Raw genomic sequence first — 57,671 nt, 5'->3', positions numbered from 1 at the left:
CGGTATTTGACGCTGTCGCTCATCAGTTAAAGCCTGGTGCTTTTGCCCGCATTAACTTGGCAGCACAAGGGGCCAGCCCAACAGCCATTGTTCCGGAGCGTGCCATTGGCACCGATTTGAAAAACCGTTTTGTGTTGACCGTTGATGGCGATAACACCTTGCAATACCGCCGAGTGCAACTCGGTGAGCGTTATGGTGAGTTTCGCGCTATTCAATCAGGACTGGAGCCGGGTGAATTGGTGGTTGCCAATGGTCCTGCGCGTGTCGGCCCTGGTATGACGGTGTCGGTGAACGAAATCCCGCTTAACTTTAGCGACACGCGCTTTGTTATGGCACCGGCGCAGGACGCTGATAATGCATTAAGCGCAGCGCGTTAGGGGAGCGTATGAATTTTTCACACTTTTTTATAAACCGGCCGATTTTTGCGGCCATGTTGTCTTTGGTGTTTGTGATCACCGGGGCTATTTCATTATTCCAGTTACCGGTCAGTGAATACCCTGAGGTAGTGCCGCCTACGGTGGTGGTCAATGCCACTTACCCCGGTGCTAACCCTAAGGTGATCGCTGAAACTGTTGCCACGCCGTTAGAGCAGGAAATAAATGGCCTTGAGAACATGTTGTACATGTCTTCTCAGGCCACCAGTGATGGCCGCCTCACCCTGACGGTGACCTTTGCCTTGGGAACAGACCTGGATCGCGCTCAGGTACAGGTCCAAAACCGAGTGAATAGCGCTTTACCGCGATTGCCGCAAGAAGTGCAGCGCTTAGGTGTGGTGGCGCAAAAGTCCTCGCCGAATTTGGCTATGGTGGTTCACCTCTATTCTCCTGAAAAGACCCACGATACCTCGTATATGTCGAACTATGCCGATTTGTATATCAAGGATGAGTTGGCACGCCTGAGCAGTGTTGGCGATGTGCAGATGTTTGGCGGTGGTAAATACGCTATGCGCGTGTGGCTCAACCCCAGTGCGCTGGCCGAGCGTCAGCTAACAGCTATGGATGTGGTTGCGGCGCTGCGTGAGCAAAACCAGCAAGTCGCAGCGGGCAGTCTGGGCGCTCAGCCTTCACCAACAAGTAGTCAGTTTCAAGTGCTGCTAAACGTCAAAGGGCGGTTATCCAGCGTTGACGAGTTTGAGCAGGTGGTGGTGCGTGTTGATGACAACGGCGCAATTACCCGCTTAGCCGATGTTGCTCGTATCGAGTTAGGGCAAGACAATTACGCCCTGCGGGCGATGCTAGACGGGCAACCGGCGTTAGCCATTCCGATTTTTCAGCGTCCGGGTTCGAACGCCATTGAACTTTCCGATAATGTTCGTGCAACCATGGCGCGCCTGTCACAAGACTTTCCTGCTGGCGTCGAATACGATATTGCCTACGACCCTACCGTGTTTGTGCGCGGCTCGATTGATGCGGTGATCAAAACCTTGCTTGAGGCGATTCTACTGGTTGTGGTGGTGGTGATCTTATTCCTGCAAACCTGGCGTGCATCCATTATTCCGCTTATTGCGGTGCCGGTCTCCCTCATTGGTACTTTCGCGGTGATGCAGTGGCTCGGTGTATCGATTAACACCCTGTCGTTATTTGGGCTGGTACTGGCCATCGGCATTGTTGTTGATGATGCCATTGTGGTGGTCGAAAATGTCGAGCGTAATATTGAAAATGGCCATAGCCCATTGGCGGCCACGCGCATTGCCATGACCGAGGTCACCGGGCCCATTATCGCCATTGCCTTGGTATTATGTGCGGTGTTTATTCCCACGGCGTTTATCACCGGGCTATCGGGTCAGTTTTATAAGCAGTTCGCGTTAACCATTACTATCTCCACGCTTATCTCGGCGTTTAACTCCTTAACCTTATCGCCAGCGTTGTCTGCTTTATTGCTTAAGCCCCATGATGCCAAGCCTGACAAGCTAACACAGCTGTTGGAGCGGTTATTTGGGACTTGGCTATTTAAACCTTTTAATCGACTCTTTGACAAAGGCGCCAACGGCTATGAGCGACTGGTTAAAAAGCTATTGCGCATGAGTGTGGTCGTCGGTGCCGTGTACGTGGTATTGGTGGGCTCCACCGTGGGGTTATTTCAACAAGTCCCGGGTGGGTTTATTCCGGTGCAAGATAAGCAATATTTGGTTGCGGTGGCGCAATTGCCCGACGCGGCCAGTTTAGAGCGTACCCACGAAGTGGTGCAGCAAATGGAGAAAATTGCGCTGCAAGTTCCCGGTGTGGCTAATACCGTGTCTTTCCCTGGGTTATCGGTGAACGGGTTTACCAATAGCACCAACAGCGGCATTGTGTTCACGCCCCTTGATGACTTTGATAAGCGCAGTGATCCGAGCATGTCGGCACACGCTATCGCAGCCCAGCTTAACCAGCGTTTTGCGGCTATTGATGAAGCCTATGTTGCAGTGTTTCCACCGCCGCCCATTCAAGGCCTTGGCACCACAGGTGGCTTTAAGTTGCAGCTTGAAGACAGAGCAAATAAAGGCTTTGAAGCGCTCTTTTCCGCGCTACAAAAAGTCATCGCCGAGGCGCGTCAGCAACCGGAGTTAACGGGTTTATACTCCAGCTTCCGCATTCAAGTGCCGCAAATGAACATTGATATCGACCGCGAGCAGGCACTGCTGCAGGGGATCCCGCTCAATGAGGTGTTTGATGCGCTGCAAGTGTATTTGGGCTCACTGTATGTGAATGACTTTAATGTCTTTGGTCGCACCTATCAGGTGACAGCACAAGCCGATGCTGATTATCGCCAGCAACGCGAGCAAATCGCCCAGCTTAAAGTGCGTAATCGCAGCGGCGACATGGTGCCTCTAGGCTCGGTATTAAAGGTCACGCCTACCACTGGCCCTGATCGTGTCATGCACTACAACGGCTACCCCAGTGCCGAGCTAAACGGCAGTCCGGCACCGGGTTACAGCTCAGATCAAGCGAAGTTGGCCATTGAGCAGGTGCTCAGCGACACCTTGCCTAACGGCATCGCCTATGAGTGGACCGAAGTCACCTATCAGCAAATTCTTGCCGGTAATACCATGGTCTACGTATTCCCCTTAGTGGTGCTGTTGGTATTTATGGTGCTGGCGGCGCAGTACGAAAGTTTACGCTTGCCGTTGGCGATTATCATGATTGTACCGATGACGATTTTCTCGGCATTACTGGGAGTGTGGCTACTTGGTGGCGACAATAATATCTTCACGCAAATCGCCTTAATTGTATTGGTGGCGTTGGCCTCTAAGAATGCCATTTTGATGGTGGAGTTTGCCCGCGATAGTCACAAACAAGGGCGCAGTCATTGGCAGGCCATTATTGAAGCATGTCGCTTGCGCTTACGCCCGATTCTTATGACCTCCATCGCCTTTACAGCGGGGGTTGTGCCTTTGGTACTGGCCTCTGGGGCTGGTGCAGAAATGCGCCATGCCATGGGCAATGCGGTGTTCTTTGGCATGATTGGCGTGACTGTATTTGGTCTACTATTTACGCCGGTATTTTACTATGTGGTGACCTTAGGGCAAAAAGGAGCGCATCATGAACACAACTAAAATGAGTGTCATAGCTCTGAGTATCGTAGCCTTAGCAGGCTGCGCTGCTCCCGGCGAGCGTATTATTGCTCAGGCGCAACAGGCAGACAAACAAACGCAGCAGCGCCTTGAGCGCAATCAGGTGCTGATGGCGCAGCGCAGTGCGGATGAAATCGGTTGGTGGCAGCAACTGCACAGTGATGAGCTAAACCAGCTGGTGGATAGCGTGTTGGTGCGCAACCAAGACTTACAAGCCGCCAGCGCACGTATTAAGGCGGCATTGGCCAATTTGGATGTCAGTGAGTTTGCCTACTGGCCTAATGGTGGCCTGAATGCTCAAGCGCAGCGTGGTAAGAACGTTCAAACTGCATATAGTGGCGTGCAGGAACAGGCCAGTGCGCGCGGTGTGCTCAATTGGCAGCTGGATTTATCAGGGCGTCTGCGCGCGCTTGCCGATGCTGCCAGTGCCCGCACCCTTGCCCAACTTGCGGCACATCAACAGCTCAGTAAAGAGCTGGTGGTTACCACGGTGCGCAGCTATATGCGTTGGCAAGGGTTTGCCCAACAACAGCAGCTGACCGAGCGGCAACTTGAGGCGTTATCGAAAAGTATGGATATACTGGCGGTACAAGTCGAAGAGGGCGTGGCGACCGAGTTTGAACTCAATCGCACCCGCTCACAATACTTCCAGCTAAAACAACGCCTGCCACAGCTACAAGCCTTGATGCTGGCCGAGCGCGCCACCTTAGCGATGATTCTCGATAGCAGCGCGCAGCAGCTCCAGCTAACGGCGCTAAGCGAGGCGCAATATCAACAGTGGGCGCTCAATCTCGCCTTGTTAGACCCACAGCAAGCGCTTATGCAACGTCCCGATGTACGCCGCAGTGTTGCCCAATTAACCGAACAGGCGGCGTTGAGCACCAGCGCTCAACGTGCGTTGTACCCCGATGTTAGCCTTAGTGCGTTTGCCGGTGTGTTGGGCGTAGGTGGCAGTCATTTTCAACAAACTCAGGGGCAGTGGCAGGTTACGCCGCAAGTGCAATGGTCGCTGTTTAGCTACCCTGAGCTATTGGCACAATTGCAGCAACAAAAAGCCCTATCGCAGGCGCAGTATCATAGCTATCGGCAAACCTTGAGTAATGTCATAGCCGGTGCGGAACTTTCGCTGCAAACCGTTTTCCAACAACAGCAAACATTGAACTTGGCGCAATCGCGCTTACAAGCGTCGCAACAGGCTTATGCACAAGCGCGTGCTGCATACGAGGAAGGGCAGTTGCCATACCTTGAGTTGTTGGACGCCCGTCAAGATGTTTTAATAGCACAGCAGGATACCCTGATCACGCGTGACACTTGGCTCAATGCCCAGGTTGGCGTATATTCCGAGCTCAGTGGACGTTGGAGTCGCGCACTGCACAAGGTGCCCGTCATCTAGGGGTTCTGCGCATGAACAGTATTTAAGAGGTGAGTCAGAGTTATGGCAGAGTCAGCACAGCAAATGACAACGATGGTGATCAATGAACCGTCGCCGCAATTTGCCCTTTGCATGAATAAGCAGAGCGTTCCCGTCGCTGATGACAATGAGTTGTTAGTGGCGATTGAATATGTGGCGTTAAACCACATCGACGCCAAGCTGGCAGCAGAAGGCTTTTGCCATTGGCAATATCCTCATGTGCTGGGCCTAGATGCGGTGGGAACGGTACTGAACGCGCCCGCAGGCGTGTTTCCCGCCAAGGGTGCACGGGTGATGTTCAACGCCAGCCTCGGCTCGCAAGGCATGCTCAAAGAGTATGCCACTGTTCCTAACTATGCGGTATCGGAAGTGCCCGCTGAGGTGCCAAGTGAGGTTGCGGCCACCTTGCCTAATGCCGGTATGACGGCCTTAGCAGCGCTCGACAAGCTGCAGCTTGAAGAAGGAGACAGTCTGCTGATTGACTCTGGCTGCGGGGCGGTGGCGCATTTTGCTATTCAGTATGCCAAGCTGCGCGGGGCTATGGTGTTCGTTTACAGTGAAGCAGGGGAGCATGAGCGGCTGAAAGCTTTGGGGGCCGATGTGGTATTTGATGCCAATTGCGAAGGGCTGGAGTGCAATATTAAACATGAGCTGGGTCCGGGCGGCTTTGATGCCATTCTTAACACCTGTGGTGGTGACTCATTCTTATGTGACCTAGAGCATTTGCGCTTTTGTGGCCGTATCGCCTGTTTAAATGGCTTTCCTAGTATTCCCCAAGAACTGTTATTCCGCCGCGCACCGAACATTTCTGTGGTGTCCCTCGGTGGTGCTTGGTTGGCGAACAGCTTATGCGCACAGCAAAAGCTTAGCTTTATGGGGCAACAGTTGATTGGAGACGTACAATCGGGAGCGATTATTGCGCCGGATCTGGAGGTGATCCCGTTTACCGAAGCGGCAGTGCGAGATGCGCTGACGACCTTATACAATCACAGTGCGCGATCGCGCCCGGTGGTCAAAATTCAGCCTTAATGCGGGTGTAGCACATTGTTTTATAAAAGGGCGCTTAGCGCCCTTTTTGCTGTTAGAAGAAATGAGTGTAAGAAACAGAGATAAAATCCAGGCCAGGATTCGGGCTTTTAAACCCTGCATTAGAATAATGCATATAGCGCACACCAATATCGGCATTTTCCATTTTATAAACCACCCCAACTCTGTCTTCAAATTGGTAGTGGGTGCTTACGTTTTTGCCAGCAAACTGGGTGTCGTCAAGTAGTGATACACCAATACCAAACTCCAGCACCAAGGGTCGTCCTTTGAATGTGGTCATCGGGTATTGAAACACCGGTGATAGTGCCACCACCACATTTTGATCGTGTTGATTGTCCTTGCCGTAACGCCAAAAATTGATGCTGGTCTCGAAGTACACATCAAACTGGGAGAATTGCTCGGGTAAATAGTCGTTGACGTAGTACTGATAGGCCAATTTTATGCCTTTAACATCACCTTCACCTTGAATGTAGTGACTGGCAACACCATGGCGAGGCTCTGCCTGAGCCGGCGTGATAACGAGCGAACTTAGCGCTAAGGTTAATGGGATGATTACTGCTTTCATACGTCTGTGTTTAGCTGCTAAAAAGTAGCGGTAATATCTATATCCACCCCTTTAGTTTCAATGCGCACCCGTGCACAACAACTGTGCCTTTATGGCACAAAAACCTTAATTAGCTGATTTTACTGGTGTTATTGATATGTGCATTTTTGGAACCAATGCTGTGCATTATTGTTTCTTACTTTGCGAAGGCCGCTGCGCTAGAATTTCACCATTCACAGCTCATTGGAATGCACTATGAAAGCATATCGTTATTTTTTATTACTCTTTTTTGCTGTTGCGTTTGGCTCAGCTCATGCTGCGCAAACCAATACGCCGTTTTCTCTGCTCAAGCAAGTGGGCGATAAGCTCTTTGTCGATATCGCCGCAGTCGATGCTCAAGGTGATGACAAAAAAGCCAAACTTAAAGAAGTCGTGAAAACACGGTTAATTCCGCACATTGATACTAAGTTTGTGTCGTTTAAGTTATTGGGTAAACACGTGCGCGAGATTAATAAGGGGCAGGCGCTGGCGTTCATTGATGCAGTGGAGTCGTACTTAACAGTGACGTATGCCGATGCCTTGATGAGTTATAAAGGCCAGGAAGTGCGTTTTATTAAACCTAACGGCCACGGTGACAATGGCTATGCCTCGGTAAAAACCGAAATTGTTGAGCCCGGTAAGCCAACCATAGATATTGTGTTTAAGCTGCGCCGCGATAAATCTGGCACCTGGCGTGTGTACGACCTCGTGGCTGAGGGCATCTCATTACTCAACGCGAAGCAAAAAGAGATCATTGCACGTATTAGCGAAGTGGGTATTGACCAGGTCAATCAAGAGCTCTCAGCGAAAAGTTAATCCCTTCCCTTTGGGGTGAGCGAGTAGCCTTTTACCCATGAGGCTCCCGATAAGGCGCTCACCCGCTTTTTATTATTAATGTAGTATTCCTTTACTACCCTTAGCGACTCAGCTTTGTTTACACTGGTCTAAGTACGTTAAACACGTGACTCTTAGCATTGAGGCGAGGTTGGTTATGCTGCCATGACGCTCAATCACTTCCTGATACAAGGTGGAAATAAATTCCGCTAAGGGCAGCTGCTCTTGGGCAGCAATGCGCTCTAAGGTATGCCAAATTTCATTTTCTAAAGCGAGGCTGGTAACCACACCTTGAATACGAATAGAGCGCTTTTTAACACTGTAGCGTTCAGGGGAAGTTGATGCATAGAGTTCACACATAGATTTCTCTGGGGTAAATAATGGCCAAAATGATTCATTCCATGATCCGCGTGAAAGACGCGCAACGTTCGATTCAATTTTACCACGATGTATTCGCATTGCAGGTGAAAAGAAGGGTCGATTTTGCTGATTTTTCACTTATCTATTTAGCTAATGAACACAGCAGCTTTGAACTAGAGCTGACCTGGAATCATCACAGTGATAGCGATTATGACCTAGGTAACGGCTATGGCCACCTCGCTTTTGCCGAGGAGCATCTCGAGTCGCTGCACGGCAAAGCCATCGTCGCAGGCTATCAACCCAAAGAAATCAAATCCTTTTACAATGGTGATGACTTAGTCGCTAAGTTTTTCTTTATCAAAGATCCCGACGGCTATGATATTGAAGTGATTGAACGCTCAGAGGTGTATAGGTAGGAACGAGCCAAGCACAGACTTGGCTATAGAAAATATGAATAAAGGTCATGAGTATAAGCAGTGAGTGAACGAATAAACCTATTTGCTTTTGCCAATGCCTACCATTAATACCTTAAATCGATTAATTAAGGTTAAAATTAAAATGAGAATCTTGACACTAGCTTGTTTCTTTTCTAGCTTATTTATTCGACACATTATTTGTGTTGTTTATTTGGAAATGATAAGAATAGATATATAAGGATATAAACATATGAAAAATTTAGCTATATCTTTGGTGGTTGTAGGATGTGTTGGACTCGCGGGGTGTCAAGCATCTCTAAAAGCCACGCATGAAAGGACAAGAGACAATGGAGATGGCTCAACTGATAAGACTACAGTTAGTGCTTGTGCAGCAACACACACGAGTCTATGTACGGGGCAAACCAATAATTTTATGAGAAGTATAGCAGAAATGGTTGCTAGCGTAACAGGCTTTACATATTCAGAGTGGCAGGGGTTAGATGTCGCAGAATATGAAATTCATATCAACCCCTCATTTGGTGCTACCGCGACAATCGATAGAAATGAAGCAACAGTAAAGGTATTTTCTAGTGGTCAGGAAATAAGCTCTCGTGCTTTCCCCGTAGTCAAAGTCGGGAATATCGCAAAATTTTCCAACCCTGAAAATATAAAGAATTGGTCATTGCAATTTGTAGATATCGCGGATAATGTCGAAATTGAATATGATACTACAGTAAAAAATCGCCTTGCGACGCCGGTTAGTGTCCAGCAACAGGTAAAGGAACAAAGTGAAATCCTTGCAACTGTAACCTATTCGGTTCCAGGGAACACTGGGTGTTCAGCCGATCCGGATGATGATTTCCATGAAACAGACCCTGACGCCTGTATCGGAATGTAGTTTCGATTAACAACAGTAAGGGGGATTTCTCCCCCTTTTTATTCTTACGAACACCTATGTATCGGTTAAAGTTTTTTCTTTACGTAGCTTTTGGTCTGCTAACTTCTTGCTCTTCTGTTATTAATATACCAGATAATAAGTCCATACATATGGTTAATATGAATGGTTCGACTTATTCTGTTCGTTCATATTACAGGCCAAGTGGAAAGAATATCTATATAAAAAGTCTAGATGATTTTAATAGTACACATGTTTCATCTATAAGTTTTGGTGAACGTTCAATTTCATTCTATGCTTCTAATTCATTAATGAGTTGCTTTGATTCAAATAATGTGGATTTGATATATGATGAAAATTACTTTTATCATGGTTTCACTGAGTTTTTTCCAAGAATTGATTTCGAAGTTTACATTGTACCAGAAGTGGGTTTTGATGTTACAATCAAGCGTAAAATAAAGTATAATGAACCACTTGCAATTATAATTTCAATGCCTTTAAAGTATTGTGATCTACCATCAATATACGAAACGTTTGTTAAGGCTGTAAGAGTAATTGTTCATGAGCTTTTTCATGTTTATATTTTTGAAAATAAGCGGGTGATTGATCATTATGATGAAGAATTTCTTGCTTATACAATAGATTTTTGTAACGAATATCTTTCTTCTAATGTCAAAGATCTTGACTTCACATATAATTTCAATGAAAAAGAGTTTGAAATGCATTATTACAATAGGAATAGAGGTGATAGAGTTTCCTATTCGGCAAGTTTAGGATTCAAGAAATTTGCAATTGACAACCTATTAGATGCAACTAAAAAGTTTGAAGATAATAAAAGTGAAAAAAATAGATATTTCTTGGAGAAAACCTGTAGTCCTATTTTTGACTTTGTTAGTGGTTACAAGCAGCAAAGCCACTGATTTACAGGGCGCAATAGATAGGAATGTTTATTATGGAAATTATATCGAGCTTAGCAAGGTTTCAGACAATTGCTATTCGGCACTATGGCTACACTATGTAACCGGAAAAGAGGTCAATAGCTCTAGCTGTGAACTGTGTAAAAGTAGTCTCGAGCGGAGTTATAATTGCGCATTATTTGAATCACATTACTTTGAGCAAAATAAAGATTATAATAGATCATGGAAGGTCCTTAATGATTTTTTGATTCTGAATAATGAAAGGTTAGACGATCATGAAAACATTAAAAATAGCATAGAGAAAAAATTAGGAAACTTAAAGTTTCTTAATAGTTTCTTTAAAGTTGATCCGTCAAAATTTGACGAAACAGTGCTTTATGTAGATACAACATTCCATCCATCCCTAGATTCTTATGGAAGCTTGAAGTCATTTACAGTGGATACTGCTGCTGGTCATTCTGGAATATCTAAGCCTTTGCCAAAGCCCTACTCAAGCTTTTCAATATCTACCTTTTATGGGAAAGAATATAGTGTAAATATAGGAGTAAAGGATATTCTAGGTTCTTATTTTCCAACCCTTTTCGAGTTAGAGGAAAATATTTTGGGTGTTAGTTTCTTAAATGAATTGGCGTCTATTAACCTCATCGAAAACTTGAAAAAGAAGAGCTCTAGAAGTGAACTATTCAGAGATCAAAATAATTTTTTCTTTACCGGAAGTATCGAAATGCGAGGAAAATTTATAGAGGGTGCTAATATTTGTATAGACTCTGGTTCAAGAACAACAGTTTTGATGCCAAAAACATATAAAATAATGAGAGACTTATTGCAGAGTGAGAGGGTGGTAAATGTTGGTGCGGATGAAATCATAGGTAAGATGATTGCCCTAGGAAAAATTGTACCACTTATGAAATTATACATTCGAGGTGATAACTTCTCTTTGGATAATGTACCCATATTATTTAGAGCAAATAACTCTCTTATTTGTAATCTCGTTTTGGGACAGGACTTTTTAAGCAAGTACATGAAATCTATTTCGATAAAGCATAGGTATGTTGATTTTATCAAACAGTAAATTTTTTAGGAGTTTCTTGGAGAGTTTTCTCTCAGCTTAAAAGAACTTCCAAAGTAGCGAGCAGATAGTGTGGATTATGGAGTTGCAAGTTTATTTACTTTACTGTTTTTATTTAAATTTTTATAAATATTATCGAACAATTTTCCGGTACCTCCTCAAGCGAGACTTTCTAAATGGTCCGCTTAAGCACATGAAAAACCTATTCACCGGGGATAATACTTTTCTCGCTCTCATTTGTAGTAAATATAGAATTATTGGTAGCGCCAGGTTATGAGGTAACAGTTAAAGTAGAAATGTGACGAAGACTATGTCTCATTTTACAACATTGAGTTCAAGATGAATGAGCCACCAATTCTTGTTTTTTGGTAACTCAAGCTACTCGATATGAGCTGGTAGTATCTCCCCCTCTCTCCTTGTGTTGTTAGTGGTGGCTTTATTTCAGTTTAGTCACTGATGTTATAGACTCTTTTTCGGTGGCAGGACTACATTGGCGAAGATAAGTCCGGCGACCAGCGACATAAAAATCAAAAAGGTTTGTTGACCGATGTGGTCGGCATAGACGAAGTCCTGTCCTTCAATTAGGGAGTTCAAGCCAATATAGGTTTTTGATCCCGGCACCAGTACGATTAGCCCTTGCATAGCCACAATGGAAGCGGGAGCGTTGGCAATGCGATTAAATAGATTACTAAAAATGCCTACGGCTAGGGCGCCGACAAAGGTGCCGAGGGTGTAATCTAAGTAGGCGGCGGAGCCAATGCTGGCACCATAGGCAATAAACCCCGAGGCAATAGACCACAGTGCGTGTTTGGTTTTGGTACGAAAAATAACCACCAAAGATAAGCATAACAGTAAAATTGCGAGCCAGGCGGTCCATTTCGGCAGCGGTTGTGGGGCCACAAAGTCAGCCTGACCAAACAGCGCAAAGCCCAGGCCAATGCCGATAAAAGCACCAAAATACAGCTTAAACAGCAACATGAAAGAGTCCATAACCCGTGCCGTGCCCGATACCAGATGCCGTGCCGCCAGCTCGGCGAGCCCGAGCGCCAGGGCGAGACCGGGAATAAACACAATAATGCTGGAGAGCACCACCAAGCGGATATTGATGTAAGGGTCGAGATAGACACTGACGGCGCAGGCGATCAGCGCCGAGACTACCGCCACTAAGGGCTCTAGCATGTGTGCCACGCGCTTTGAGCGCCCGGACCATAACACAAACAGATACACCACCAAGGTCAGCAATGCTGACCACAGCACATCGTTCCAGCTTGTGCCCATCAGCATAGCAAAGGCACCGCCGGTCATGGCAAAGGCACCTGCGGTGGTGAGTTTATTATAAGGCGCGGGCATCACGGCTATGTCGTCAAGGCGCTGATCGGCCTCACTAATGCTGAGCTCGCCATTAAGCAGCAAGTTTACCACTTCATCGGTATTGGCGAGGGAGCCAAGGTCGTGATCGCCGGGGTCGACGCGAGCAACATGAGTGTATTCATTCTCATGGCCTTCTGTCCAAATCACAAAGGTCACCGAGGTGGGCGACATTACAAACGAGGATTTGAGTTCCAAGTAGGTCGCCACCTCCATCAAATGCGCTTCTAGGCGGTAGGCTGGGGTGCCATACTTATGCAGCATTTTACCGAGCTTAACGATAAATTTACGCTTTTCTTTAAATTGGGCGTCTTCCACGCAGTGACCTCAAATCTTTAAAATAAAACAGCACCTTGCATTGCAGGCGCTCGCGCATTTTATTGATCTAAGGTTAACTGTCTACTGATTTCTATCAAGGTTTAAATGAATTTTTCGCTTCAATCCACTGCGCCATATATTGGGTGCTGCGCATGGTGTGGTGTTTGAGCATTTGCCCGGTGAAGTTATTGCGGCGATGGCCAGCTAAATCGGCGCGTATTCCATCAAGAGCCGTGATCAGTTGCTTACCGAGTGCTTCGCCGTTATAAAAGCGTTGCAGCAACTCATCGCCATGACGTTGTGCAGCAGTAAATTCGCTGGGTTGTTGATAAAGCTTAACTGAGGCATCGGCAAACAGCTGCGCGTCATTGCAAATGGCACCATTCCAAGGCAAATCCCCATGCATGCCCTCTGCGCCAATGGCGGTGGTAACCGAAGGCGTACGGGTGATCATGGCTTCGAGTAATTTGCCTTTAATGCCCGCACCAAAGCGCAGCGGCGCAAGACATACCCGTGCCGAGCTCATGGCCTGATGTGCATCTTCGGCCCAGCCCTTGATGATAAAGCCGGTTTTCGGGTTATGTAATGCAGTGGCCTTAGGCGGTGGGTATGAGCCGTAGATATGTAACTCAGCCTTAGGTAGCTGTTTGCGAATAAGAGGCCAAATCTGTTGTAAATACAGCACCGCATCCCAATTTGGCGCGTGGCGAAAATTACCAATGGTCATAAAGTGTTGGCGCTGTTCAAAACTCGGCCAATGCGAATGCAGCGCGGCGGTATCAACCATAAACGGCAAATGATGCACTAAGGCGTTATCAACCTTGAACACCTGCTCTAACAGCTGCATTTCGTAGCTGGAGATAATCAAGCTTAAATCGCAGCGTAAAATGGCGGCGATTTCTCTTTTGGCTAGATCACCGTGTAGGTCGTTATGACTAAACTCACGGCCCGCTTTGTGCGCTTCATGGCGAGCTCCGCGCAGGCATTGCAAGTCCTCGGTATCGAGCAGTTTCAGTGCCTCGGGGGCAAACTTATCCACGCGCCAGCCAAATTGCTCTTCCATCATAAACCGGTCGAACATAACAATATCCGGCTGCAACTCGCTGATATAGGCATCAAAGCTACTGCAATTAAGGGCGATATCGCGACAGGTGATACCATATTCGGTCAAATCTTGCATGTGTTCGGAGCGCTGTGCAGGAGAGGCAAACTCGACCTGCCACCCTTGACTGCGAAACAACTTTAATAACGACATCATGTGGCTGCCCGCCGCCGATGAATTCGGCTCTGGCCACACGTAGCCAATCACTAACACTTGGGTCATAGGCTTGACTCCCGTACTTGTAATTCAACATCTATCAAGGTGCGTACTGGGGCTTTATTACCCGCCATGATTTCTTTTAATACCGCCGTGGTGCGCCGGCCGATTTCTGCAGCGTCAATGCGCACTGAGCTCAGCGCTGGGGTCATCAACGCCGAATCATCCAAATCATCAAAGCCCACCACTTTAATGTCTTTCCCTGGGGTCAAGCCAACCTCGCGCATGGCCTCAATAAAGCCGTAGGCGATGACATCGGAAAAGCACACCACAGCTTGCACCGAGGGTGCTTGGCGGCGCAGTTTCTGAAAGGCTTGATGCCCGCCTTGGCGTGTCGTCGCAGAGTTAATGATGTGGCTGTGTACAGCACTTGGGTGCTCACTGAGCGCTTGTTCAAACCCCGCGAGACGCTCATGATAATCAGAAATATCACTATTGCCGCCGATAAATGCTAGCTCCTGCACCGCTTGGCTGAGGAGGTGTTCGGCGGCTAAAAATGTGCCTTTGCGATTGTCAGGCAAAATACATGGCGCGCTGCTTAAGCTAATTTCGCGCATGATATTAATAACTGGGAAGCCGCTTTGGATCAGCTCATTCTGCCATTGCTTATCCGTTGCCGGCGCAGGGCACATTACAAATGCGGCGACATTGTACTCTTTTAAGGTGTTGACCACTTGTTGCTGGCGAGCAAAACTCTCGCCGGTGTTAACCAACATGGGAACGAGCCCTAAATCATAAATATATTGCTCCAAGCCCACCGCTAACTGCGCCGAATACGGATTGGTTAAATCATTAATCACCAAAGCCACTAAACGAGAGCGCCTTGAGCGCAGCGACGCCGCATCGCGGTTGTATACGTAGCCCAACTCGGCAATGGCGCGCTCGACTTTTGCCTTACTTTTATCACTGACCTTGTCACTGTGGGTGAGCACTAAGGAGACCGTTGATTTTGATACGCCTGCGTGCTCGGCGACATCAAATATGGTGATTTTATCGTTGGGGTGCTTTTTTATCATGGCGTAATACAGCTGCAATATGACGGGCCATACTAGCTTAAATTGACCTAAATAGCAGCCTTGTGATGATGACTTTGTTACGCTGGGCATAGACCTATGACAGACGCGTAAGGAGACATTTATGCCCCAGGTTTTAATCACCGGTGCCAATCGCGGCATTGGCTTAGCCCTAGTACAAGAGTATTGTCAGCAGCAGTGGCAAATAATCGCAACCTGCCGCCATCCAGAACAGGCGCAGGCCTTACAACAACTGGCGCAAGCGCACAGTAACATCAGCATTGAGGCGTTAGATATCGGCGATAATGAGCAAATCGCGGCGCTCGCAGAGCACTACCATGACCTTGCGATTGATGTGCTGATCAGTAACGCCGGCATCTATGGCCCTAAAGGCTACAGCCTAGCTAATCTCGACTTTGCTGCTTGGCAACAGGTCATGGACATTAATGTGTTAGCACCGGCTAAACTTGCGCAAGCCTTTTTCCCGCATTTAGCGCGCGCCGACAGCGGTGTGTTTGCTGCGTTGTCATCAAAAGTGGGGAGTCACACCGAGAATACTAAAGGCGGTGGCTATATTTACCGCAGCTCTAAAGCCGCGTTGAACTCAGTGGTGAAAAGCCTCAGTAACGACTGGCGTGAACACGGCATTAAAACAGTGTCCTTACATCCGGGTTGGGTGCGTACACAAATGGGCGGACCCCATGCGCTTATTGATGCCAGTGAGTCGGCCCGTGGCCTAAAACAAGTCATCGACTCGTTGCAGATGTCGCAAAGCGGCGGTTTTTATAACTATCGCGCAGAGCAATTACCTTGGTAACCGGGCATTGGACCCAAAAAGTTGCTCAGTAACACTTAGGCATTAGAATACCTTTAAGACATTAACAGGAATCCATAACAATAAAGGAAAAATAATGAAAAAACGCTTTATTGCCAGTGTGTTGGGCTTAGCTTGTACGCTAAGCCTGAACACTCATGCGGCCCCTTCACAGGCAGCGGCACAATCGGGCTATCAAATGCCCTCGCCAGAGCTGGCGCAAGTCGTAGAAGCGAAGCTTGCACCCCGGTCGATGTTATCTCCTGATGGCCAATATGTGGCCTTACTTGAGCGTCGTCGAGTTGAAAGCTTGCAAGCATTGGCTAAACCGGAGCTCAAGCTCGCTGGTATTAAACTAAATCCAAAGAACTTCTCTCGCTCTCGCGTACGTAATAAATACACGGCGTTAAGCTTTAAGGCAGTGGATGGCAGCAAGAGTATCGAAGTCGACGGTTTAGGTGAGGGTATTATGCGCTCACCGCAATGGTCCAGTGATAGTCGCTACCTTAGTTTTGTGTGGGAAACTCCAGATAGCGCCACATTGTGGTTTTATGATATTGAAAACCAGGCACTGCAGCAGCTTTCAGATTTAGCCCTGAACTCAGTGGTGGCAGCTAAGCCCTATCAGTGGCTACCCGATGCCAGCGGGGTGATTATCAACCATGCTATCAATGCCGATAAACAAGCCCCTGAAGATGATGCCAGTACCGTGGTGCCGGTGATCCAGCAAACCACAGGGGAAAAAGCACCGGCCCGTACCTATCAAAACTTGCTCACCAGCCCTCATGACGAAGCGTTATTCAAGTTTTACGGGCAAGGGCAGCTGTATCGCGTTAGCCTCGATGGCAAGGCGACAAAAGTAGGTAAACCCGCGTTATTTCGTCGCTTTAGTGTTTCACCCGATAGCACCAATCTCTTGATTGGCGCATTGAATGAGCCGTTTTCTTATCAGGTGCCTTATTATCGCTTCGCCGCGACTTGGTCTGTCTGGGGCATGAGTGGCTATGAGCGTAAACAGCTGGCGCAACAGCCACTGGCGGATAATATTCCCCAGGGCTTTGACAGTGTGCGCACCGGCCCTCGTGACTTTGAATGGCGTGCTGATAAAGGGGCAACGGTGATCTGGGCTGAGGCTCAAGATGGCGGCGATATGAAAACCGATGTGCCGCACCATGATTACGTTTATAGCTTGAGTGCACCGTTTAAGCGTAAACCTAAGCTGTTTACTAAAGTAGAGCGTCGTTTCGCTGGTATTACTTGGGGTAACGATACGGTGGCAACCCTCAGTGAATGGCGCTTTAGCGATCGCATGTTACGTACTTGGGTTATTCAACCTGACGATGCATCCAGCTCACCGGTGCTTTTCTCAGAGCGCAGCTATAACGATGCCTACAAAGACCCCGGTAATCCGATTTACACCACCAACGACCTCGGCGCTCGAGTAATGAAAGTCATCGGCGACCGCTATGTGTTTTTACGTGGTAATGGCGCTTCAGAAAAGGGCAATATTCCGTTTCTAGACCGCTATGATGTAAAAACCAACAGCACCCAGCGGTTATGGCAAAGTGAAGCGCCTTATTATGAGCGCGTGGTGGGGATGCTTGATGATGAAGGGCGCCGTTTTATCACTGTGCGTGAGTCAAAAACCGAGCAGCCTAATTTATTTATTCGTGATTTAGACAATAATGCGTTAACTCAGCTGACCGAGTTCCCGCACCCGTACCCAGCATTTAAAGGGGTGCAAAAAGAGCAACTGCGTTATCAGCGCGATGACGGTGTTGAGCTATCGGGTACTCTGTATCTACCTCCAGGTTATGACCCTTCACAGGGCAGCATTCCGGTGCTGATGTGGGCCTATCCACTCGAGTATAAAGATAAAGACGTGGCTTCTCAGGTGCGGGAGTCGCCCTATGAATTTACCTATATCGGCTATTGGGGCCCAATGCCATATCTCGCTAAAGGTATTGCCGTGTTTGATGACCCGAAAATGCCCATTGTCGGCGTGGATGGCAAAGAGCCTAACGACACCTTCCGTAAACAGTTAGTAGCCAGCGCCCAAGCAGCGGTGGATGTACTGGTAGACAAAGGCGTCGCCGATAAAGACAACATCGCTATCGCTGGGCACTCTTATGGCGCCTTTATGGTGGCTAACTTGCTTGCCCACAGCGACTTGTTCAAAATAGGAATTGCCCGCAGTGGCGCTTATAACCGCACCTTAACGCCATTCGGTTTCCAAGGTGAAGAGCGTAACTTCTGGGAAGGGCAAGACGTGTACGCCAACATGTCGCCATTTTTCCATGTCGATAAGATTAACGAACCGATGTTGATGATCCACGGCAAGGAAGATCCCAACAGCGGTACCTTCCCAATGCAAAGTGAACGCATGTATGCGGCGATGAAGGGCCTAGGTAAGGATGCACGTTTGGTAATGCTGCCTTACGAGGCCCACGGCTACCGTGCCCGTAAGAGTCTGCTTCATGTTTTATGGGAGCAAGAGCAGTGGCTTGATAAGTATCTGCTCAATACCCCTAGCGAATAACTGAAACCATGCTAAAAGCCCGAGTTTATCTCGGGTTTTTTTATGCCTGTAAGCGTCAGTAAGACAGGGTGTTAGTCGCTGGATATTTGCTTCGCTGGTCAGGGGCGCTGGTTGTGGTTGAGAAGCACACTACAAGTATGATATGTATATTGTATACAATAATAAAAAGACATCATTATGACCACTTCGCAGCAAGCTCAACAACCCGCAACCAAACACTGGCGCTTCGGTGCTCGATTCTACATTGCTAACTTAATGGAGGTATTTGAACGCCTCGCTTGGTATGGCTTTTTCGCTGTTTCATCGGTGTATATGACTACACCACAAAGTCATGGAGGGGTCGGTTTTAGCGATAGTCAACGCGGTGCTATTCAAGGCATTATTCCCTTCTTTTTGTATTTATTGCCGGTGTTAACAGGGGCCTTGGGCGATCGAGTGGGCTATCGCAAGATGTTTATTGTGTCATTTATGCTGATGGCGCCAGGGTATTACCTGTTAGGGGAGGCGCGTAGCTTTTGGCCGTTTTTTGCTGCGCTGTCATTGGTGGCATTGGGGGCGGCGTGTTTTAAGCCTGTGGTGGTTGGCACCATTTCCCACAGCACCAATGATCATAACCGGGGCGTGGGCTTTGGCGTTTTTTATACCATGGTTAATATTGGCGGTTTTATAGGCCCTATGGTTGCTGGAGCGATGCGAGCGATTAGCTGGGATGCGGTTTTTCTTATGTCGGCAGCATGGATAGTACTGAACTTTATTCCAGTGTTGTTGTTTTACCGTGATCCGCCTGCTTTGCGTCAACAACACGCCTCACTCAGTTTGATATTTAAGCAGGCGCAGCAGGTCCTGGGCAATGCCCGGTTTGCTCTGCTCATTGCCCTGAGTGTAATCGTGCTGATGAGCGCCGGTGTACAATGGCTCAGCTATGGCAGTGCATTTCTCTTGATTGCTCTGTGGGTTGGGGCCAATTTGCTCTGGGATAGGCTACCCGTTGCAACAATGAGCGCCAAGACTTGGTGGCGACAACCTATCCGTATTAGTAACCCGCGTTTTGCCTTGTACTTGTTGATTCTGACTGGGTTTTGGACCGTCTATAACCAGCTTTTTTATACCTTGCCTTTGTATATTCGCGACTACGTTGATACCGGCGATGTGCTGGCGCTACTGGCAGTATTTGGTGACTCGGCGGTGAACTTTTTTGCCCATGTCGACCAAGATGCCTTAGCTCAAGCCGTTAATGCATTGTTTTTGCAGCTGCAACAGGGCCCAAACAACATCGATTTAGAGGCGTTACGGTTGCAGTGGGTGCATTACAAAGTCAATGTTCCCAACGCAGAGCTGACGGTGCTGGTGGAGCGCTTGTCACTATTGGCTCAGCAACAAGCGCAGCTCAGTACGGTGCAACTTACGACCATGGTCGATGCGCTTTCGGCGTATCGGCAAGTCAATCCAGAGTACCTTATTAATTTAGATTTTGCCGCCATCGTGTTGCTGCAAATCGCGGTAAGCGCACTGTGTCAGCGCTTTAAAACATTTTATGTATTAAGCGCAGGGTTAGTGGTGATGGCCACGGCGTTTTGCTACCTCATAACGATGGATATGCATGCCAGTGGTTGGGCTGTGGTTTGCGTTATTTTGCTTATCGCCTTGGCAGAGATGCTCACTTCACCAAAAAGCCAAGAATACGTAGCCAGCATTGCACCAAAGCAGCAAGCGGCGCTCTACATGGGTTACTACTTTGTTTCTATGGCTCTGGGCTTTTTGTTTGCCGGGTTTTTATCTGGGTGGAGTTACTCGCAGCTTACCTTAGTGCTCGGGCGTCCTGAGCTAATGTGGGGGCTGTTTGCCGGGATAGCTGCGCTCACGGCAGTCGCACTTATTTGCTTTCATAGCTCGGCAAAGCAGCAATAACACAAGTAGCCTTATCACTAAGCTTAAAGATTCAATCTATTTTTATACCCTAAGTTGTGCCGCTCACCTGCACAGGCTACAAAGGTCAGTGGTTATCGAAGGCAATGGTTGGAGCAGTGATCTGAGTCATTGTTTATCTATGAAAAGAGTGTTAATAATTGCTCAGGTTTCATTGGCAAATAATATAATAATGACAAGTTTGTCCCATGGTACATCGCAAGTTAGCGCCCAGGATGGGGTAATAGAGGCGCGCTTTATTGGCAGCTTTAACGCGCTCGGCGTACAAGAATATGCACGTAAAGTAAAAGCGCTTGTTGCGGGTTTTGACGGTGCGAAGTTCTCAATGCTAATTGATAACACGGGGTTCGAAGGAGGCACACCAGAAGCTTATCAAACCCTCGACAATTATAATGACTGGTTGAACTCGCAAGCACTGATAGCCAAAGCCTTTGTCATTCAAAGCACCATGAATAGGCATATTTTGATGCAGCGCACGCCCGCATTAGCGACCCAAAAAGTGGCTTTTTTTACCGATATTAATGAGGCGAGAGCTTGGCTGAAACAGCAAGACGATAACGTTTAGCTTGGCAGGTTATTCGACTCCGACCACTGCCTGAGTTCTTCAAGTATACTCAAGGCTGACTTGCCAAACTCGCTAAGCTCATAAGTTACTGCCACAGGACGCGTGCTGATCACTTTGCGTATAACCATGTTGTTGGCTTCTAACTCTTTAAGGCGCTGATCAATCATCTTTTTACTGGCTCCGCCTAGCATGCGTACTAAGTCATTAAAACGCACTGGCTCATCTTTTAAGTGATAGATCACTGAACCCGTCCATTTTCCGCCGATAAGGCGCATCCCTTTTTCAATAGCGCAAGGTTCGGTGCACGCGTTCAACACTTTTTTTCTGCCCTTACTATCTGTTTTTACAGAACTTTGCATGATAGACCCTCGTCTTTTTATTAGGTTACTAAAAGTATACTAATTGTTTTTGGTTTCTAGGTCACTATTATAAACCGCGTGGTTTTAAAGTTAAACATTCACCTAGGAGCCTTGCATATGAGTAACGTACTGATCATTAATGCACACCATCACTACCCGTTTTCGCCGGGAAATCTCAACCAAAGCTTTGTTGATAAAGCACAAACACTATTAGCAAACAAAGGTTACAACATCCAAATAAGCAAACCCTCAGAAGGGTTTGATGTGGAAGCTGCGCTGGCACAGCACCAATGGGCCGATATCGTGTTAGTGCAAATGCCCTTGAATTGGATGGGGGTCCCCTGGTCATTCAAAAAGTATATGGATGAAGTGTATACCGCTGGTATGGGCGGAGCACTGTGTAATGGCGATGGACGCAGCGCCGATGCACCGCAAAAAAACTACGGCCGTGGCGGTACCTTAGGCGGTACTCGTTATATGTTGTCGGTGACGGCCAATGCGCCGCAACAAGCCTTTAATGACCCTGAAGAGTTTTTTGACGGTCATAGCATCGACGATTTATTAATGCCCATGCATATGAACTTTAAGTTCTTTGATATGACGCCAATGCCGACATTTAGCGCTTTTGACGTGATGAAAAATGCTCAGCCTGAGGCCGATTTTGCGCGCTTTCAAGATCACCTAGAAGCACATTTTTAAGGAGCTCGCAATGAACGAATATACGCAAAAGTTACACGCTGGCAGCGAGTTTCCAGTTATTAAAGTGCCGACGTTGGCGGGCGCTGAAGTGCAATTAGGGCATACCCGATCACCTTATGACTGGCAGTTGGTGGTGGTTTATCGGGGCCGACATTGTCCCATGTGTAGCAAGTATCTTACCCAGTTATCGGCCGTGACTGAGCAACTACATAGTCTGGGGGTTGATGTTATTGCGGTCTCTGCTGATAGCAAAGAACAACTTGAAAAGCACCTTGAGGAGTTGACTGTGACTTTCCCCATTGCCTATAACTTAAGCCTTGCTCAGATGCGGGCTTTGGGGTTGTATGTCTCGGATCCTCGCTCGCCAGAGGAAACAGATCACCCCTTTGCCGAGCCCGGACTCTTTGTGGTCAACGCTCAGCAGCGCTTGCACGTAGTGGATATTTCTAACAACCCCTTTGTACGCCCCGAGCTCAATACCTTGGTTAGTGGCCTCAAATGGATACGTGATGTTAACAATAACTACCCCATTCGGGGCATGCGTAAAGAGGTGGGCTAAATGAATACTCAGTTAGTTATTGCCATGATGACACTGTTGGCAAGCCTGCAAGGAGTAGCTAAGGCGGCGATACCAGCGCAGAACGCTGCGCCAGCGCAGTATCAAGTGCTGTTTGAGAATGACCAAGTATTGACCTTGAAAATGACGCTGGCCGCCAATGAACGAGATAAGTGGCACAGCCATCACAGTGAAACGGTTTATTTTCAGCGTGGCGGAACTCTTGCTATTGAAACCGAGCAGGGGATGCAAGAGGTCACTGTAGCCGATGGTGAGGTCATGTGGCATCCGTCTTGGCGCCATCGCGTCACAAACCTCAGTGCCCACCCTGTGGTGGCGATTATTGTCGAACAAAAGCCACAATGATTGAGGGGGTTATGGTCGCAGCTGAGTTCAATTTGACATCGGCTGCGACCTCTTTGTTACAACCCAAATGGGTTATCAATGCTGTGTGCCGGCTCAGTAAACCACTTTGGCCCCTCAGCCGTGGTGTAAAAGTGATCTTCCAAACGGATACCAAATTCGCCGGGAACCACCAGCATTGGCTCATTAGAAAAACACATATGTTCTGCTAACACCTGAGGGTTGTCTTTGACTAAATAAGGCCATTCATGGATATCCAGGCCAATGCCGTGCCCTGTACGGTGGGGGCAACCAGGTAATTGGTAGTCTGGCCCCAGACTTTGGGCGCTGAGATAATCGCGCGCGGCTTTATCTACATCGCCACAGGTGTTGCCTACTTGGGCGGCAGCAAACGCTTTTAACTGGGCGTTTTTCTCATACTGCCAAAACTGTTGTTGTCGAGCGCTTGCTTCACCAAACACATAGGTGCGAGTGATATCGCTGAGATAACCGTGTAATTGGCAACCGGTATCAATTAGCACCATATCCCCTTGTTTCAGTGTTTGTGGGTCTTTCACTCCGTGGGGGAAACTGGTGGCTTGGCCAAAGAGCACAATGCAAAAGTAGTTGCCGCTGGCACCGACCTTTTTATGCGCTGCATTAATAAACGCCTCGACCTCTGTTGTGGTGATCCCCTCATATAACATCGACGCCGTGGCTTTGTGCACTTCTAAGGTCATGTCCATTGCCCGCTGAATAAGGGCAAGCTCGTGAGTGGATTTGTGCATGCGACAATGGGCTGTGACTTCGCCAGCATTGACCTGCGTTAATTGTGGCGCCGCTTTAGTGATACCGTCGGCGATGAAAAATTGCGCGCTTTCGTCAATGCCCAGCACCGCATCGTCGCCACAACCCATGCCTTTTAGCACCTCGGCAATCAATGCATAAGGGTTTTGCTCTTCTTGCCAACCATGAATATCGGCATCAATCACCTGGTAATCTCGCAACGAGCCTATTTCAAAAAAAGGCGCGACGAAGGCCAGCTCGCCTTGGGCAGGCAGTAACGCGCCCACCAAGCGCTCACTGGCATACCACTTTAGTCCCGTGAAATAGGTCATGTTGGTACCAGCATTTAAATAAAGGGCATCAATGCCATTTTCCTGCATAAAAGCCTGGGCTTTGGCGATGCGTTGGCGATATTCGTGCTCTTCAACGGCGCTGATATCGCCGGTCATATCGCTCAGTTGTGCTAAGGCTTGTTTTTGGTTTTGATAGCCAATGCCTTTCATAACGCTTTGCTCCTGTTACCTTGAAACCGCGCGATGCTCAAGGCATCGATATTCATCGCGGTGGGTTGTTGATTAATGAGTGCAGCAATCAACTCACTGGTGATGGCTGCTTGGGTTAACCCCAAATGTTGATGGCCCAGCGCCAGCAATAGACTTGGATGCCTGGGAGCTGCGCCAATGACCGGTAATGAATCTGGCAAAGAGGGTCGCGCCCCTTGCCAACAGGCCTGCTCGTCAAACTCAGTGCCTAGTTGCGGCAGCAACTCCCGCGCATGAGCCAATAGAGCGTGAGCGCGCGCCATATTTGCAGGCGCTTGCAAACCGGCAAATTCAACCGTGCCGGCCAGTCGCAGGCCTGCACTCATGGGCGTCATAATAAACTGTCGCTCAAAGCTGGCCACCGGGCGTTTGAGCCCGAGGTGTTCGGATAACTGATAATGATAGCCGCGCTCCGCCTCTAGCGGCAGGGCATAGCCTAATTGCTGACACAGTACTTTACTCCATGCGCCGGTACAAACAACCGCTTTGCGATAAAGCTCGCGGCTGGTTGCGGTACTCACTCGACAATGTGAATGCGCACAGGTCAATGAAGTGACGGTCTCGGCGCGGTAGTGCCCGCCTAAAGCACAAAACTGGCTGAATAAGTATTGGCTTAATGCGCCAGGGTCGGTGCTGTGGCCCACGGCTTTAAAATAAAGCGCGCCGTCGATATGGGCAGTTAAAGCAGGCTCTAGCTCTTTTACCTGAGCGCGCTTGAGTATCGAAACGTCCACGCCTTGGTGCGAGTACTGCGCAGCCACGGCTTTAATTTTATTTGTTGTCGTGCTCTCGAAGGTTAACAGCGAACCCTGGTGTTTGACGTACTGGTGGTAATCATTTGCGAGTAAGCGCTGCCACGCGCCGAGGGCATGGCTGTTTAAGGTGCTCAAGACTTCAGTGTGGCGACGATAACGATGCGGCATCATATTGGCCCCAAAGCGAGCAAGCCATGGTAGTAGCTGGGGTAGGTATGTGGGCGCAATACGCAGGGCAGAGCGCTGGCTGAGCAGCATTTTCGGCAGCTTAGGGAGTAATGAAGAGCAGGCCATGGGGAACACTTGTTCGGTGGCAAAGTGGCCGGCATTGCCAAAAGAGCATTGGCTGCCCGGCGGCTCAGGGTCATACAAGGTGACTTGATAGCCTTGGCGCTGCAATTGATACGCACAGCTCAAGCCAATAACGCCGGCACCGAGCACCGCAACGCGGTTGTTAGCAGCATGATGTTGAGCCTGACTTTGCATTCCTCGTTTTCACCTCTTAGATATTTCTTTTTATAAAATTAAACTGCTTATAACTCATGCTATTACGTTTATGAGTGCGCTCGTTTAGCTGGCTTTGTTAATTTTGCATGTTGAATATTGTATACAATATATCTATGATGACAAGCATAACGACAACAGAGGAACTAATATGAACGTAAATTGGCAGGGTGTTTATCCGGCAGTCACCACGCAATTCCATGATGACGACAGCATCAACTTTAAAGCCACCGCAGCGATGATTGATAACCTTATTAACGAGGGAGTGCATGGCATTATTGTGCTTGGCACCGTCGGTGAGAACTGCTCGCTGCGCAGTGAAGAAAAGCGCCAAGTGTTGGCAATGGCAAAAGAGGTGGTTGGCGCACGTGTGCCGCTATTAACCGGGGTGGCTGAAACAACCACGCAATTTGCTATTGAATTTGTCGCCGATGCGCAAGCCGCAGGAGTGGATGGCTTAATGGTGTTGCCGGGCATGGTGTACCGCAGCACTGAGCGCGAGGCCATTGATCACTATCAGCGTATTGCTAGGTCGACCCAGTTACCTATTATGATTTACAACAACCCGGTGACCTATGGCGTCGATGTGTCTATTGCCGGCATGCACACCTTAGCGCTTGAGCAAAACATCGTTTCGGTGAAAGAGGCGACCGAAGATACACGCCGTATCACCGAGTTGCTTAGTGCGTTTGGTGAGCGCTTTGTGGTGTTTGGTGGTGTTGATGACATTGCTCTTGAGTCCTTAATGCTCGGCGCCACTGGGTGGATATCGGGGCTTACCAATGTCTTTCCTCGTGAGTCTGTGGCCATTTACCAATTGGCTCAACAGGGGCGTTATGAGGAGGCGCGGGAGCTTTGGCAGTGGTTCTTGCCACTGCTGCGTTTAGACACCATCCCCACCTTAGTGCAATGCATTAAATACGCTGAGCAACTGGCTGGACGAGGCAGTGAGCGCACGCGCGCACCGCGCTTGCCACTAACCACAGAGCAAAAAGCTGAAGTGGAGCGCCTTTATAACACGGCCATTGCCAATCGTATCGACTTAAGCAAGTACAACCTGGACTAGCCTATGAACCGGGGGACCTTTTTCTGTATTGACGGCCATACCTGTGGTAACCCGGTGCGCTTGGTAACAAGCGCCCACCCACCGCTGCGCGGCCAGAGTATGAGTGCGAAACGACAACACTTCTTGCAGCATTACGACTGGATCCGTCAAGCGCTGATGTTCGAGCCGCGCGGGCATGACATGATGTCCGGGGCCTTTTTGTATCCGCCGACCACAGCAGATGGCGATGCCGGGATTTTATTTATTGAAACTTCGGGCTGCTTACCTATGTGCGGCCACGGCACCATAGGCGCCCTGACATTTGCATTGGAAAATGGCCTGCTGACACCGCAAGACCCACATCGGGTGCGCTTAGATACGCCGGCTGGGCGCGTAGATGCCCATGTGCGTCGCAGTGGCGACAAGGTCGATGCAATCAAGCTTTATAACGTGCCTGCCTTTTTGGCCTTTGAGCAACTTACTATTGAGGTGCCTGAGCTGGGGGCGCTAAGCGTGGATATTAGCTTTGGTGGCAACTTTTACATCATTGTTGAGCCGCAAGCTAATTTTGCTGGTATAGAGCATTGCAATGCTTCGTTTTTACTGCGTTACAGCCCGTTGATCCGCGATATTGTCAACGCCCAAGTCGAGTGCATCCACCCGCAAGACCCCACCATGCGCGGGGCCTCCCACGTGCTGTGGACCGGACAGCCCAAACACGCCAGCTCCGATGCCGCCAATGCGGTGTTTTATGGCGACAAGGCCATAGACCGTTCGCCCTGTGGCACCGGGACCAGTGCACGCATGGCACAGTTATATGCGCAGGGGCGCTTGCCTATCGGGCAAGCCTTTGTTCATGAAAGCTACATCGGCAGCCAGTTTATTGGCTGCATCGAGGCGGTGACCGAAATCGCAGGGCGCACCGCCATTATTCCTAGTATCGAGGGCTGGGCTCGCGTCACCGGTCACAACAGCATTGTGGTTGATGACGACGATCCCTACGCCTTCGGCTTTCAAGTGTTATAAGGAGACCAAGATGGAGAACTATGCAGCAGGCCTGAGTGGCCTTAGCTTTATCGCTGGCCAGTGGCAAAGTGAGCAACAGCAGGTATTTCATGCCTTTTGCCCGGCGCGCAATGAGGACATGGCTACACCCTTTTACAATGCCTCTTTGCAGGATGTAGAGAGTGCCTGCGCGAGCGCTGAGCGCGCTTTTATTGCCTATCGTGGCACCTCGTATCAGCAGCGCAGTGAGTTTTTGCATGCTATTGCCGATGAAATTGAAGCGCTCGGCGATGAGTTACTCAATACCACTCATCTAGAAACCAATTTGCCCTTGGCTCGGTTACAAGGTGAGCGTGGGCGGACGATGAATCAACTACGCGCATTTGCTGATGCCTTAGCCGACAATCTGGCGCCTTTGCACTTGCACTATCACGATGCTGGCGAGCCAAATCGCACCCCGTTGCCTAAGCCTGACACCACCTTGCGTTTTTTACCCCTGGGGCCGGTGGCGGTTTTTGGCGCCTCTAACTTTCCTTATGCATTTTCAACGCTCGGGGGAGACACCTCAGCGGCGTTAGCCGCCGGCTGCCCGGTGATAGTCAAAAGTCACCCAGCACACCCGGGAACCAGCGAGTTGATGACCCGAGCCATTGCTAAAGCAATAAGCCGCTGTCAGATGCCTGAGGGAACCTTTGCCATGTTACAGGGCACCGATCATAGCATTGCTCACCAACTTGTCAGTGCTAAGCAAATTAAGGCGGTGGGTTTCACTGGCTCTTTAACCGTGGCCAAGGCGTTAATGAGTACCATACATAGCCGTGAAGAGGTGATCCCTTTCTATGGTGAGCTTGGCGCTATCAATCCACAGGTTATTTTACCCCAGGCGCTGGCAAGTGCGCGTACTTTAGGGCAACAGCTGTGTGCTTCATTGCTGATGGGCCATGGCCAGTTCTGTACCAGCCCAGGATTATGGTTAGTGCCAACACACGGCAGCGATGAGCTTATCGCGGCAGTGCGCGAGCATATAGGTGATGCGCCATCGGATACCCTGCTTAGCCCGAGTATTATTGACGCCTATGAGCGTGATACCAAAGCGTTAGCCCAATGCAACGGTGTACAAGTGTTGGCACAAGGGCATAAAAGTGCGCCATTCCACGCGCAAGCGCAGGTGTTTACTTGCAGCGCCGAGGGTTTTATCAATACGCCGATGCTGCATCAAGAGGTGTTTGGCCCGACAGCTCTTGTTGTTCATTACGATGATGAGCAGCAGCTATTGCGCGTTATTGATGCCTTAGAAGGGCAGCTAACCGCTTCAATTTTTGGTGAACAAGCCCAGTATCAGCCGCTTATTGAACGTTTAAGCTATAAAGTAGGTCGGTTGATTTATGGGCAAATGCCTACCGGTGTAGAGGTGTGCCAATCAATGAATCATGGTGGCCCATACCCGGCTGCCACCGATGTGCGTTCGACCTCGGTTGGGTTAGAGGCGATGCGGCGGTTCTTGCGGCCACTGTGTGTGCAGCGCTGAGCCGATAACGTTTTCGTTTTAAGTGTCCCCCAATGCGGTCAACCCCCCCTCTGTTGTCCGCATTTTTCTAATTATAAAACAGGTACATAGATAGCACTCGCAAGATAAATACAGGGTGGTATACTGTATTCCATGGACCACCTACCAACACTCTTATATGGCAATTGAGCATAAAACCCGTACCCAACTAGTTGCTGAAGCAATTCGCGAAAAAATCTTACTTGGCGAGCTAAAATCAGGTGCGCCACTGCGCCAAGCGGCGTTGGCACAAGAGCTCAATGTTAGCCGTATTCCCGTGCGAGAGGCTCTACTGCAGCTTGAATCTGAGGGGTTAGTGAACTTTGAGGCCCACAAAGGAGCAACGGTAACCGAGGTGAGTGCATCTCAGGTGGATGAAATTTTTGACTTACGGGCACTGTTAGAAGCCGAGCTACTGCGTCATTCTCTAACTAAGCTCACCGATGCTGATTTCAGCGAAGCCGAGGAGCTATTGCAAGATTTAGAAGCGGCGATGGCAGCAGGGGATACGCAAGCCGCAACTGGGCACCTTAACAGCGCATTTCACGCCAAATTATATAGCCGTGCGCAGCGCCCGCAAACCCGTGAATTAGTTGAGCAATTTAGCAAAAATTCAGAGCGTTACGTGCGCATGCATATTCTTCTTGCCGGGGGGTTAGATACTGCACCGGAAGAGCATCGTGAGTTACTTAAACTGTGCCGCGCGCAACGCGTAGACGATGCCTGTGCGTTTTTATATCGCCACATCAGCGGCGCTAAAGACGATATTAAAGAGCTGTTATTAACCATGGAAGCGCAGGATTAACAAGCCATCTGCTCAAGGAAGAAACAATGAAACGATTCACTCACTGCTTGCTGGGCTTGCTACTTATTTGCACCAGCGCCCAGCTTTATGCCGGTTCGCGCGACTACCCCACAGTGAAAATTGGCGCATATGACGTTGAATATGAAATCGCAGGGGGCGGCGATGTTACCTTGCTACTTGAAGCCGGCGGCTCTGCCGGGTTGGATGATTGGCAACCTATCTTTTACGCGTTAGCTGAGCATGCCCGCGTGATCCGCTACTCTCGCGTCGGTAATGGTGGCTCCAGTGCGGTAAAAAAACACTATAGCTCAGAGCAGTATGCTCAAGAAGCGCTGGCTCTGCTGCAAGTATTAGGTATTACTGAGCCGGTGGTTTATATCGCGCACTCCTATGGTGCGTACATCGCGCGCACCTTCGCTGCGCGTTACCCCGATAAAATAGCGGCACTGATGCTTATTGACCCGGCCTCCGAGCATGACGTTGATATTATGCGGCAAATTGACTTGGCCACCGCTGAGCGGCAAATCGCGCAAGTTAAGCGCGATGATATGAAAAATGGCATGTCTAATCAGTATTTAGATTTTTGGTCCAAGCGGCCATTGCCAGACTACCCAGACATACCCGATATTCCAGTAACCGTTATTGCCTCGGTGAAAACCTATGAAGAGCCCTCACTGCTTTTATTTACTGATCAAGGCCGAGCTATGTGGGGCGACCTGCATAGCCAGTGGGCTCAAGCCTTCCCACAAGGAGAGGCGATACTGACCGATAAAAGTTACCACTTTATACACCATGAGCAGCCGCAGTGGGTAGTGGAGCATATACAAACCCTGATAAAGCGGGTACGGACAAAATAATAATGACACACTAAGGAAAGTGATAATGAAAGACAATAAAACCGCCGCACTGAGAATACCGGCATTTTTTATTGATGCAGCGTTCGTAGTAGCAGCCCTTGTTGGCCTGCTCGAGCTCTTGTTGTTTACCAACACTATAAAAGAGCCGGCGGCTGTCGAACTGGTGATGTTTGTTTGTGTACCAGTTGGCTTTTTTGTCTATTGGGCGCTCAACATTAACCTTGGTAAGCGCATTTTTAAGCTGGTTATTGTAGACGAGCTTAGCGAGGAAAAGGCGTCGATATGGCAGTTGTTTTTAAGGTCGATACTCTTTTGTATGTTAGTTTCGTTGAATATAGTGCTACTACTGCCCCTGTTTATTTCAAAAAAGAATCAAGGCTTGCATGATATGTTAGCGAAAACACGAGTTATTAAACGTACTGGCGAACATAATTAGTAATAGGGGCAGTCATGTCAAAATACACAGCTAAGGTGATATGGTCTCTCCCTCAGGGTGAGAGCTTTTTAGATAACACGTATAGCCGAGGCCATCGTTGGCAATTTGATGGCGGAATTGAGGTTATGGCCTCGTCGTCACCGCAAGTGGTGCCCATACCCTACTCGGTCAGTGAATACGTGGACCCCGAAGAGGCCTTCGTTGCTTCGGTATCCAGCTGCCATATGCTGTGGTTTTTAGCCTTAGCGAGCAAAGCAGGGTTGGAGATCAGTGCTTATCATGATCATGCCCAAGGCGTGATGGCAAAAAACCAAGCCGGTAAATTGGCAATGACGGAAATAACCCTGTTTCCAGAGGTTAAATTTGCCGACCACACGACTCCTTCACAGCAGCAGCTAGATGCCCTACATGAAAAGGCCCATAACCAATGTTTTATTGCCAATTCCATTCTTACAGAGGTGCGGGTTGTGGGCACGCTAACCTAGTGAGCTGTGATGAGCGAGAGAGCGAATACCGAAGTTGCTGAGCGCGCGCACCCATCGGTCACTGAACTATGGCAGCGCTACCTGGATACCTTTGTGGGTGAGCAGCGAGCGCAGGCGCGGATGCAAGGTGTTTGGCATTTCTGCGATAATGAACACGACGCTAACGCTTGTGCGCAGTGGGTGTTACAAGGAAGAAAACAAGCCACAGCCCCGGGTTTGTGGGAGTTAGAAGCTGCCGCAGAGCCGCTGCCGCAAGTTGGAGATATTCATATTGTCACCAATTGGCAGGGGCACGCACAGTGCGTGATCCGCATATGTGCGGTGGAAGTGCTTAGCTTTTCCGCCGTAACTGAGGCTCAAGCTGCTTTAGAAGGCGAAGGCGATGGATCATTAGCGTATTGGCGCCGCGAACACCAAGACTACTACCAGCGGGTATTCGCAGGCAGTGATAAGGTGTTTACTCCCTCTATGCCCATCGTATTTACGAGCTTTGAGGTGCTATTAAAAAGCTAGCGTTTCACTTACCGATGTGTGGGCTGCGTCGTCGCACTACAGATGCTGAGCTACATAACGCGGCACATCGAAAGGGGCACCATCTAGGCTAAAGTGATTATCTAAGGCGTAGGCCATTTTTTCTAATGGCGCATCCATATACCCGACACTTTGAATTTCCTGCATATAGCGAGCAATAAATTGCGCCATACCAAGGTGCTGCCATTGGGCGACATGTACTAACTCGTGAAAATGAACACGGAGGTTTTTTGCCACATGAGGCTGCAAGTAATAGGTGTTGTTATAAGTGATACCAGCGGCATCCATATCGATAAAAGTGCCAAGCCCAAGCTGCCGAAGCTCTGGAAAGTCGGGTTTAGGAAGGGTATCGACGACAACAAAATAGGCATTATGTAGAAAGGCCGTAGGATAAAAATCAGCAAAGTTATCCATTAACTGATAACAACTCTGCCTCTGCGGTGTAAACTCATTGTTGGTATGCTCTATCCATTGGGTTATCTGTTCTAACATTGATACCTTCCTTGTAATTGGGGGCAGCGGCAGCCTAATGGCTGGATCCCGTTCGCGCAACACATGTCTTTTTCATAGTTTCCAATATATTAATGTATAAGGCAAACAATGCTTAAAATCATCGATAAATATGAATATTGGTAAGGTTTAAGGTGGATTTGGTTGTTAAAGGCGGTTATTTTAAATTTAGTTTAATGTGTCCACTTCCCCGTTAATGACACAGTTCTAAATTAGAATTTTCCAGTTTTGCTCGGTAAGCTGCCGGTGGCAGGTTTCCGAGACTTTCATGGGTTCTTTCTTCGTTATAATCCAATCGCCAGAACCAAGCCATATCTCGCACTTGGCTGAGATTCTCAAACAAGTAGGCATCAAGAAACTCTCTGCGGAATGAACCGTTAAAGCGTTCAACAAAGCCATTTTGCTGCGGCTTGCCAGGCTGGATATACATCAGCTCAATGTGATTGGCCTCGCACCAATCAGTCAGGGTGGCCGATATTAACTCTGGACCATTATCTACGCGTAGCTGATTCGGTAATCCGCGCTCAGCCTTAAGCTGCTCTAACACGCGTACGACACGGCTAGCGGGCAACGAGGTATCCACTTCAATTGCAAGGCACTCTCGCGTTCCTTCGTCCACCACATTTAACGTTCTGAATCGTTTACCGCAATACAATGTGTCATGCATAAAATCGAGCGCCCATTGGTGATTGGCTTGCTCCTGCACTTCTAAGGGCTGAACAATTCGCTTGGGTAGCACACGTTTCGTTCTTCGTTTTAGGTTCAGCCCCATCTGGCAATACACGCGATAAACGCGCTTATGGTTGAAGGGAAAGCCTTTGAAGCGCATTCGGCCAAAACACTTCCAGAAGCCTGCTCGTGGCGACTTCTCAAGCTCGGCATTGATAGCATCAATGACAGCAGCATCTGCTTTACGCCAGTCTCGTTCAGGGCGATAAAAGGTCGAACGGCCAATGCCAACAAACAGACAAGCCCTTACGATACTTAGCCCCGCACCAACCATTACGCTGACGCATTCTCGTTTATCCGCTGTCACCAACCCTTTTTTGCGAAAAGCTCCTTAATCGCATGATTTTCCAAACTAACATCTGCAAACATCTTTTTAAGCTTGGCATTTTCCTCTTCAAGCTCCTTCAACCGTTTGACGTCAGAGGCTTCCATCCCACCGTATTTGGACTTCCAGTTGTAATAGGTTGCACTACTGATACCGTGCTGACGGCACACTTCCTCAACCTTCCTACCCGCATCGACTTCTTTTAATACTGCGATGATCTGAGATTCTGTATAGCGTGATTTTTTCATAGTCGTCTCCTGCATTAATCATTACAGAAAACTCTAATTATGTCTGTCTCAGTTTATGGGAAGTGGACAAATGCATATTTAAAGGTGCTTTTTTAAGTGGAGGTGGTGTGAGATTTTTATTGTTAATTATTCCTTTTTCGTTTTCATTGTGTGCTGAAGAGTCAGGCGTTATCCCAAAAAGTATTAACTTTGTTTCAACTCATTGGGTGCAAGGAAAAGGAACTTTTAGGGTAATTAGTTTTAACTCAGAGTACGAACCCTGTTTTATCATTGAAAACTATGAAGGCGGCCTCCACGCTGGTTTAACAAGTAGCAACAAGGTGTGTTCAGTTAACGTACCAGGCAACGAGGTTGTAAATATTAATCACGATAGGTCAGGGGGGAGTTGGTTTGAAGACTTTGAATGGGTAGATGATGGGCTCTCCTTTGCGTTCGACTCCGCAAAGGGAAAGTTTAATTGTATTGCTGGGCTACCTATCTCTGTTGGTGATTTACCCCAGTGTATGGAAAAATAGAATAGTTAAATTGGTTTAGACCAGAACTGTCGGGCCCACCCTAAAAACGGTAATTACGTCCCAGAGCGTGAATTTGCGCCTTTATTATGAGTAATATCTTCTGCTTTATCGCTGATAAAATCGTCCCAGCATCTAGACATTTTCGTACTACCTAATTTGAGCTCACCATTATCAGGTTGGAATAACTCATTTACAGTAAAGCCGTCGATTCTAGACTGCCCTTGGTTTAAGCTGAAGTCGGCTATTATTTGAGTAGGACCGTCAGTGATTATTGGCGTTTTCATGTATACATCAAATGCTAGATAGTTTGATGCGTCATAAAACTTAGAGATTACAAAGTTTTCTTCACGATACTCTAAAACAACTGCAACGCCGTTATTTGCTTTGTTTAATGTAATGCCATCGCCGCTCGCATCGATTTGTACTTGTTGCCAGTTTTTTCCTACTGCAAATTCATTGAGCTCGGCTGCTAACTCCATTTTAATTTGTCTCTTCTGAGCGTTACCTCTGAAAAAATTAATGGGATGATCAATGCACGAAGAGTTTTCAGTTTCGTCTACAGCACCTTTGTATTGAAATGTATGCTCTTTATATTCTTGAAGGTTAGATTCATTGAGGTTGACGATTGTTGACGCAAAGTCTTTTTGAAATGTGAAATAGTCTTTTGCAGCCAGTTCTTCGCTCGGAGTGAGTGACTCCCTATCTGAGCTCACTTTAGGTTGGTTGTTAAAGTCGAACTCGGTAGTCACTATAAATTTGTAAGCACGTTTATCGCTGTGTGAGAGAACGATTATTTCTTTACTAATAGGTTCACAAACAGCAGAGGCCGAAGCGTGATTATGGTGATCGCACTTGTTTTCAGGGGCTTCTTGTATCGCTATTTTTTTGGCTGCCTCCAAATCGCAGCGCGAACAGGCATATGCCTCTGTTAACGTTGCTATCGCATGTGAGCTTGCCATAAGTATGCTCGTTGCGAATAAGTACTTAGCTAGATACGCCCATATTTTCATTATACATTCCATGTTGTTATCTTTTTATTTACATTAACAGTAATTAGCTCTCGTGGGAATGGTTATATTTTGGTCTAAATCTTTTTGCTGAGAGAAATACAGAAATAGGAGTTACCTACTCACCAAATCAAGAATCGCAATAAGCTAGGGCTTAATTACTTTAAAGAACCAATATAACTCTCTACTGCCATGAGCAAAAGCCTTGCTGCAATGCTGATTAAAGCTTGTAACCACGCTTATTTCAGGCCAAAGCGTGATTCTCAGTGCTGAAACCTAAGCGCGTGATTACACCAAGGATTTTGTTACAACCTAAGCTTGCATTGAACCGCCTTCCTTATAGACTAGGGAGCAATAAAAAGAACAATTCGAGCCATCAATGGAATGTATTTTCTTTGGCGAGTATCGGTTTGATACCAGCACCCATGAATTAAAGAACCAAGAATATTCCGTTTCCTTAGACCCAAGAATGGTTGCGCTGTTGCGGTTTTTTCTTGCCAACCCAAATAGAATTATTAGCCGAGACGAATTGCAACAAGCCATCTGGCAGGGGGTGATAGTTACCGACAACGCTATTAATAAGCTTGTTGCCAGCTTGCGAAAAACATTGGCCGATGATCCTAAATCGCCGCGTTATATTCAAACTGTGCCAAAGCAGGGCTACCGCTTTATTGCCACTGTACACACTCAAGATAGTCTCAACACAAACGTGCATGTGGATGAAATTAACACCAACACCCAGCCCAAAAGCCGTAACCTTGCCGTTAAAGCTGCGGCACCCGTACTAATTTGTGCGGTGGTTGTATTGTTGTTACTTTGGCAAAATGGCGAGAACGGCGGCCTAAATTACGGTGAAAATACCGTACTAACCCGCGTTGATGGGGCTAAAAGAAGCCTAGTGGTGGCGCCAAAAGGGAACACTGTAACCTTTATCAATAATACCTATGCCAATGGTAATGAGTTATGGCATAAGCGCTTGGACAACAACAATGACGATGTTGGTGCGGTTATTGAAAGTAAAGATTATTACTTTGACTCCCTTATTGCTCAAACCGCCAACGCACTGATTGTTAAAGGCTACTACCAAGACCAATGCGGCTGGTTCAAGGTGCCGTTTAGTCGTGAAAGTGCAGCGCTGACTGCACCAAGTGCACAAATACTTGATTGCGAGAGCTTAATATCGCACCGATACACTTTTGATACACAAACCGAGTCGGTTTGGCTGCTTGGTCATGCTCGCAACCATGAACATAGAAATAGGCTCTATCGAATCAATCTTAACCAAGGTCTTGAATCGGTGGCTGTTGAGTTGCCCGAGCAATGGCAGTTAGTTGATCTTGATTTAAAGCCCGGAGCCAAAAATTTGTTATTGGTTGCCAATAATAGTGAAGGGCAAAGTCGACTTTACCAGGTTGACCTTGCTACTGGGGCGGCAGAGCCTTTGATTGATGTTGCGCAACAGTTGAATCAAGCTATTTGGGGCCATGCGCAGCATCAGCTTATTTATGTTTCCGCATCAAAACCCGCACAACTACAAATGCTGAATATTCAAAGCGGTGAGTCTCAGGTAATCGCCAGTTTAGGTGATAGACTATGTTGTGCGCTGGCGCGCCACCCCAATGAGAAAGATTACATCTACTCAACCTACGATAAAAACATAGATATTCGCTGGCAAAACCCTGGATTTGAGCTGGACAACAGTAATGGCAATGAGCGATTGCCGGCATTCGCTCACACTCAACCCGGTATTTACTTTGTTTCCAATCGTGCTGGCAGCGACCATATTTATTTTCAGGCCCCAGGACAAAGAGCACAGCAAATAGTGCCTATGTCCGAGCATATGGTATTAAATGAGCTGGCGGTTTCACCAGACGATAGGCTGGCCGTAGTTAATCATGATAATCGTCAGCTCTGGCTGGTGGATATCGTAGAGCACGGTATAGCCAAACGAGCACACATAAATGGCTATGGCTTTGCACTGTCTTGGCTTAACCCGACGTTGTTTTCTTTAACGGTGAAGAATCAGCACCAGCGCCGAGTGAGGATTTACAACCGACAGATGCAGTTATTGGCTGAGCTAGACGCTCCTTGGGTACGCATTCTCGTCGATAACAGCGAGCCACAATTTGCTTACCTCATAAATCAAAGCAATGAGTTGTATCGTTTTTCCTTTTCCGAGATTCTTGATGGCCGGCTGCCCGAGGCTGAGCCGATAGGAGAAGTGGCAAGCTATTCAAATGCCATTATTGTTAACGGGGTGTTGTATTTAAATAACTATAAAGAGGCGCAGCTTTCCTCCTACAAGATAAATTCAACCTCTTTGCAGCTGTTAACTCAGCAACCGCTTAATGCTTACTATGGCTTTGATGTTGAAAATGGGCAAATTGTCTATGGTGGTACGCGTGCGTTTAGCAGTGATCTGTATACAACACACGCGCAATAACAGGTTATGGCTTAAAAAGGGGGGGAGCTGTTAGCTTCGTGGCGCTACCATCTGTAGGTGTAGGCCATTTTTATAGCGGTTTCGTCAAACACTTGCTCCCGTTGGTGCCAGCCCTGCTGCAAATCGTAGCCCCGGTTAAGACTAAGCAAGTACACGGCGTCTGGCGATGGCTCATAACGCACTCGACTGAAAACCGAAAAACTGTCAGCTTGGGTGTTATGCTGCAGCAGATTATTCCACGACCATTCAGTGTTAAAGGCGATATTCACGCGTAATTGAGTGTTGAAGAGCTTATCAGCGGCGGTGTCGGTATCGTAGTAATACATATCGTGGCTCAGTTCCAAATACAAATGCCTATTCGGGCGGTAATTAAGGGTGGTGCTGACTCGTTCAAAGTCGGCATCGTAAAACATCCCTTTTGCGAGTCTGGCGGTGACGTAAAAAGGTTTACTGTTCGCTGTTCTAAAATAGAGCTCATTGTGGCTGTAGTTATACTCTCCGGCTGTGAAGGTCAATTTATCGGTAAAGTTAAATGGTCGCTCGAGTACTTTTTGATAGCGGTTGTGACTGAGGAAAAAGAAGTTATCACCTTTGGTTTCAACCTGAACCGGCCTTATAAATACGCTTTGCCCTTGGCGATGCCCCTCAGTGTTCTCCCTTAGATAATAAAAACCAGTGAACTGATAATAATTAATATGCTGAGCCAACCAACCCGATTTCGGCCGTATCCGATAATGACTCACGCTCTCGTAGTAGCGTAAATCTCTGCGATTCACAAACCCCAAAGCAGGGTTAAAGTCTTTACCTATATATTGAAAGCGCCCGCGTAAATAAAAAGCGTCGTTTAGCAGCCTCAGCGAGGCGCCATATGATGCTTTATCAGCATCGTTAGGCTGCACTTTATCTGCCAGCTCCGCTTGCTGGTAGAAGGCATGGGCGACTAGAGGATAGTCATTAAACAGCGTACTTTGGTAGCGGTAATCGGCACCTACTAGGGTTCTATCCCCCGAATCATCTGGGCTACCATGAGTTAAAATGACGCCAAGCTGATGCGCAGGGGCAACTTGATGAGTTAATCGCGCCACACTTAGTTGCGTTTGTTGTGCTCGCGAAGTATCGCTATCTTGATTGACGCTTAATATCCCTAAACGAGTATCGCCGATTTGCCCTGTGAGTTTGGTCCCCCAATTGATATCCAGTAAGTTCGAGTCTTTACCTTGTCCGATGCGCCGGGAGTAAAACGCCATGCCGTTCGCGTAGTTATCATCCATACCGCCAAAGCGAAAGATCTGACTATCCTGCAAGAAAAAATCGCGCTTTTCAGTAAAATACTGGCTAAAGCGCGTGGTATTAAGCGGCACTTCGTCCACTTCTGTGCCGGAAAAATCGGTGTTGAGGGTTAACATTCCCGAGAGGCTTGGGGTCAGTTTATAGAGTAGATCTAATGATGGCGCTAAGTCGCTCTCACTTTGGTTACGTTTATAGGCCAAGCTCGGCTTTGCTTCAATTCCAAGCCCCTGCTTTAAGCCCGTTAAACCGCTAATGGGCGCCAATTGATTAGTATGCCAGGCATAATTGCTGGGGTTATTGAGGTTCCAGTACACCTGAGTGTTCGGGCTCGCAACCCTATGGCGAAGCTGTAGCCCCCAGTTTTTGGCATCTTTTTCAAATGAGATGGACTGCATGGGAATAGCAATTTCCACATACCAACTTTGTGCCTCAATGCTGGTTTTGGCATACCAAAGGGTCTTCCACTCGCCAATATAGCGGGTGCCATCGACTAGGCCGTCTTCTTTTACACCGGAGGGGGTGACATGAAAAAGGTAGGCATCAGATTTATCGAAGTTGGTATCTAACACCAAACCGAAGTAATCTTCATGCCACATGTACTCACCTTGAGTGAGCACCCTGTCGGTGAGAGTTTGCTCAGGCTGGCTGATCTTCGCCGCTACGTAAAAGAACTCGCTATCGTAGCTGATATAAGCTTGTATCGGATAATCGGGGCGCTCGCCTATATTTGGGCGAAAAACGACAAAGTCCTCTATGCGTTTTGCATCTCGCCACTCACCTGGAGCGAATTTGCCATCGATTTTGGGTTTATTTTTTAAGTTGGGAATGGGCGTATCGGTTTGGGTGAATTGTTGCCACTTTGCCTGTACTGGCGCACCTATTAAGCAAATAAATAATATGAGTAACTTAACAAAGTAGCGTTGAATGGTTAGAGCATCTTTCATCTTTTTTTCTCGTTGTAAAACACCACTGGATGATGCGCGAATGAGCGCAAATAAAAGTGATAAAGACGAGAAATTAAGTGACAAAGTTGTGATTAAAGGTGATAAAGCAATGCCTAACAGGCTGAATATAAATGTTTTTTATAAGAAAGCTTTATAAAAAGTAGAGATAGCTTTAAAAGCCGAGTATCAATATCAAGGGAAGTTAACCGTGGCTTGAAAAGCACAAGATAGGCACAATGGTAAAGTTACAGTAAAGGAGATTATGCAAAATGATAAAAATCAAAAAAGGAATAGCTTATAAACTTGCTCTGGCATTTTGGTTGTTTATGGGGGTCGTAAAGGCATATGCAATCGATAATCCGGATGCACCAGACTTAATTGGAGAATTTGTAAAACGCGAGGCTAGCTATTTGTTAGCGATTGAAAACCCTAAAAATAGTACAAGTGACTATCTTGTTGCCTATAACCATTACTTGAACTTTTTGAATGAAGAGCTTGAGAAAGCTGCGCAAGAAATGACGTCTAAATTGCCAGATAATAGACGTTCAGAATTGATGGCTGCGCAGTTGAACTGGGTAAAGTATCGTGATGCGGAATTTGAGTTTATTAAGAATACTTGGAACCGTAAAAGTTTTGGTAGCTCCGCAGCGATTTCTCGTGGTGGTTATCGGGCAAGTATAGTTAGAGACCGTATTCTTCAATTGTTGCATTACACAAAGAACTTCTGAGCACAGGCACTGTAAAGCGGATGATATTTTAGATACTTGCGAGCACCGAGTCATAAGAGGTGAGGTGAGTAGGGCGATAAAAGCCGAGCGTAGCAATAACTATTCGGTAAAGCCATTTTCGGCTCCCCAAGTGCGTGAATCGTAAGCCAACACTCTCCACAAGCTTAATACTCTTCTACCAAAAGGAGCCTACACTTTGCACCTATGGGAGTTCATGGTCAAAGTCTTCTTTTTCAATAGTACTAGGCAATAGAGCCGTATTAATGCCAAACAAACTATCATCAAAGTCAGTGCAAACAGTTTTAACTTGGACTTTATCCCCATTGAGCACCATCACTCCTGCGGATTCTGATTTGCTCCAGAGGGTATCGTTGATCCGATATGAGTTACACATAACATCATAAACAACGTAACTGGTATTTCCGGTTTTAAACCTTACCCTACTAACAGCCCCTCCGGAGCAAGCCGCGCTACTGAAAATAGGAGAACTCAATTGGCGTTCAATGTTATCTCGAGTTCCAAAGAGGTACTTAACTGAGCCAGTAGAGGTTAAGCACACAGAAATGTTTTTTGTCCCTACCTCACAAGAAAAGACTATTTTATCGTCATATTCGCAGAGGTTTTTTCCAAATGCGGGAAGGCAAATGATTAATGAAACAATTAAGAAAGTTACAGATTTCACTATTCGCTCCTTTGCCTTCACACTTTCGTTGGTTATTTTGTAAATTTAAACTGAACTGATTTAATGTCGACCCACATGGACTCTCCTTCGGTTAAATCTGTGGTTGCATCATCAATGACCATTTCAGGGTAAAGGCTAGGTTGAGTAAAACCTTGCTCTGGAAGGAAATCTCTATGGATCTTACTTGACCAGTTCCAAGGTCCGTCTTGCCAACCTTCTAACACTTCGGGCTCAGGTTGTGGATAACTAAGGTATGTACTTACCTGCACAGGAGTATCCTCACTTATGTGAGCCAACAAGGAACTTTGGTTAGTATCAAAATTTAAAATTAAGCTGTTACCTGTTTGAGTTAACTGCACAGTATTATTATCTTCGTTACTATCAGTGGTGGGCTGTATAGAATCTGTCTGGTGCTGTGGTAAGAGAGTCCAAATTTTACTCCCTAATTCAGCAATCGAAATTTCATGGTTATCTGTATAGTCACCCGCTCCCTTGTAGTGCTTGACGTTTATAGAGATATCACCAGAGTCCAACACACCATTTTTATTGATATCAAAATTAATTCCATAGTCATATTCGACATACCCATATTTTTGGGCATTTCGGTTAATCGTTATATAAGAGGGTAAATATGAAAGTTCTAGCTTGACCTCAACATTTTCTACACCGTAGAAATTTTCGCACCCAGGGTATGGATTAAAGGAATTAGCTTTTGAAAAAGAGAGCATATATCCATCTTCTTCGATAATTAAATCCGAACCTTGTAACTGAAAATTAGATGTTGCTCGTTCGCCTGACTGTATGTCGGTTGCAGTTAATGATGATTCAGTACTGCTATTTACCTGAAATAGTCCAGATTCATAACAACCCCGCTCTTCATCTAAGGCAAAGGTTGTTATAGAGTCTTTTGAAATAGCCACGTGAACCAACGGACCAGTTGACCATACTCCGTAAAATTTACTATCTAATGGTACGTCTACTGTTTCTTGTTGTTCAGCTTTATCGCTTGAACCACCACAACCGGCTAGTACCGCACAAAATATGATCGAAAGGGAATGATTTTTAACCACAATATATCCTTATCTTTTTGAAATAACTGCTAAATGACAGCGTTAAATTTGACATGATGTACCGACGCTTCTTTTTGGGGAATCGCTCGTTGACGATACTTGCGCTATGTACCAGGTCGGTAGGTAATTGTTCCTGTGAGTTTACGAGTGAACGTTAGAGTTTGTTATTTTTTCCAGGTGTCTTTTTCATTCTTACAGCTACTTAATAGACCCACAAAAAATAATGAAACCAAGTCTAAACCAACGCCAAAACCTAAATGACTCCCCCACAATAAATGAAGTAAGGGATCAAATAATGAAGCTTTCAGTGATATTCCATCTTGTAAAACAACCGCTAGGTATCCAAGGCCTGAATATGAGTAATAGATGAAGCCCAAATTCAATGACAGCAACTGAGCAACTTGGTTGAACAAAGACAAATGAAACCCTGACTTTTTCCTCTTTAGCAGCAAATAACCCGCTAACCCATTGAGTATTGAGGCCGCTAGGAGGATTGCGACATTCAATAATGTCACTTGCTCAAATAAACTAGCAACACCAACATATAAAAAACCGATGCAAGTGATGATTTGAAGCCAAGCAAGAATGTTTAAGCGGCTATGTACTGTGATATGGAACTTGTCTTCTTCGTTTTGCTGGTATTGTTCTACTTCTTCTTTTCTTACTTCCAATTCATTAAGCAGTTTTTGATATCTATCGGGGTAGGCATGCTTATCAATGTTGCTTAAACTTTCTTGTAATTCTGGGATTGAGTAACTTGAATAGTCCACTTATTCTCCTGAAAAATAACGTCCTGTTAATAATGAAAATATAGTGGGCTAATATAAGCGACGAAGAGGTAAAGCCAACTGTATTTTTTGTACAGCTTTTTTGGTTGATCCTACCACTGATGTACAGGTAAGTGAATTATTTAATTATTTTCAACTAGCGTCTAGCCTCTTGATTTTCGCCCATATACATAGGCAATTGAGGGGTTACATTTAGCTACTGCTAATCTATCAATCAAGCTGTCTTCCATAGAGTCTCAACAGTAGGTTTTATTATGCCTGATAGTGAGATATTTGGGAGGTCAGTGTTCAATCAAAGTCGGTTCTAAATACAATGACCTTGATAAGTTATTTTGAACTTTGTTAAAGCCTGAGAGCAATCTCTACAATTTTCTAGTACAGCAGAAATGAACGAAGTTGAGCGTAATTTGAATTTTTGCAGATATTAAAATTTTTTATATTAACTAGAGCTACATAACGCTGAGCTAGCAGGCAGTGACATAGCGGCATAATCGCAAGGGCCACTACGTTAACACACCCATGTCACGCGCAGTGTTATACATGGTAAGTGTCTTGTTATATTCACTTCGCTGCAAAGTCCTCGAGTATTTGCATTGCTGGTGTCGGTTTGTTTACCCAAACGCCATTTTCCTTGACCTGCATTGTCTCATTAAAGCCGCCTTGAGAATTAAAGTATTCGATGACTTCTCGATAAAAGCTTTCTATCAACTCAATATCTCGTTGACTTGTTGGTGGTATTTTTACAGCGTCGATGATGATAACTTTTGTGGAAACATGGCCGCGTAACCTAAGCTTAGCTTGGTCTATATTTCCTTCTTCTATACTTCGCAAGGCTTGAAGCATAAAGCGACCATTTTCAACATGCTCCTTGGTGTATGTATTTGCCAGCGACATATAATTTAGAAAGAACGCTGAAGAAAAGCCCAACCCAAATACCAAAAGCGTAAAGATACTTGCAAAGGTTGCTATTACAATTTTAGATTTCAAAATTAATTACTCCTTGTAAATATTACGATCTTTTTGGGGGCTGGTTTTAGTTTGTTAAAATGTGAAGCGAAACTGAGCAAACTGTTAGCAGTCCCGCTTAAATTTTTTGTTATGTTTTGCTAACGAATAACCTCACATTTATTTTTAGAGCCATGCATATCCAATCTTTTTTGACATTCTTGAAGGGCACGTTTACGAGCTTTCCTTTTCGAGCTATAACCTTCCGAGTAGCCATAAAACTCCCATCCATCTTCAGCTTTCCCTAAAGCAAAGGCTTTCTTTGATTTTTTCTTTTCAAATTCTTTGAGTGCTTGCTCTGTATCATACAGATAAGTTTTTGGATCGCATAAATTTGAATCAGGCTCCTTTTCGCAAAAGGTTGGAGTAGATTGACAGCCAGCCAATAAGAACAGTGGAATTAATCCTAGGTATTTCATCGATAGTCCTTTAAAAAATAAGTGTATTAGCGTGTATTGTGGGTTAAGCCAGAAACTTATTCGCACACTTGATATTTATCCATATACTCATAAAGTTACCAGAGTGGATTGGTAATGTCTAAATAGAAATAGAATAGGGTTGTGGGAAACTGGCTTAGAGGTATCTGAGCCCAAAAATGGCACGATATGGAAATATAAAAACTCATTATTTTCAGTCGGTCAGCTCAATTTTCTACTTATTCGAGCCAAAGCTGTTCTGCATAAAGAGCCACATTTTGACCCTAATGGACACTACGGCATGAATACGAAAGTTTTATGACAGTTTGCAACACGACAAGGTTCTAACGCCCAATAAGAGACTGATTAATGCTTGGCTAAACTTGTTTAGCGAGGCGGAACCGGGCCAAACTTTGTCAGTCTATCATTTAATTGGCTCATTATCTTTTTTATAATACTGCTCAAAAAGTGTATTAAATAGATTACCTTTCGAAAAGTAGAGCACGAAACCTAAAGAAAAAATGAAGTAAAACATCAGTCCCCAACCAACAAGAGGGCTATCATGTGGAATTAAGTGAAATCTAGCTAAGAAAAACGACAGCATTGCACTTGAGAAAGTAATAAGCATATTTTTAGCTTTCTTATTGCGAAAAATATGTTTTAATAATTTTATATTTCTTGTGATAAGAAAAAAGAATGTTACAAAAAAAAGTAATGCTGTTTCCACTTTACCACTGTGCATATAAATAGCAAAAAAACATGGGGATAATAAAAGTGGCAATACTTTTCTTTTATACTCTTCTACTGTTTTTCTTCGATTAAATCCTTCTGGATTTTTGTGTCTTTCAATATCCTCTGCTCCAGCGTTAGCTGGGCAGCCACAAAACTCACATTTATCCAAATTTGGCTCGTTGCCAGCCTGACAGGCTTGGCAAGTCCATCTATATCCTGACATTTTTCTCTATGCTCAAAAGGAAGCTAACGCTGTGATAATCAGCAGGCCGCGCGTAGCGTGGCCTGTCCGGTTGAGCCCCGTAGGGGGAAATTCATCGTCTTGCTAAGTTTTTACCCCTAAACAGATCGCAATAGCCGCCAATGCAGCCCTCTCTTCCTTGCTAATCTTGCTGCCAAAACCGAAGAAACCACCCGAGGCTTCAGCTATCTGTTTACCAATTATGAATAATGAAATCTTAAATTGATTCGCACGATCCTCAGATAGGTTTGCTTCAACTATAGACTTTAGTGATTCAAGCTCAGCGATATAGTCTAATTGCTTAGTAGCCATTTCTCCGATTATCTCAGGAATCTGTGTAATAACGTTCGTTACAATCCTATTAATCAAAGGATTCTGCAGAAACTCAGGATTAGAAAGCACTTTCATAAATTCTAAGACTTCTTTCTTGTCTACCTTTCCATCTGCCGCAGCAACAAGAAAAAATATCAGAAATGGAGCTTGCTTCAGCTTTTCAAAATCTTCGGTGGAGAATTCAGTATTCTCTGCCCCAGACGCTGAATTACTGACTCCCGCTTGATCTTCATACTTATCAGCCCAAATCTTTCCACCCTCTGGGTGCGACTCTAAGCCATTGAAGAAAGCATCAGAGATCCATTCGTAATCCTCAGCTTTAAAACCAGTTGCTTCTGTAATTTTAAGCCTGTGGACTGCAAACCCCTTTTCATGGCCTGCGTTCCTATACGGAATCATGAACTGCGCCTTTTTGGACGAGTCATTCGCAAAGGCCACATCAACAATTAAGCAATCGGTTTTACCAGAATCTAGAGTTACAAGAGCATCTTTGATAAATACACCACCTTTATGGTCACTATCTAACTCGTTGATCTTTTTATCACCGATTGACATCGCTTCCGCTGAACCCATCGCGAGCCTTTCCATATTCTCGCTTCCGTCAGACTTCAAGAAACCAACAATTGGAATCAATGTCTCGCCACTTGATACACTCCAAATTGCATGGGATGCAAAATTACCAGCCATAGTTAATACGTTTTTCATTTAATACTCCTTTATTTAAAGAATCGTGAAAGCTTAATGTCATACATAAGAGGCTTACAGCGAAGCTGGGCGTCCTAATGAGCGAAGCGAACGATTTTAATGTGCTTGTTAGCAACATTTACTGCACCAAATCCTCTGAGGACTCAATAATTGCTTCCATGACACCCTTGATTGCATTTGTATCGGCGCTTTCAAGGCCTAACGCCCAAGTATTGAACTTTGGTTCAAAATACCCTCTTGGTTTCTTTTCTAAGGCAATCTTGAGTTCTGGAATATCTTCTATTTCTTCTTCTTCACACTCACTCAGATATTCATAGATCCCATCTGAGCATTCTACAGAAGAGAGGTTTGAATCATCAATCGAGTATAGACGACACCAAGGTCCCTCATCACCTATGATATAGGCCTTTACTACTTGAACCTTTTTGTCATTGAGTGCTGTTAGAATGCTTTTGACGCCGTCTTCGGTTCTTGAGCCGCCGATTACTTCTATAACTGAAATCCCATTCGTAGTTTCTTCACTTTCTATGCCAAGACCGAAATCTCCTTCGGCTATGCCTTTAGCTAGATTAACTAATTCAAGTTCGGAGTTTTCGTTCGAGAAATAGATTGTTCCATATGATTCCATAATATTGTTCCATATTGTTCCATATTGTTAACGCTAAACTAAGCGAAATAATGCAGTTAGCTATAATGTGCGAGGTGCGGGCGCGAGCCAACTGTAATTTTTCCATTTTAGCACCTTGTAGCTTTATTTTTTAATTAAAACACTACTTTCATTGCTTTTTTTAGGTAATGAAATTATGAGTTCACTCCAGTCCAAGTTAGGGTATCTAGCTTTAAATAAAGGTATATCCCTCGCTTTATTACTCGTTATTTCCCAAAAATAATCTTTTGTCGCTGAATACTCTCCAATGTAATTAATAGCGCCACTTTTAACTTCAATTGGTATTGAAAATTCATCTTCAGGGTGCCAGTTTCGGGATAATGCTCCTCGATTTTGGAATAAACGATAATTGTAAAACTCATATTCCCCTGCTGGTACTATATAAGCAAAAAGGTTACCTGAATATTTTTTTTCCTTATAATCGAAATCATAAGCCACAAAAGGTGCTGTAGTTGATGCTTTACCTAAAATATTTACATCTTGCTCCATATTCGAATCTTTTGAACGGAGACTAATACTCCAAATATCATAAATGGCGGCAGCATTAGCTCTTGATAGAGAGCCGATAATCACACCATATCCATCTTTTTGAGCTAAACCATTATCAATAGTTTCTGGTAAATTTGGTCGTTCAGTCATTTTACAGCTAAATAAAGCGAGACTCATTACTATTAGAATAACTTTCTGTACAGAATTCATAATAACCCTATCTGTGGTAAATAAAGCTAATGCCTCGTTTAGCCGGAGCAAAATAGCAGGCTGAAATTAGCTACGAAGGAGCACAAGCCTTCTGTTTTGTGCCCCTTAAATGAAGTGCTTGTTAGCTGCCCGTTTTAGCAAATGAAACGCTTTTCGGCCAATTGTTTGTATACTGAGTTGAATCGAAGTCCATAACTCGTTGTTCTCGGTCTGTCATATAACCCCACCTGAGAAATTTTGTAGTGAGCAAATTACTTTTAATTGTACCGTCTGGTGAAATCAAGATGCCTAGTTCTGATGCTTTTTGAACCCAAAGCTCAATTTCGCCATTGTTATCTGCTAGTAAGAATCTCTCATTGTAAGATGGTGATTGAATAATAAATGAATCACCTAAATTGTATTTTACATACCAGATATCACTTGTTCGTACCTTAGAAGTAGTCGCACTTATAAACTTACTTTCAAATTTCAGGTGGTTATCAGGCTCGACTCCCATATAGTATTCATTTCTTGGAATTATATTTGTTTCAACTTGGTAAGTAGGATAATCATCTGAATTTACTCGGTATTGACCCGTATCTCCCATACAGGAGTCACATGTAGCCGCTACTGTAGCATTGTGTATTCCACTAGGAATAATAAGTGAACAGCTAGTCAATAAAAATGCGAGAAAAAGCGTACTTCCAATTCTAATCATAACTTTCCTTAGGGTTGCTAACGCCTTGCCAACTCGCAGTGTAGGCTGTCCCTTAGAAGCCAAGCTTGTTTGTGGCCGGAATGAAACTAAGTAACTTTTTATGTGGCTGTTTTAACTTTAAAAACTCTGTGGATAACAAATAACATTACCAAAGCAAATAGGTTTATGCCTAAGCCAGTTGGATTATTAAAAGTTTGCTGTATATTACCTTCGTTGCGAAAAAAGTAATGAATAGGAAACGCAAAGCTTGCCACAAATTTAAAAGAAAAAGATTCGCTGTATATGAATATTAATTGAATAAAATAAAATACACCTAGCAACCATTTTGCAATCTTATGGATCTTATTTAGAAAGCAAAACATTGCCCCAACTAACCCAGTGATTAAGAATAGGAAACTTAAAATGCTAATTTCACCATTCAAAACTGAAGCATATAGCTCCCATCCACTTAAGATGAATGTAATCAAGCCGAGTAAATAAACCTTTAAATTAGTCACTATTACCTCATTAATTCGACATATCTGAAAGACACATGACGCCCGCATAAGTGGCGCATAAAAGCTTGGCTATTCTAAGCGAAGAATGAGCGCTGCCAAGCTTTTTGCGTCCACCCTTGATGCGTTTGCTTACAACACCCTGAAAGATTCCACCCATTGGTTATAACTATCTGTATTTTCGTTCAATTTAGTAATCTTCTTCGGATTTTCCAAAGGTAACACTTTTGAAATAAACGCTATTCTATTTTTATATAGTTTAATGGTGCATACCCACGTACTAGCTATGTTTTGGTAAGTTCCCTTAGCTAAGAACTTGTGAGAGTTAGAATCAGGCAAACTTCGTTGCTCTATGACACTGAATTCACCAGTAGAGCTAAACCTTTTTTGAGAATGTTCTTTTACAATGTCGGGAAGAACTTTCTGAAATTGCTCCATTGTCATTTCTTTGGGTAGTGTAACCCATTCAATAGTGTGTAAACCTTGAGGAGTCCAGTAACCTGAGCCAATGAAAAAATCGACGAACAATTGGTCGATATAAACTGTGTCTTTGACATTTGGATTAACCAACGCGGGGAAATCTACAATAAATTCATTATTTGGAGATGTATATGTTTCATTTTTAAAATCCATCTTTCCTGAAACATTTAACGTTGAACATGATATCAAGAAGAAAGCTAAACCAAGTATTGCAGCAATTCTCAAAATTAACTCCTATAAGCTTAACGCTCCAATATGGGGCGCAAAAATGCTTGGCTATAATTAGCGACGAAGGAGCACAAGCCAAGCGTTTTGCGTCCAATTGCCATAATGGCCTTGTTAGTGCGAGATGTTACATTTACTCGTCAATATTGAGCAGCTATTTTTAAATTCATCTGAGTTTGAAAACCTATTTTCTGCAATTAAATAAGTCTTTTTCGCTGTTTTAACGTATAGAAAGTTTATTTTTCCTATCTGCTTCATATTTAATTCAAGCACAGATTCGAAGGTGAAATAATTTTCTTTAGATTGCCATGGGGCACTCGGGAGAATTACTCCTTCGTTTGTAAAAGCAATACGACTTTTACCACGAACCCTTTCAAAAACACCGAAGACTCCAATAAGTGCGACCAACACCATAAATAAGGACATTGACCAAAAAAACACTTTCGTTCCAGTTTGCCCAAGCTCAATTATTCCATTGATAGTTAAACCCGAATAATTACGCTCTGCTTCATAGCCCATGAATATCGCGAGAGATACACCAATAAAAATTAAAAATAACATACTACGCCACCCCATGACGTATGGGTATTCAGTTTCGATTTGAGACTCCTGCATGATTTACTTTCCTTTTGAGTAACTTGCTAGGTTTATAGCTTTTTGTAATACACATCTATTTTGTGCTCAACAGCCTTGAAGTCACTTTTGATCTTGAGAAAACAAACTTTTCTTGTTTCTTTTTCTTCGTAATCTTTTCCTGCGACCTTGGTTGTGGCTGTTGTATTAGAAGTGGCACAAAAACCGGTATCGTCAGTTAATTGCACACTTGTATTTTCGAACGTAGAGCGCGGAGTAGAGTTAGGCTTATTCATTTTTTTCATGAACCCAACCATTTGTTGTCCCGTTATCTTGCGGCTATCACTGCCCATACCAGGGACATGCATAGTTTGGACTATTTCATACTCGTCAGTGAGCCATTGGGAATATTTGCTAGCATCATTACTCATGTAATCTGATTCAAATGCAAAATAGGTAGACTTTAACTCGTCATTTGCAAAAACATTTAAGCTTACAAATGCCACAAGCGAAAAAATATATTTCAATGGTTACTCCTTTAAACCTAATGCCTCATTCAGGGGCTTTTAATTGTTGGCTAAAATAACGAACGTAGTGAGGAAAGCCAACGGTTGAAAGTCCCGCACTGCAATGGCTTGTTAGGTGTTTTTAAACCTTTGCATTAGATATATGCTACCAACAATTGTACCAAATGGAACACTAAACAGAATAAGAATAGACACGGGCAGTGCGATTTTGTGAACGGCCTCATTTTGTTTTAATAGATACAAACCACAGAGCAAAGATAGAAAATTAATTGCTAACGAGGCATAAATTAGCAAAAAAAATGAAATTGGTAAGGATTGAACACCAGAAAATAGAGTTATACCGAATATATAAGTAAGTAAAAATGCTAATACTGTGCAGGCACCATAAATGGTAAACGCAACACCTGAAGCCTTAAATTGATTATCCATAATTTTGATTTATCTCCATCCTACAGAAACACCTAACAGTGTATTAGCGTGCATTTCGGGTTAAGCCAGAAACTTAAATAATAAACACTTAGTTGCACACTTAACATTTGTCCATAAATTCATAAAGTTACCAGAGTAGATTGGTAATGTCTAAATAGAATAGGGTGGTGGGAAACGAGCATTGAGATATCCGAGCCTAACAATGGCACGATATGTAAAATAGTAACTTTAATATTTTCAGTACTTTAGCCTGATTTTCTACTTATTCGAGCCAAAAGCTGTTTCTGTATAATGAGCCTCATTTTGACCTTAGTGGGCAACTTCACTTATTCCAAATTTACATGCTGGTGCGCATCACCACTGATCGACTCCGAAAAGCCAAGTAGCTCAGCTGTTCTTGCTTTTGGCTGTTATGCATTTATGGCACAACAGCGTGTATGCTTAGCAGGTTTGCCACGCGCCGTCACAAAAGCGTTCAATCTGGCCGTCGTCGTCCCAGCGCATTAAGTTGAGCCAACGGTTATCAACCAGGCTTTTAACGCTTTCGTGGCGCGCATAAATAGACTCAATAGGCGTTCGTGGCGCGGCGATGTACACGCTCAAACGCAGTGGCTCGTGCATCCAGCGTTCGCCATTGTGGATAGATTGCATCGCCAGGCCAATACGTAAGTCGCCGCCGTTACCCTCAAAGATCCCGATGTTACCGCCTACCGCATTGTGCAATACCTTATTGCCACTGCCGTATTTGTAGTTATCGGTGACCGATGCGGTATATTGGCTGTTGATCCAATTGGTTACTATCATTGGCGCGGTCATAATAAGCTCTAAAGTGCGAAAGGCTTCATCATGTTGCCAGTGGTAGTCGTGTAAAAAGCTACGCCCTTGCAGGTTTGCATTGCGTGTCCAGCTACGCGGTGCGACGATAAAGGCGGCATTATTCGCCAGCCCCCATTCCGGACGCACTTGCGACCAGTCGCCAGCGCGGTTTAAATAGGCTTTGTCGATGTCTTTATCGCTTTGCTCTTTAAGCTCAGGGGCAATATTAATTAACCGTTCGCGCTGAGCTGTATTCGTGGCGTTATCGAGCCACTGACGGCTTTGCTTGTCCAACTCGCTATCAAAAATCTGAATATGGTCGGTGGTGGTGTTATGCAGCGCGGCAACAAACTCGGTGACGCTAGGAATCGTGATCCCTTTGCTAGCCACCTGTTCACGCACTTGTTCGTCATTCAATAATTGCGCTAACACACGCACATTCACCTCGCCGCTTTGTCCGCCACAGGCGCCGCACTCAAGGCCGGCAGCGTGAAGGTTATTGGTGGTGTGGCTGCCGTGACCCACTAACAACACCTTGGGCGCATACCGCTGAATGCCCATGGCTTTGAGCACCCCATAGGCGAACTCGGCTTGTTGCGCCAAGCTTAGGTTATGGTCGTCCTTATGCAGTTGCCACTCAATGTGCTCATTGTGTGCGGCTTTTTTGGCTCGTTTAAATGAGTTTTTCAGCATTTTCAGGGCGTACATCCAGCCTGCGGATTCCACCATCGAAAATGACGACGGCGCCGCCTTTGACCAGCCTTGCCAATGAGCACTGAAGTGGCGTTTGCGTTTTGCACCTTTAGGCGCCTGGGCTTCACTTACTTTGATAACAGGTTTAAGCAGCCCCGGAAGTTGTGGGCGTTTGAGCGCGCTGTCCGCCGGTTGATACTCTAGCGGCAAGCCAAAAAAGCCAGCAAAACCAAAGGTATGAATGTGCTCACTTTGTGCCTCTAAGGCACGGCGCATCACTTCTGAGCGCACATCAATACAAAACACAGCCTGTAGCGCACTTTCGCTAGGGGGAGCAGGCTCTGCTGCTTTGAGTGTGGCATGCAAGTTTTGCTGATAATTGACCTCTAACGCTTTGGCCCACACCCACAAAGGTTTTTGCGCTGCTTTAAACGCTTGTGTTCGCTCAGAAAGGTGCTGTTTTTCACATTGCCATTGCTCATGCAACACCGCGAACGTGCAGGCGTGTTGCGCTTTTAAATAGCGCCAAATGACCACATCCCAAGCCATGCGGATCGCCAGCAGTTGCAGCATGTCGTCTTGCGGTTGTTGATAGAGCCGGCCTTGCCAGCGAATGTAGGCCACCCATGAGGCCCAGCCGTTCATATCGAGCAATAACGCATGAGCATAGGGCTCAAGCATATCATCATCCAGCTCTAACAAACGCAGGCTTTGCGATAACAGCTCATCAGCCGTTTCTGGTAGTTGCTGAAAATATTCATGTAAACCAGCTTCATCCATGACGATACTGATGCCTTTGTCAGCACGAATAACACTGAGCCAGTGTTGGTATAGATCTGGCATTGACGAGACATCGTCACGGTACAGCATCGGCCTTAACTTTTGGTAATGAGCAGCGCAGAACTGACTGATCTGATGGATTATTTCATCCCGCCACGCCATTTTGTGGGCCGGGCGGTGGGCATCTAGTAAATCGGCGATATTGTGCCAATGCTGTTGTGGCAGCGCGATTTCCAAAGCACTGTGTAGTTGCTCGGGGGTGAAGTCATAGCCTAGTTGACTGTTGGCCATGGCCAAATGCGCATCGGTGATGTCGCCATCGGCCCAGCGCTGGCGATAATACGCACGAGGCATGAGCAAGTCGACATTGGCCAAGGTTGCCAGCCGGGCAGCCACATCTTCAATGGCAAGACCGCGCATTTCCCAAAACGGATTAACCGCTATCATCTGATCTAACGGCCAGTTCGGCGCTATGTATTGGCATGCTTGAGTAATAGCCTGTTGCTGCGTGGTGCTCAAGCTAAATAGCGGTGCAGGCGAGGGTTGCTGAGCGCTCATTAAAAGTTCTCCTTAGCTGAACTGGCGGACGAGTGTGAGGCAGTTTTAGCATTTTGCCGAGTGGGTAAGCGCGTAGGCCATATTCTCAGAGTGAGTCGAGTCAGCCATTCATCTAAGTACAAACCTGCGAACAAGATAGCCGAGAGAGCTTGCACTCTAGGTTTATGGTTTTGATAGCGTAAAACATAACTACAACACATCAGGCTGACAATCAGTAATAAGGTCCACAGATCGGCAGCACTCAAGGGGGCCTCTCGCCAGTTACTTGCGGGCACAGCAACCGCAAACAGCGATTTAAGGGCTGCATAACAGCTGGCCAGAGCCAGAGCTAACAGCGCCATGGTGACAAAGTGGCCGTTGGTGATAAGCCCACGACGAGTAGCAATAAGTACACTCAAGGCGAGGGCAACCAACGCCCATACACTGATGGCGCCGTAGTAACCGCTAAAATGGTATACCAAAGCTACGGCAAAGCAGGAGAACACGCCACTGGCAAACCAGTCTTTGCCATTGGGTGAGCGCCCCGGTGACAGCCGCCGAGCGATATCTTCTTGCACGGCGCTGCCTGAATTTAAAAATGCGTGTGCTTTGTAGGCTGAGTGGGTTACAAGGTGCAGCAGGGCGAGCTCAAACAGCCCTAATGCGCATTCAACCAGCATTAACCCCATTTGTGCACTGGTGGACCACGCCAAGCGTACTTTCACGCTTACCCGAGTGGTCATCACAAGGGCGCTGATCACTGTGGTGAGTCCGGCAACGATAAGCACTAACCATTGTCCCACGGTGGCTTGCATAAATAGGGGCGCGAAGATGATTAACAAAAAGCCGCCTAAGTTGATAACCCCGGCGTGTAAAAGCGCACTAACCGGGGTCGGAGCTTCAACTACTTGCATCAGCCAACCATGAATGGGTAGCTGTGCACACTTAATCAAGGCCGCTAGGGCAATAAAAAACCCGGCGCAGTGTTCGATGAGTGTCAATGGCACCGTGTTGTTAACATAAGAGGCGGTAATTTCATTGATTAACAAGCTATCGTGATGCCAATAAAGCAGAGCAAAGGCCACTAACAGCGAGGTTTCTGCGCAGCGTGCGACAATAAACTTTTTATGGGCAGCCATCACCGCACGCGGTCTGTCAGGATAGAACATCAGCAATCTGTGGAGGGCGAGGCTAATGGCCACCCAGCCCAGCCAAAACAGCACAAGGTGGTTACTAATTACCACTAAGGAGACCGCACTTAAGGTAGCGATTAAGCGTCGCCAAAATAAGTTGATTCGCTGCTCACCGGCCATGTAATTGCGGCAAAACTTTATTAATATCAAACTCATGAAAAGGATAAGACCAAGGACGATTAAGCGCGCAGGGGACAGTGTTAATACGCTAAGGGGATTGGCATCAAATTGGCTGTAAAGCACCGCTGTGGCGGCAAAAATTAAGCCAAGTAGGGAGATAAGGCGAAACGCTCCTTTGCCATTGTTGGCACGCTTCTGCGTCCCTATATACCAAGAACTTAGCGCCAAGCTCACAGGAATAAAGGCCAGTAAAACAGAAATTAACATGTCACTCATCGATGGCTCCTTGGTTGAGTGCAGCTAGTATGGCAAAGATGCAAAAGTAAAAAAAATATATATAATTTAACGAACCGTTCTGTTTTGTATAAGTATAATGAATCGACTCAACTATCATCATCTGTATTACTTCTGGCGTGTCGCTCGTTTGGGAAACCTAACCCAAGCAGCGCAGGAGTTGCATGTATCGCAATCAGCGTTATCGGTACAAATTAAGCAGCTCGAACAATCAATGGCAATTAAGTTGTTCGCTCGCCAAGGTCGCAACCTTGTGTTAACCGATATGGGTAAGCGGGTATTGGCCTATGCTGATGATATATTTAATAAAGGTGAAGAGCTCTCGTCGTTTTTATTAAAAGGAGTACAGCAAGAGAAACAGCATTTGTCGATTGGTGTGCTTAATACCTTATCGCGGAACTTTATCGAGGGCTTTATTACCCCACTACTGAATCACCAAGATGTGAGCTTTTCTTTGACTGCGCGGCGCATGGAGGGATTGCTCAATGGCTTGATTGATCATGAACTGGATGTAGTGCTAACCAATCGCGCTATCAGCCCAAACCATCAAGACGATCTCTGGCAGAGCCGTTTGCTATCCCGTCAAGCCTTGGCGATAGTCGGGCCGCCGAGCACTAAAATAGACAGTGATTTTCCCTTGGGGTACGAGCAGGTGCAGTGGGTGGTGCCGAGCGAAAACTCAGAAATTCGTGACTCTTTTAACGCCTTGTGCGCACGATGGCAGTACAAACCCGATATTAAAGCACAAGCAAATGATATGGCGATGCTTCGGCTATTGGCACGGGACAGCGGTGCGCTGGCGGTGCTACCACCGGTGGTGGTAAAAGATGAAATAGAGCAAGGCATATTGTGTCAGTATCAAAGCCTGCCAGATGCTTACGAGCACTTTTACGCCATCACCGCACAGCGCAAATTTATGCCCGATGCCCTCGCTCAGCTATTTGAGCAGGTTGCGGTGATCCCCTAACGACCCCGACCGCCGCTATAACCGCGATGACCTCTCACTCATAAGAGAATTGACTAAGTATATAAGTATTTTGTGTATATTTAATATTGTATACAATATGTAAAAGCGATATGGTGTGTTCGCCTTGAGCAATAAAACAACAACATCAAACAGGATAGAACCATGGCAACAGCATCAAAGCGCCGCTCCCGCAAGGGCATGCAGGCATCGTTAAATCGTCTTTTTCAAGTTAGTACCTTGGCCCTTGCAGTAGCCAGCGCCACGCCGGCAATGGCGGTGGATGGCAGCAGTATCGTTAAAGGCACCATAGTCAGCAGCGCCGGTGAAGATATTACCCGTGCCACCATCACTTTAGTGCATATCAGCAAGGGGTTAACTTATGAAGTCCGCACCGACGCTGATGGCGAGTACATTTTGCGGAACGTGCCGGTGGGCACTTACAACGTCACCGTAAGCAAAGAGGGTTATCAAAACGTCATTGAGCAAGGTGTGAAAGTAAGCATTGGTCAATCCATCATCTTAGACGCGCAAATGCTACAGGCCGGTGCGCAGCCCATGGAGCGCATTGCT

Annotated in this window: 58 protein-coding genes (2 of these 58 cut by a window edge); 29 read left to right on the top strand and 29 right to left on the bottom strand. The window is 46.1% G+C overall.

All coding sequences use genetic code 11. The features are described 5' to 3' along the window. The 4 genes in view from EXT46_RS05980 to EXT46_RS05965 are tightly spaced (at most 42 nt apart) and all read left to right on the top strand, a layout consistent with a single transcriptional unit that may run on beyond the window. Positions 1–377, top strand: partial view of an efflux RND transporter periplasmic adaptor subunit gene (locus EXT46_RS05980; RefSeq protein ID WP_130145908.1) — the end only. Its footprint begins 808 nt before the window's first position; only the last 377 of its 1,185 coding nucleotides appear in the window; its start codon lies beyond the left edge, outside the window; the stop codon is at positions 375–377. Positions 378–385: 8 nt separating this feature from the next. After that, positions 386–3,535 carry a multidrug efflux RND transporter permease subunit gene (locus EXT46_RS05975; RefSeq protein WP_130145906.1) on the top strand — a complete coding sequence of 1,050 codons (3,150 nt, stop codon included), beginning with the start codon at positions 386–388 and terminating at the stop codon, positions 3,533–3,535. After that, positions 3,522–4,946, top strand: a complete 1,425-nt coding sequence (locus EXT46_RS05970) for a TolC family protein (RefSeq protein WP_130145904.1) — start codon at positions 3,522–3,524, stop codon at positions 4,944–4,946. The genes EXT46_RS05975 and EXT46_RS05970 overlap by 14 nt, the downstream gene beginning before the upstream one ends. Before the next feature lie 42 nt (positions 4,947–4,988). Further along, positions 4,989–5,993, top strand: coding sequence for a zinc-binding dehydrogenase (locus EXT46_RS05965; RefSeq protein ID WP_130145902.1), 1,005 nt, complete (start codon positions 4,989–4,991; stop codon positions 5,991–5,993). Between the two features lie 52 nt (positions 5,994–6,045). Here EXT46_RS05965 and EXT46_RS05960 read toward each other — a convergent pair whose 3' ends face one another. Then, positions 6,046–6,576 carry an acyloxyacyl hydrolase gene (locus tag EXT46_RS05960; RefSeq protein ID WP_130145900.1) on the bottom strand — a complete coding sequence of 177 codons (531 nt, stop codon included), beginning with the start codon at positions 6,574–6,576 and terminating at the stop codon, positions 6,046–6,048. 234 nt (positions 6,577–6,810) lie between these two features. On the opposite strand from EXT46_RS05960, the gene EXT46_RS05955 reads away from it, so the two are divergent. Beyond that, positions 6,811–7,410, top strand: a complete 600-nt coding sequence (locus tag EXT46_RS05955) for an ABC transporter substrate-binding protein (RefSeq protein ID WP_022946612.1) — start codon at positions 6,811–6,813, stop codon at positions 7,408–7,410. Positions 7,411–7,518: 108 nt separating this feature from the next. Here EXT46_RS05955 and EXT46_RS05950 read toward each other — a convergent pair whose 3' ends face one another. Continuing rightward, positions 7,519–7,788 carry a ribbon-helix-helix domain-containing protein gene (locus EXT46_RS05950; RefSeq protein WP_130145898.1) on the bottom strand — a complete coding sequence of 90 codons (270 nt, stop codon included), beginning with the start codon at positions 7,786–7,788 and terminating at the stop codon, positions 7,519–7,521. Between the two features lie 20 nt (positions 7,789–7,808). Between EXT46_RS05950 and EXT46_RS05945 the strand changes: the two genes are divergently transcribed. The 4 genes from EXT46_RS05945 to EXT46_RS05930 all read left to right on the top strand — a co-directional run bounded on the left by EXT46_RS05945 (position 7,809) and on the right by EXT46_RS05930 (position 11,088). Continuing rightward, the gene (locus EXT46_RS05945; protein WP_130145896.1) at positions 7,809–8,204 is read left to right on the top strand and encodes a VOC family protein; all 396 of its coding nucleotides are present in this window, start codon (positions 7,809–7,811) and stop codon (positions 8,202–8,204) included. Between the two features lie 250 nt (positions 8,205–8,454). Then, positions 8,455–9,102, top strand: coding sequence for a hypothetical protein (locus tag EXT46_RS05940; protein WP_130145894.1), 648 nt, complete (start codon positions 8,455–8,457; stop codon positions 9,100–9,102). Between the two features lie 56 nt (positions 9,103–9,158). Next, positions 9,159–10,019, top strand: coding sequence for a hypothetical protein (locus tag EXT46_RS05935; protein ID WP_130145892.1), 861 nt, complete (start codon positions 9,159–9,161; stop codon positions 10,017–10,019). After that, positions 9,937–11,088 (top strand): hypothetical protein, encoded by a 1,152-nt coding sequence (locus tag EXT46_RS05930; RefSeq protein WP_130145890.1) that lies wholly within the window; start codon positions 9,937–9,939, stop codon positions 11,086–11,088. The genes EXT46_RS05935 and EXT46_RS05930 overlap by 83 nt, the downstream gene beginning before the upstream one ends. Before the next feature lie 456 nt (positions 11,089–11,544). Here EXT46_RS05930 and EXT46_RS05925 read toward each other — a convergent pair whose 3' ends face one another. From EXT46_RS05925 to EXT46_RS05915, 3 genes are all read right to left on the bottom strand, one after another. After that, entirely contained in the window at positions 11,545–12,771 is a 1,227-nt protein-coding gene (locus EXT46_RS05925; protein ID WP_022946616.1) for a threonine/serine exporter family protein, read from the bottom strand. Positions 12,772–12,865: 94 nt separating this feature from the next. Then, complete coding sequence (locus EXT46_RS05920; RefSeq protein ID WP_130145888.1) at positions 12,866–14,095, bottom strand: glycosyltransferase; 1,230 nt, start codon at positions 14,093–14,095, stop codon at positions 12,866–12,868. Next, entirely contained in the window at positions 14,092–15,105 is a 1,014-nt protein-coding gene (locus tag EXT46_RS05915) for a LacI family DNA-binding transcriptional regulator (protein WP_045979043.1), read from the bottom strand. Before EXT46_RS05915 ends, EXT46_RS05920 begins: the two co-directional genes overlap by 4 nt. A 121-nt stretch (positions 15,106–15,226) precedes the next feature. Here EXT46_RS05915 and EXT46_RS05910 point away from each other — a divergent pair, with 121 nt between their 5' ends. The 4 genes from EXT46_RS05910 to EXT46_RS05895 all read left to right on the top strand — a co-directional run bounded on the left by EXT46_RS05910 (position 15,227) and on the right by EXT46_RS05895 (position 20,946). Further along, the gene (locus EXT46_RS05910; protein ID WP_130145886.1) at positions 15,227–15,919 is read left to right on the top strand and encodes an SDR family oxidoreductase; all 693 of its coding nucleotides are present in this window, start codon (positions 15,227–15,229) and stop codon (positions 15,917–15,919) included. A 94-nt stretch (positions 15,920–16,013) separates the two neighbouring features. After that, complete coding sequence (locus EXT46_RS05905) at positions 16,014–18,455, top strand: prolyl oligopeptidase family serine peptidase (RefSeq protein WP_130145884.1); 2,442 nt, start codon at positions 16,014–16,016, stop codon at positions 18,453–18,455. A gap of 177 nt (positions 18,456–18,632) precedes the next feature. Beyond that, entirely contained in the window at positions 18,633–20,363 is a 1,731-nt protein-coding gene (locus tag EXT46_RS05900) for an MFS transporter (RefSeq protein WP_130145882.1), read from the top strand. 190 nt (positions 20,364–20,553) lie between these two features. After that, a complete protein-coding gene (locus EXT46_RS05895; protein WP_130145880.1) occupies positions 20,554–20,946 on the top strand; it encodes an STAS/SEC14 domain-containing protein in 393 nt (130 codons plus the stop codon). Here the strand turns inward: EXT46_RS05895 and EXT46_RS05890 are convergent. Beyond that, on the bottom strand, positions 20,943–21,305 hold the full coding sequence (locus tag EXT46_RS05890; RefSeq protein WP_022945478.1) for a helix-turn-helix domain-containing protein: 363 nt from the start codon (positions 21,303–21,305) through the stop codon (positions 20,943–20,945). The two genes, EXT46_RS05895 and EXT46_RS05890, sit on opposite strands and share 4 nt — an antisense overlap. Before the next feature lie 117 nt (positions 21,306–21,422). On the opposite strand from EXT46_RS05890, the gene EXT46_RS05885 reads away from it, so the two are divergent. Genes EXT46_RS05885 through EXT46_RS05875 form a run of 3 tightly spaced genes read left to right on the top strand, consistent with a single transcriptional unit; the run spans position 21,423 to position 22,926 of the window. After that, positions 21,423–22,004 (top strand): NAD(P)H-dependent oxidoreductase, encoded by a 582-nt coding sequence (locus EXT46_RS05885; RefSeq protein WP_045978924.1) that lies wholly within the window; start codon positions 21,423–21,425, stop codon positions 22,002–22,004. A 10-nt stretch (positions 22,005–22,014) separates the two neighbouring features. After that, entirely contained in the window at positions 22,015–22,563 is a 549-nt protein-coding gene (locus EXT46_RS05880) for a redoxin domain-containing protein (RefSeq protein WP_130145878.1), read from the top strand. Then, positions 22,564–22,926: a cupin domain-containing protein gene (locus tag EXT46_RS05875; protein ID WP_130145876.1), complete on the top strand. Its 363-nt coding sequence runs from the start codon at positions 22,564–22,566 to the stop codon at positions 22,924–22,926. It begins immediately after the preceding gene. Between the two features lie 56 nt (positions 22,927–22,982). Here the strand turns inward: EXT46_RS05875 and EXT46_RS05870 are convergent, their stop codons facing one another. Further along, positions 22,983–24,191 carry a Xaa-Pro peptidase family protein gene (locus tag EXT46_RS05870; RefSeq protein ID WP_130145874.1) on the bottom strand — a complete coding sequence of 403 codons (1,209 nt, stop codon included), beginning with the start codon at positions 24,189–24,191 and terminating at the stop codon, positions 22,983–22,985. Further along, complete coding sequence (locus tag EXT46_RS05865; protein ID WP_130145872.1) at positions 24,188–25,471, bottom strand: FAD-binding oxidoreductase; 1,284 nt, start codon at positions 25,469–25,471, stop codon at positions 24,188–24,190. Before EXT46_RS05865 ends, EXT46_RS05870 begins: the two co-directional genes overlap by 4 nt. Before the next feature lie 169 nt (positions 25,472–25,640). Between EXT46_RS05865 and EXT46_RS05860 the strand changes: the two genes are divergently transcribed. From EXT46_RS05860 to EXT46_RS05825, 8 genes are all read left to right on the top strand, one after another. Beyond that, a complete protein-coding gene (locus EXT46_RS05860) occupies positions 25,641–26,555 on the top strand; it encodes a dihydrodipicolinate synthase family protein (protein WP_130145871.1) in 915 nt (304 codons plus the stop codon). A 3-nt stretch (positions 26,556–26,558) separates the two neighbouring features. Further along, positions 26,559–27,560, top strand: coding sequence for a 4-hydroxyproline epimerase (locus EXT46_RS05855; RefSeq protein ID WP_130145869.1), 1,002 nt, complete (start codon positions 26,559–26,561; stop codon positions 27,558–27,560). A gap of 10 nt (positions 27,561–27,570) precedes the next feature. Further along, positions 27,571–29,067: an aldehyde dehydrogenase (NADP(+)) gene (locus EXT46_RS05850; RefSeq protein ID WP_130145867.1), complete on the top strand. Its 1,497-nt coding sequence runs from the start codon at positions 27,571–27,573 to the stop codon at positions 29,065–29,067. A 157-nt stretch (positions 29,068–29,224) separates the two neighbouring features. Continuing rightward, on the top strand, positions 29,225–29,890 hold the full coding sequence (locus EXT46_RS05845) for a GntR family transcriptional regulator (protein WP_022945798.1): 666 nt from the start codon (positions 29,225–29,227) through the stop codon (positions 29,888–29,890). Positions 29,891–29,916: 26 nt separating this feature from the next. Further along, the gene (locus tag EXT46_RS05840; RefSeq protein ID WP_130145865.1) at positions 29,917–30,747 is read left to right on the top strand and encodes an alpha/beta fold hydrolase; all 831 of its coding nucleotides are present in this window, start codon (positions 29,917–29,919) and stop codon (positions 30,745–30,747) included. Positions 30,748–30,772: 25 nt separating this feature from the next. Beyond that, complete coding sequence (locus tag EXT46_RS05835) at positions 30,773–31,183, top strand: RDD family protein (RefSeq protein WP_130145863.1); 411 nt, start codon at positions 30,773–30,775, stop codon at positions 31,181–31,183. A gap of 14 nt (positions 31,184–31,197) precedes the next feature. Beyond that, positions 31,198–31,668: an OsmC family protein gene (locus tag EXT46_RS05830; RefSeq protein WP_130145861.1), complete on the top strand. Its 471-nt coding sequence runs from the start codon at positions 31,198–31,200 to the stop codon at positions 31,666–31,668. A gap of 9 nt (positions 31,669–31,677) precedes the next feature. After that, positions 31,678–32,181, top strand: coding sequence for an ASCH domain-containing protein (locus EXT46_RS05825; protein ID WP_130145859.1), 504 nt, complete (start codon positions 31,678–31,680; stop codon positions 32,179–32,181). 36 nt (positions 32,182–32,217) lie between these two features. On the opposite strand, the gene EXT46_RS05820 is transcribed toward EXT46_RS05825, so the two are convergent. Together EXT46_RS05820 and EXT46_RS05815 are read right to left on the bottom strand one after the other, a co-directional pair. Next, on the bottom strand, positions 32,218–32,691 hold the full coding sequence (locus EXT46_RS05820) for a hypothetical protein (RefSeq protein WP_022945803.1): 474 nt from the start codon (positions 32,689–32,691) through the stop codon (positions 32,218–32,220). A 211-nt stretch (positions 32,692–32,902) separates the two neighbouring features. Further along, positions 32,903–34,011, bottom strand: a protein-coding gene (locus EXT46_RS05815) for an IS3 family transposase (RefSeq protein ID WP_130145857.1) whose coding sequence is annotated in 2 segments (ribosomal slippage) — positions 32,903–33,762 and positions 33,762–34,011 — 1,110 coding nt in all. Because the reading frame shifts where the segments join, the coding sequence is not laid out codon by codon here. Positions 34,012–34,118: 107 nt separating this feature from the next. Between EXT46_RS05815 and EXT46_RS05810 the strand changes: the two genes are divergently transcribed. Further along, positions 34,119–34,526, top strand: a complete 408-nt coding sequence (locus tag EXT46_RS05810) for a hypothetical protein (RefSeq protein WP_130145855.1) — start codon at positions 34,119–34,121, stop codon at positions 34,524–34,526. 53 nt (positions 34,527–34,579) lie between these two features. Here the strand turns inward: EXT46_RS05810 and EXT46_RS05805 are convergent, their stop codons facing one another. Further along, a complete protein-coding gene (locus EXT46_RS05805; protein WP_130145853.1) occupies positions 34,580–35,485 on the bottom strand; it encodes a hypothetical protein in 906 nt (301 codons plus the stop codon). A gap of 427 nt (positions 35,486–35,912) precedes the next feature. On the opposite strand from EXT46_RS05805, the gene EXT46_RS05800 reads away from it, so the two are divergent. Beyond that, positions 35,913–37,976 (top strand): winged helix-turn-helix domain-containing protein, encoded by a 2,064-nt coding sequence (locus tag EXT46_RS05800; RefSeq protein ID WP_130145851.1) that lies wholly within the window; start codon positions 35,913–35,915, stop codon positions 37,974–37,976. A gap of 44 nt (positions 37,977–38,020) precedes the next feature. Here the strand turns inward: EXT46_RS05800 and EXT46_RS05795 are convergent, their stop codons facing one another. Beyond that, a complete protein-coding gene (locus EXT46_RS05795; RefSeq protein ID WP_205988219.1) occupies positions 38,021–40,210 on the bottom strand; it encodes a DUF5916 domain-containing protein in 2,190 nt (729 codons plus the stop codon). 269 nt (positions 40,211–40,479) lie between these two features. Between EXT46_RS05795 and EXT46_RS05790 the strand changes: the two genes are divergently transcribed. Then, a complete protein-coding gene (locus EXT46_RS05790; protein WP_130145849.1) occupies positions 40,480–40,938 on the top strand; it encodes a lysozyme inhibitor LprI family protein in 459 nt (152 codons plus the stop codon). 202 nt (positions 40,939–41,140) lie between these two features. Here the strand turns inward: EXT46_RS05790 and EXT46_RS05785 are convergent, their stop codons facing one another. The 17 genes from EXT46_RS05785 to EXT46_RS05705 all read right to left on the bottom strand — a co-directional run bounded on the left by EXT46_RS05785 (position 41,141) and on the right by EXT46_RS05705 (position 56,116). Further along, complete coding sequence (locus EXT46_RS05785) at positions 41,141–41,620, bottom strand: hypothetical protein (RefSeq protein ID WP_130145847.1); 480 nt, start codon at positions 41,618–41,620, stop codon at positions 41,141–41,143. 32 nt (positions 41,621–41,652) lie between these two features. Next, complete coding sequence (locus EXT46_RS05780) at positions 41,653–42,690, bottom strand: hypothetical protein (protein WP_130145845.1); 1,038 nt, start codon at positions 42,688–42,690, stop codon at positions 41,653–41,655. 164 nt (positions 42,691–42,854) lie between these two features. Continuing rightward, positions 42,855–43,460, bottom strand: a complete 606-nt coding sequence (locus EXT46_RS05775; RefSeq protein ID WP_130145843.1) for a hypothetical protein — start codon at positions 43,458–43,460, stop codon at positions 42,855–42,857. Between the two features lie 579 nt (positions 43,461–44,039). Further along, the gene (locus EXT46_RS05770; RefSeq protein ID WP_130145841.1) at positions 44,040–44,465 is read right to left on the bottom strand and encodes a hypothetical protein; all 426 of its coding nucleotides are present in this window, start codon (positions 44,463–44,465) and stop codon (positions 44,040–44,042) included. A 119-nt stretch (positions 44,466–44,584) separates the two neighbouring features. Continuing rightward, the gene (locus tag EXT46_RS05765) at positions 44,585–44,902 is read right to left on the bottom strand and encodes a hypothetical protein (RefSeq protein ID WP_130145839.1); all 318 of its coding nucleotides are present in this window, start codon (positions 44,900–44,902) and stop codon (positions 44,585–44,587) included. A gap of 421 nt (positions 44,903–45,323) precedes the next feature. After that, the gene (locus EXT46_RS05760) at positions 45,324–45,854 is read right to left on the bottom strand and encodes a hypothetical protein (protein WP_130145837.1); all 531 of its coding nucleotides are present in this window, start codon (positions 45,852–45,854) and stop codon (positions 45,324–45,326) included. A 102-nt stretch (positions 45,855–45,956) separates the two neighbouring features. After that, positions 45,957–46,910 (bottom strand): hypothetical protein, encoded by a 954-nt coding sequence (locus EXT46_RS05755; protein ID WP_130145835.1) that lies wholly within the window; start codon positions 46,908–46,910, stop codon positions 45,957–45,959. A 118-nt stretch (positions 46,911–47,028) separates the two neighbouring features. Further along, positions 47,029–47,538 carry a hypothetical protein gene (locus EXT46_RS05750; protein WP_130145833.1) on the bottom strand — a complete coding sequence of 170 codons (510 nt, stop codon included), beginning with the start codon at positions 47,536–47,538 and terminating at the stop codon, positions 47,029–47,031. A gap of 123 nt (positions 47,539–47,661) precedes the next feature. Next, a complete protein-coding gene (locus EXT46_RS05745; protein WP_130145831.1) occupies positions 47,662–48,216 on the bottom strand; it encodes a hypothetical protein in 555 nt (184 codons plus the stop codon). A 181-nt stretch (positions 48,217–48,397) separates the two neighbouring features. Then, positions 48,398–48,973, bottom strand: coding sequence for a hypothetical protein (locus EXT46_RS05740; RefSeq protein ID WP_130145829.1), 576 nt, complete (start codon positions 48,971–48,973; stop codon positions 48,398–48,400). A gap of 98 nt (positions 48,974–49,071) precedes the next feature. After that, complete coding sequence (locus tag EXT46_RS05735; protein WP_130145827.1) at positions 49,072–49,470, bottom strand: hypothetical protein; 399 nt, start codon at positions 49,468–49,470, stop codon at positions 49,072–49,074. Positions 49,471–49,599: 129 nt separating this feature from the next. Further along, positions 49,600–50,172 (bottom strand): hypothetical protein, encoded by a 573-nt coding sequence (locus EXT46_RS05730; RefSeq protein ID WP_130145825.1) that lies wholly within the window; start codon positions 50,170–50,172, stop codon positions 49,600–49,602. A gap of 114 nt (positions 50,173–50,286) precedes the next feature. After that, positions 50,287–50,787: a hypothetical protein gene (locus EXT46_RS05725; RefSeq protein WP_130145823.1), complete on the bottom strand. Its 501-nt coding sequence runs from the start codon at positions 50,785–50,787 to the stop codon at positions 50,287–50,289. 32 nt (positions 50,788–50,819) lie between these two features. After that, positions 50,820–51,272, bottom strand: coding sequence for a hypothetical protein (locus EXT46_RS05720; RefSeq protein WP_130145821.1), 453 nt, complete (start codon positions 51,270–51,272; stop codon positions 50,820–50,822). 111 nt (positions 51,273–51,383) lie between these two features. Continuing rightward, the gene (locus EXT46_RS05715; protein ID WP_130145819.1) at positions 51,384–51,701 is read right to left on the bottom strand and encodes a hypothetical protein; all 318 of its coding nucleotides are present in this window, start codon (positions 51,699–51,701) and stop codon (positions 51,384–51,386) included. 441 nt (positions 51,702–52,142) lie between these two features. Continuing rightward, positions 52,143–54,548: a DUF2309 domain-containing protein gene (locus tag EXT46_RS05710; RefSeq protein ID WP_130145817.1), complete on the bottom strand. Its 2,406-nt coding sequence runs from the start codon at positions 54,546–54,548 to the stop codon at positions 52,143–52,145. Continuing rightward, entirely contained in the window at positions 54,548–56,116 is a 1,569-nt protein-coding gene (locus EXT46_RS05705; protein ID WP_240701091.1) for an NADH-quinone oxidoreductase subunit L, read from the bottom strand. Before EXT46_RS05705 ends, EXT46_RS05710 begins: the two co-directional genes overlap by 1 nt. A gap of 97 nt (positions 56,117–56,213) precedes the next feature. Here EXT46_RS05705 and EXT46_RS05700 point away from each other — a divergent pair, with 97 nt between their 5' ends. Together EXT46_RS05700 and EXT46_RS05695 are read left to right on the top strand one after the other, a co-directional pair. Next, positions 56,214–57,101 (top strand): LysR family transcriptional regulator, encoded by an 888-nt coding sequence (locus EXT46_RS05700; RefSeq protein WP_022945812.1) that lies wholly within the window; start codon positions 56,214–56,216, stop codon positions 57,099–57,101. Positions 57,102–57,263: 162 nt separating this feature from the next. Further along, positions 57,264–57,671, top strand: the beginning of a protein-coding gene (locus tag EXT46_RS05695) for a TonB-dependent receptor (RefSeq protein WP_130145815.1). The gene runs 2,601 nt beyond the window's last position; 408 of the gene's 3,009 nt are visible here — the first part of the coding sequence; it begins with the start codon at positions 57,264–57,266; its stop codon lies beyond the right edge, outside the window.

It is taken from the genome of Pseudoalteromonas sp. CO325X (assembly GCF_004208955.1).
GTDB lineage: Bacteria > Pseudomonadota > Gammaproteobacteria > Enterobacterales > Alteromonadaceae > Pseudoalteromonas > Pseudoalteromonas ruthenica.
The sequence above is the reverse complement of the archived record's forward strand: the minus strand, read 5'-3'. Positions and strand labels throughout refer to the sequence as shown.

Coding starts and splice junctions, on each gene's coding strand:
- EXT46_RS05975 (WP_130145906.1), top strand. CDS start 386: ATGAATTTTTCACACTTTTTTATAAACCGGCCGATTTTTGCGGCCATG.
- EXT46_RS05970 (WP_130145904.1), top strand. CDS start 3,522: ATGAACACAACTAAAATGAGTGTCATAGCTCTGAGTATCGTAGCCTTA.
- EXT46_RS05965 (WP_130145902.1), top strand. CDS start 4,989: ATGGCAGAGTCAGCACAGCAAATGACAACGATGGTGATCAATGAACCG.
- EXT46_RS05960 (WP_130145900.1), bottom strand. CDS start 6,576: ATGAAAGCAGTAATCATCCCATTAACCTTAGCGCTAAGTTCGCTCGTT.
- EXT46_RS05955 (WP_022946612.1), top strand. CDS start 6,811: ATGAAAGCATATCGTTATTTTTTATTACTCTTTTTTGCTGTTGCGTTT.
- EXT46_RS05950 (WP_130145898.1), bottom strand. CDS start 7,788: ATGTGTGAACTCTATGCATCAACTTCCCCTGAACGCTACAGTGTTAAA.
- EXT46_RS05945 (WP_130145896.1), top strand. CDS start 7,809: ATGGCCAAAATGATTCATTCCATGATCCGCGTGAAAGACGCGCAACGT.
- EXT46_RS05940 (WP_130145894.1), top strand. CDS start 8,455: ATGAAAAATTTAGCTATATCTTTGGTGGTTGTAGGATGTGTTGGACTC.
- EXT46_RS05935 (WP_130145892.1), top strand. CDS start 9,159: ATGTATCGGTTAAAGTTTTTTCTTTACGTAGCTTTTGGTCTGCTAACT.
- EXT46_RS05920 (WP_130145888.1), bottom strand. CDS start 14,095: ATGACCCAAGTGTTAGTGATTGGCTACGTGTGGCCAGAGCCGAATTCA.
- EXT46_RS05915 (WP_045979043.1), bottom strand. CDS start 15,105: ATGATAAAAAAGCACCCCAACGATAAAATCACCATATTTGATGTCGCC.
- EXT46_RS05910 (WP_130145886.1), top strand. CDS start 15,227: ATGCCCCAGGTTTTAATCACCGGTGCCAATCGCGGCATTGGCTTAGCC.
- EXT46_RS05905 (WP_130145884.1), top strand. CDS start 16,014: ATGAAAAAACGCTTTATTGCCAGTGTGTTGGGCTTAGCTTGTACGCTA.
- EXT46_RS05900 (WP_130145882.1), top strand. CDS start 18,633: ATGACCACTTCGCAGCAAGCTCAACAACCCGCAACCAAACACTGGCGC.
- EXT46_RS05895 (WP_130145880.1), top strand. CDS start 20,554: ATGACAAGTTTGTCCCATGGTACATCGCAAGTTAGCGCCCAGGATGGG.
- EXT46_RS05890 (WP_022945478.1), bottom strand. CDS start 21,305: ATGCAAAGTTCTGTAAAAACAGATAGTAAGGGCAGAAAAAAAGTGTTG.
- EXT46_RS05885 (WP_045978924.1), top strand. CDS start 21,423: ATGAGTAACGTACTGATCATTAATGCACACCATCACTACCCGTTTTCG.
- EXT46_RS05880 (WP_130145878.1), top strand. CDS start 22,015: ATGAACGAATATACGCAAAAGTTACACGCTGGCAGCGAGTTTCCAGTT.
- EXT46_RS05875 (WP_130145876.1), top strand. CDS start 22,564: ATGAATACTCAGTTAGTTATTGCCATGATGACACTGTTGGCAAGCCTG.
- EXT46_RS05870 (WP_130145874.1), bottom strand. CDS start 24,191: ATGAAAGGCATTGGCTATCAAAACCAAAAACAAGCCTTAGCACAACTG.
- EXT46_RS05865 (WP_130145872.1), bottom strand. CDS start 25,471: ATGCAAAGTCAGGCTCAACATCATGCTGCTAACAACCGCGTTGCGGTG.
- EXT46_RS05860 (WP_130145871.1), top strand. CDS start 25,641: ATGAACGTAAATTGGCAGGGTGTTTATCCGGCAGTCACCACGCAATTC.
- EXT46_RS05855 (WP_130145869.1), top strand. CDS start 26,559: ATGAACCGGGGGACCTTTTTCTGTATTGACGGCCATACCTGTGGTAAC.
- EXT46_RS05850 (WP_130145867.1), top strand. CDS start 27,571: ATGGAGAACTATGCAGCAGGCCTGAGTGGCCTTAGCTTTATCGCTGGC.
- EXT46_RS05845 (WP_022945798.1), top strand. CDS start 29,225: ATGGCAATTGAGCATAAAACCCGTACCCAACTAGTTGCTGAAGCAATT.
- EXT46_RS05840 (WP_130145865.1), top strand. CDS start 29,917: ATGAAACGATTCACTCACTGCTTGCTGGGCTTGCTACTTATTTGCACC.
- EXT46_RS05835 (WP_130145863.1), top strand. CDS start 30,773: ATGAAAGACAATAAAACCGCCGCACTGAGAATACCGGCATTTTTTATT.
- EXT46_RS05830 (WP_130145861.1), top strand. CDS start 31,198: ATGTCAAAATACACAGCTAAGGTGATATGGTCTCTCCCTCAGGGTGAG.
- EXT46_RS05825 (WP_130145859.1), top strand. CDS start 31,678: ATGAGCGAGAGAGCGAATACCGAAGTTGCTGAGCGCGCGCACCCATCG.
- EXT46_RS05820 (WP_022945803.1), bottom strand. CDS start 32,691: ATGTTAGAACAGATAACCCAATGGATAGAGCATACCAACAATGAGTTT.
- EXT46_RS05805 (WP_130145853.1), bottom strand. CDS start 35,485: ATGGCAAGCTCACATGCGATAGCAACGTTAACAGAGGCATATGCCTGT.
- EXT46_RS05800 (WP_130145851.1), top strand. CDS start 35,913: ATGGAATGTATTTTCTTTGGCGAGTATCGGTTTGATACCAGCACCCAT.
- EXT46_RS05795 (WP_205988219.1), bottom strand. CDS start 40,210: ATGAAAGATGCTCTAACCATTCAACGCTACTTTGTTAAGTTACTCATA.
- EXT46_RS05790 (WP_130145849.1), top strand. CDS start 40,480: ATGATAAAAATCAAAAAAGGAATAGCTTATAAACTTGCTCTGGCATTT.
- EXT46_RS05765 (WP_130145839.1), bottom strand. CDS start 44,902: ATGAAATACCTAGGATTAATTCCACTGTTCTTATTGGCTGGCTGTCAA.
- EXT46_RS05760 (WP_130145837.1), bottom strand. CDS start 45,854: ATGTCAGGATATAGATGGACTTGCCAAGCCTGTCAGGCTGGCAACGAG.
- EXT46_RS05755 (WP_130145835.1), bottom strand. CDS start 46,910: ATGAAAAACGTATTAACTATGGCTGGTAATTTTGCATCCCATGCAATT.
- EXT46_RS05750 (WP_130145833.1), bottom strand. CDS start 47,538: ATGGAATCATATGGAACAATCTATTTCTCGAACGAAAACTCCGAACTT.
- EXT46_RS05745 (WP_130145831.1), bottom strand. CDS start 48,216: ATGACTGAACGACCAAATTTACCAGAAACTATTGATAATGGTTTAGCT.
- EXT46_RS05740 (WP_130145829.1), bottom strand. CDS start 48,973: ATGATTAGAATTGGAAGTACGCTTTTTCTCGCATTTTTATTGACTAGC.
- EXT46_RS05725 (WP_130145823.1), bottom strand. CDS start 50,787: ATGCAGGAGTCTCAAATCGAAACTGAATACCCATACGTCATGGGGTGG.
- EXT46_RS05715 (WP_130145819.1), bottom strand. CDS start 51,701: ATGGATAATCAATTTAAGGCTTCAGGTGTTGCGTTTACCATTTATGGT.
- EXT46_RS05710 (WP_130145817.1), bottom strand. CDS start 54,548: ATGAGCGCTCAGCAACCCTCGCCTGCACCGCTATTTAGCTTGAGCACC.
- EXT46_RS05705 (WP_240701091.1), bottom strand. CDS start 56,116: ATGAGTGACATGTTAATTTCTGTTTTACTGGCCTTTATTCCTGTGAGC.
- EXT46_RS05700 (WP_022945812.1), top strand. CDS start 56,214: ATGAATCGACTCAACTATCATCATCTGTATTACTTCTGGCGTGTCGCT.